Genomic DNA, 57,671 nt, shown 5'->3' on the forward strand with positions numbered 1-57,671 from the left:
TGGAATCAACCTTGAAGGGATTGTCGGAGCTGCTGGCAGAAACGCGAACCAGCCAAAGTCTCTCAAGGGAGGAAGCCGTTTCCATCATGAAGCATATGCTTGGAAAGCGCCCGGAAATATTAGGCCTCTACACGCTCTGGGAGCCTAACGCATTCGATCATAATGATGCAGCGAACCGGAACAAATCGGATTATGACGACGCGACGGGACGATTCGTGCCTTATCTTTTTCAACAGAACAAAAAAATCATTGCCGAGCCTTTAAAGGGCTATGAAACGAAAGGTACCGGCGACTATTACCTTATCCCGAAGGCGAGCAAAAAGCTAGCTTATATAGAACCGTATACATATGAGGCAGCAGGCGAGAAAGTGCAATTGATATCAATCGTCCAGCCTATACTCGACGACTCGGGAGCTTTTCTAGATCTGTCACTTGCTCAGCTTCAAGAGGAGGCAGCGCAGTATAAACCGCTAGGCGGATATGTCTCTCTTATTAGCGCAAACGGCATCTACGCTGCCAATCCGAATGACCCGGAATCGGTATTAAAGCCGTACGGCGATCGGCCTGAGAAGGAGCAATTATGGCAGCAGGTTAAGAACGGACAGAAGATGAAGGCTTACACGGTTAATTCCAAAGGAATCGAAGTGCTGCGCGCATTTGAGCCTATTAAGCTGCCGGGCAGTGAGCAGACTTGGTATACGCAGGCTGCAGTTTCGAAAGATGTTATTTTGGCATCATACAACCGGGACAGAACAAAAGCCGGCATTGCGGCGCTGGCAGCGATGCTGATCTTGGCAGCCGTTATGGCGTTCCTTATATGGCGCATGGTCGTGAAGCCAATTCGAGCGCTATCGGATAAGCTGCAAGTGATGGCGCAAGGAGACCTGACACAGCAGCTGCAGATCCGAACGCTTGATGAGTTTGGGGTTATGGGTGGGCATTTTAATGAAATGACCGGCAAGCTTCGCGGCATGTTCCAGCTGGTCTCCGATTTATCGATGGCGGTTGGAGCAACCTCGCAGCAGTTGACAGCCAGTGCAGAGCAGACGGGCAAAGCAGCCGAGACGATCGCCGTTTCGATTGGACGCGTCGCCGAAGGCGCGCAAAATCAGAATGATTACGCATCGGAATCGTCCCAGGCGATGAGTGAAATGGCGATCGGCGTTCAGCGGATTGCGGATTCCTCATCGGCTGTATCGGTATCCGCCGAAGAGGTGGCCAATCAGACGAAGCAGGGCAGCGCACAACTTCAAGCTGCAGTAGCGCAAATGGCCGAGCTTCAAAGGTCGGTAGAGGAGACCGGAAGCGCGATTCAGCGATTAGGAGAGCGGTCACATCAGATCGGCGGGATGATCGATATGATCACGAACATAAGCAAGCAAACGAATCTGCTCGCATTAAATGCGGCGATCGAAGCATCTAGAGTCGGGGAGCACGGAAAAGGTTTTGCCGTCGTGGCCTCGGAAATTCGGAAGCTGGCAGAGCAAACGAAACAAGCGGCGGAGCAAGTGACGGATTTGGTTGAAGATGTGCGCATGGATACGAAGCATGCATCGCTAACCATGGCAGTCGGCAACGAGAAGGTGCAGCAGGGCGTCAAGAGCGTAACGGACAGCGGTCTTCTATTTGCATCTATCCTGACGGAAATGTCCCAGGTTAATGATCAAATTCAGGAGGTATCGGCCGCAGCCCAGCAAATGACAGCAAGCACCGAACAAATTTCTGCCAGTGTCGTGCAGCTTGCCGATCTTGCTTCGGAGGCCTCTGCCGATTCGCAAAGCGTTGCGGCGGCATCGGAGGAGCAGCTGGCGTCCATGGAGGAAATTTCCGCTTCGGCTGAAGCGCTTAGCACGATGGTGCAGGAGCTGCTGGAGAAACTGACTCAATTTAAAATATAAGCAGACAGGGCTGGCATAGCGTTCGGTGGAAACATTCACTGGGCATATGCCGGTCTTTTTTTTAAAATACAATCCACCGTAAATATCTGGTAATTTGGTTTTCTCGTTCTTTATCTTATGGAGAACAAGGCCCCATTTGAAAACGGAAGTATCCACTGGACATACTCGGTCCGTGTAGTCTGCAATCATAACGGTGAAATCGATTTAACTCAAACAAACCAACGCCCGGACTGGACGTTGGTTTGTTATTTTTCAGTTGACGTTGATGATGAGGCGCATTGACATGACGGGACTGTTACCAAACAATGTTGCCGCAGAAGCAGCTTCTCCATCATTTCTGTTTGGTGTGCAACATTTGTGCAAACGTTGTCATTTAAACAGAAATTGATGAATATACATATCGAAACAGGATAAATCGAAGAAAATGAATTGACAGCGCTTTATTTCCAGTATTAATATGAGGATAGGTAAACGCTTTCATCGCTCTTTTTTTGGTATTAAACGCTGCGGAAAGAGGCGTGGAAGAAAGGTTTGCATTTATTTCGCTTTTTGTGCAAACGATTGCATGGACTTTGCAGCTTTCAATGAGGAGAGAGAAGGAGGTGTTATGTCAGAGAATGCCAGCTGTGTAAAGGCTTTCTTCCTTTTATGATTTGAACGGGCTTAACGATAAATGAGGAGGTTCATCCGAATGAGCTTTGTTTTAAAGCAAAAGAAAATGCTGTCCATGGTGCTTATTGCAGCTATGATCTGGTCGATAATCGGCACAATTCCGCTGCAAGCAAGTGCCGCAGCTTCTGATAAGGTTGTGCTTGTCGGCAATTTGCAATCTGAGCTCGGCGCAGGCGCGGACTGGGATCCGGCAGCCGGAGCAACCGAGATGATTGACAGCGGCAGCGGATATTATAGCTTTACCGCCGCTTTGCCTGCAGGCGATTATGAATACAAGGTGGCTCTTAATGGCAGCTGGGATGAAAGCTACGGCTTTGGCAGCTATACGAACCCGAGCGGTGAGGAAAACGGCGGCAATATTAAGCTGTCTATCGCAGAAGCGACCGAGGTAACCTTTTATTATAATCATAATACTCATCAAATCGCTGACTCGACGTATTACGCTCCGTTAGCTGGCGGCAAGCTTCCCCGGATCGTAGGGAGTCTTCAGACTGAAATCGGGGATTCTGCAGACTGGTCGCCGCTATCGGCGCTCGCGCTATTGGAGGACTCTGATTTTGACAGCGTATATACCATCACTAAGGATGTGCCCAAAGGAGATTACGAATTCAAAATCGTGTTGGGAACGACTTGGGACGATGAGGCGTATCCGCAAACAAATGGGGCGCTCAGCCTTCCGGAGGACCTGCCGGTAACCTTTAAATACAATGCCAAAACGCATGAGGTGTCGGCCGATTTCCAGGCGCCTGTTGAACCGGAGCCGGACCCGGACCCGGTGGATCCGAATTTGGATCCGGTGCCGGCTGGCCATCTTCGCATTCACTACAACCGGACCGATGGTCTCTATGAGAATCAAGGAATATGGGCTTGGGACGAAGTTGCCGCGCCATCTACGGGCTGGCCGCTTGGCGCAGCGGCTTTCCCGGGCGACAAGAGGGACGGCTACGGCGCTTATGTAGATATTCCGCTCGCCGATAACGCTAAGAAAGTAGGCTTCCTAGTTGTTAACCGGTCAGATGGCGCGAAGGACGGCGGTGATAAAGCGGTCGCAATTAGCTCTCCAGAAATGAATGAGGTTTGGATTCAGCAAGGCTCTGATAAAGTCACTTATTATGAACCGGCAGAGCTTCCGGCTAATACAGTACGGGTCCACTACGTTAGAGACGATCAAAATCAGAGCGCTTACGGCTTGTGGCTGTGGGATCAGGTGGCTGTGCCATCGACAGGCTGGCCGACGGGCGCTTCTGCGTTCGCTGCGGACAACGTAGACCGCTATGGCGGTTACGTGGATATTCCGTTACAAGAAAATGCGCAAAAAATAAGCTTCCTGGTCGTCAATCGCACATCAGGCGATAAGGACGGCGGGGATCGAACCTTTAACCTTCTCGATCGCTACGATCAGCTTTGGATCAGACAAGGCGACAACGCCGTATACGTTTCCCCATATTGGGAGCTGCCTACCGGCCTTGTTTCCGCAGAAATATTATCTGAAAGCAATCTTCTGCTCGGGTTTACGATGACCGACGGTCTCGCGGCGGATGAATTGAAGAATGCGATCACTATTACGGATAAGAACGGCGCAGCCGTTGCTGTTCAACAAGTCACGCTAAATCCAGACAAGAAGACCGCCTTGGTAACGGCCGGTATTCAACTGAATAATACGCCGCTGAGCGTCACCTATCAAGGGAAAACGATATTGGCTGCTGCAGGCTGGCGAATGCTCGACGAGATGTATGATTACGAAGGAAATGATCTTGGAGCGAGCTACGATTCGGATTCGGGAAATGTTATTTTGAAGCTCTGGGCGCCAAAAGCAAGCTCCGTCGTTGCTAACGTCTACGATAAAAATGATTCCACAACGCTTGTCGGCAGCTTGGATTTGACGAAGGGCGACAAGGGCGTATGGATGGCAGCGATTGAACCGTCTGATCTGGATGTCCAAGGCATAACCGATTTGAAGGGCTATTTCTATCAATATGAAGTAACGAATGACGGCGTAACCCGAAAAGTGCTCGACCCGTACGCGAAATCGATGGCGGAGTTCAGAGTCAACACGAAAGGTGAAGCAGGACCTGACGGGGATGCGGTCGGTAAAGCGGCAATCGTTGATTTAAGTGAGACCGATCCTGCGGCAGACTTTGATTTTGCCGATATCGACGGTTATGAGAAACGGGAAGATGCGATTGTTTGGGAGGCGCATATAAGGGATTTTACATCCGATCCTTCGATCGCAGATGATTTGAATGCGAGATGGGGCTCCTACGGCGCCTTCAAGGATAAGCTGGATTATATCAAGTCGTTAGGCGTTACCCATGTTCAACTGCTTCCGGTTATGGCCTGGTACTTTGGCGACGAGGCCAATATGAACGAGCGGGAGCTTGCGTATTCGGCTGTAGATAATGAATACAACTGGGGCTATGATCCGCACAGCTATTTCTCGCCGGACGGCGCTTATTCGGAAAATGCGGCAGATCCCGAGCTTAGAGTCAAAGAATTAAAGGGACTGATCGATGCCATCCATGATGCCGGTATGGGGGTTGTGCTCGATGTGGTCTACACCCATATGGCGAAAGCCAGCTTCCTGAATGATATCGTTCCTAATTACTACGCGTTCCAAGATGCGAACGGAAACAACATTGGCGGCTTCGGAAACAATCTGGCGACTTCTCACAAAATGGCGGAGAAGCTGATGGTCGATTCCGTTAAGTATTGGTTCGATGAATATAAAATCGACGGTATGCGCTGGGATATGATGGGCGATGCCACTTATGACGCCGTTCAGCATGCTTATGATGCCGCGGCAAGCATTAATCCGAACGCGCTCTTTATTGGCGAAGGCTGGAGAACGTTCGGCGGCGCTGCCTCCGATGCTTCGTTAGCGGGCAAAGGAGCGGATCAAGATTGGATGGACAAAACGGACAATGTCGGCGTATTCTCCGATGAGATTCGCAATGAATTGAAATCCGGCTTCGGCTCGGAAGGGGAGCCTAGATTTATAACAGGCGGCGCAAGAAGTATTGCATCGATTCTGAATAACATTAAGGCGCAGCCCGGCAATACGCCTGCCGATGATCCGGGTGACATGGTGCAGTATATTGAAGCCCATGACAATCTCCCGTTGTACGACGTTATCACGCAATCGATCAAGAAGGATCCGGCCGCAGCGGCCAATAATCTGGAAATTCACAAGCGGATACGACTGGGCAATTTGTTGATCTTAACGTCTCAAGGCACGGCCTTCCTGCATGCAGGGCAAGAATACGGAAGAACGAAGCAATGGCTGGGAGAAGGCATTCCGGAGCAAAAATATCATGAGCTGAGAGACGCAGCGGGCAATCCGTTTGGTTATTTTATTCATGATTCCTATGATTCCTCGGATGCCATTAACAAGTTTGATTGGCAGAAGGCTAATAATGCCGTGCAATTTCCTGTAAACCACGTTACGAAGGAATATACGGCAGGATTGATCGAGCTTAGGAAGCATACGGATGCGTTTCGGCTAGGCGACAAGGATTTGGTTAATTCCAACGTTACGCTTATCGATGCGGAGGAAATGCAAGCAAGCGACCTTGTTATCGGCTACAAAAACAAAGCAACCGACGGTACAGGAAATTACTATGTACTTATGAATGCGGACAGTACGGCAAGAACGCTTACGCTTTCGGAGGATTTAACCGGAGGCACGGTGGTTGTAGATAATGACGAGGCAGGAACCCGGGCCGTATCCGATCAATCCGGCTTTGAGCTGACAGCGGACTCGATCACGCTTGAGCCTTTGACGGCTGTCATTATTAAGATGGAGGCTGCGGCGCCGGTGCTGACGGAGCTGGAGCTGGACAGCGCGAGCTATCCGCTGCAGGTCGGCAGCACTCACCAAACGGAGGTTTACGCGAAATACAGTGACGGCAGTAAGAGAAAAGTGACGGGCGCCGCTGCATATTCGTCCGATAAGCCAGCCGCAGCGGCGGTTTCGGTGAACGGTTTAGTAACAGCAGCTGGAGCAGGGAGTGCAATCATCACGGTCTCTTATAACGGACTAACCGCGAGCGCTGCGGTAGCTGTTTCAAACGATTCGGTGAAGCGTTATGTCCAGCTGAATTACATCCGTCCGGATAAAAACTATACGGATTGGAATCTTTGGGTCTGGAACACCGGTGTGAAAAATGACCAAATTCTTTTCGATAAAGTCGAAAACGGGATTGCCACGGTCATGCTTGAAATCTCGCCGGATACGACAAGCGTAGGCTTCGTGCTTCGCAAAGGAACAGACTGGAATACCGCAAAGCAGGACATTCCGGATGACCGCGTCATCACGATCGCGCCGGATGCGGCTTTTACAAAGGTGAATATTACGAGTATGGTCAGCCAGCTTGATATTTTGCCTGCTGTTAATGGACCTGTTCTGAAGGATGGCGGCATTACATTCCTATACCGGGATGACGAGTTATTTAAAGATGGGAATATGAGCGCTCTGACAGGCGTGAAGGTGAAGGTAAACGATACGGCGTATGACATGGTTTATGATGCGGCAAAGGAATGGTTTGCTTATTCTCTGACCGATGTAGAAGGCGGCACGTACGAATATACCTTTCTTGTAACGAAGAAGGATGAAGCTGAAGTTGAAATAACCGATCCGAAGAACACGCAGGGCGGCAAGTCACTCATCACGTATCGCAAGCCTGTCGTAACGATGACGGCGGCGGTTAACCCGGCCGCGGTATCGTATAACGAAAATGCGGTGCTTACCGTGCAGGCAACCGCTTCGGAAGAGGTTGCTTTTACAGAAGGCTATATGGACCTGACAGCATTAGGCGGACCGGCAAAGGTTTATTTTGATACCACGCTGCTCGCTCAATCGATTGCTGTGAAGGACACCGTTACAGCCGGCAGAAAGGAAATACCGATTACACTGATCGACGAGTACGGCAATAAGCATACGCATACGGGATCGGTAACGGTTAAGGCGAGAACGTTTGCCGGAAAACTCGACTTTGACTGGGATGAGGCACGCATCTATTTCGCACTGACCGACCGTTTCGCGGACGGCGACGCGGCGAATAATGCGGATGTGGATAAGGGGCATCTCGAAGCTTATCACGGCGGCGATTTCAGAGGGATGATCGATAAGCTGGATTATTTGCAGGAGCTTGGCATCAATACGCTTTGGATTACCCCGATTGTTGACAATATCGATTTCAACAAAGGCGTCGACTTTAACAGCAAGCAATACGGCTATCATGGTTATTGGGCCAAAGATTTTACAAAGCTCGACGAGCATCTTGGCGATATGGATACGTTCAAGGAGCTTATCAATAAGGCTCATGACAAAGGCATTAAAATTATGGTCGATGTGGTGCTTAACCATACAGGCTACGGCTTGAAAGCGGATGAAAGCCGCCCTGGCATTACACCGGAGGACAAAGCGCGCTTTGAGGGCATGCTGAGAACAAATGGCGTTCAAGCAGACGTAAATCCAATCGAAGGCGAATTGGCAAATCTGCCGGACCTCAAAACGGAAGACCCGGCCGTGCGCGATAAAATAATCGCTTGGCAGGCAGGCTGGCTGGAACGCGCTAAAACGGAGCGCGGAGATACGATTGATTACTTCCGCGTAGACACGGTCAAGCATGTGGAGAGCACGACGTGGAAGGCATTCAAAAATGCGCTGACAACGATCGATCCAAACTTCAAGCTGATCGGCGAATATTTTGGCGGTACGGCAGACAGCGACGGAGGCATGCTTCGCAGCGGCCAAATGGACAGTTTGCTTGATTTCAGCTTTAACGACAAAGCGAAAGATTTTGCAAACGGCTCGATTGAAGCGGTTGACGCTTATTTGGCGGATCGTGAGACAAAGCTGGATAACACAAGCACGATGGGTCAATTCTTAAGCAGTCATGATGAGGATGGCTTCCTCTCTCACTTTGTGGATGGAGACAAAGGAAAGCTGAAAATCGCAGCAGCATTACAGATTACGGCGAAAGGCCAACCCGTCATTTATTACGGGGAAGAGCTGGGGCGCTCGGGAGCTAATGCGCGTGACATGAGTGCAGGCTTATTCAGCGAAAATCGCGGAGATATGCCGTGGGATCAGCTGACGGCGGAGCAAGCGCTTCATGACCATTACGAGAAGCTGCTGAATATTAGAGCTAAGTTCTCGAAGTTATTTGCCAAAGGCGCGCGCACAAAGCTGGCTGGCTCGGATGCGTCAGGATATCTGGCTTTCAACAAGCAGTATAACGGCGAAAATGTCGTAACGGTTATTAACACGGCGGCAGCTAGCCAGCCGGTTGCGCTAACGGTTCCATTCTTGGCCGGTTCACAGGCAAAAGACGAATACAGCGGAACGCTTTACACGGTTTCAGCTGGTGGCAAGCTGACGATTGACGTACCTGGCAGAAATGAAGGCGGTACGGTTATTCTGAGCGGAGTATCGACTAACGTGCCGACGCCGAATGCGCCGGAGAGCGCGCCACAGGCGCCTGACGTTCAGGTTGTTGATGAAAGCAGCTTAAAAAACGGCAAGGACGGCAAAGCGTCGGTGCAAATGGATGAAGGGAAAAACACAGTGCTTCTGCCGCTTCATGCAGCGGCTGCGCTGGGCGGCAACGCGTTGGAGCTGAAAGCAGGCGGAATTACGATTACGCTGCCGAGTGGAGTGCTAGCTTCGGTTCAAGGCCTCGTGCCCGTAGGCGAAGCGGACGGCTCCCGCATTTTATTTGAAGCGAAGCAAGTAGGTTCAGCAGAAGCGGGCGCCTTGATCGCCCGGACTCAGGCAGGTCAAACGAATGTGAAGGCTGCTTCGTTGGTCTATGAATTCCACTTAGGCATTCTTACGAAGGACGGAAAGGCGATTCCGGCTGCGAAGTTTGAAAAGCCGATTACGCTCACCTTCAAAGTCAACGCGAATGCAGATAAAGACATCATCGGCGTCTACTATGTGAGTGATGACGGCAAGCTTGAATTCATCGGAGGAACGTTGAACGGTGACAGCATGACGGCGGAAGTATTCCATTTCAGCAAATATGCGGTCCTGGAATACGACAAGTCGTTTATAGACGTTCAAGCCGGTCATTGGGCTTCTGCGGCCATCAAGTCCTTGGCTGCGAAGCATATCGTGACGGGCATTAACGATAAGCAATTCGCGCCGCAAGCGAACGTAACCCGCGCACAATTCGCGGCTATGCTCATTCGCGCGCTTGGCGTCAAGGCGGAAGGCACAGCGGTCTTCGCGGATGTTGGCGCGGATAAATGGTATTCCGCTTACGTGGCGGCAGCCAGTAAGCTTGGCATCGTTAAGGGGCGCAACATCAATGAGTTTGCGCCAAACGAAACGATTAACCGTGAGGAAATGGCGGTCATGATCGTACGGGCGTATGAGGTGAAGATGGGGCAGGAGGGCACTGCGGCGACGGCTGTAGCGGCGTTTGCTGACCGCAGCCTGATTAGCGAATGGGCCGCCGCAGCAGTTGCTGCCGCAGCAGAGCTGGGACTGGTTAAAGGCAGAGCAAATAATGCCTTTGTGCCGAAAGGCAAGATGACGCGTGCTGAAAGCGCGCAGGCCATCTTTAACCTGTTGGGCAAATAAAAGAAGAGGGGCTGTCTCCAAAGGTCAGATTAGACCGGAGGAGTCAGTCCCTATTTTTGTTGAGCCCGTTAAATATATATGCCACATACTATTTATTGTGGAGCAGTGAGATACGCTATGTCTATTCCTTCCCATGCCGAATAAACAGCCAAACGCCGAACAAAACTAATGCGCCGGCCGCCAGCTGATAGCCCGTTAACGCTTCCTTCAGAAGAACCCAAGCGAGCAGGGAGGCGATGACAGGCTCGCCGAGGACGGACATCGATACCGCGGCGGCGCTCATATGCTTCAGCAGCCAATTGAACAGATAGTGGCCGAATAGCGTCGGAACGATCGCCAGCAGCAAGAATATGCCCCATTCCTTCGTGCTGTAGCCGGTAAAGGAATTGCCCAGGGCGATATTATAGATGGCGAGCGCAGTAGCGGCAAGAGCGAATACCCAGAAGTTATAAACGAATGCGCTCATATCGTTCCGCAGCTGCTTGCCGATTAGCACATGAAAGGCAACCGCCGCCGCGCCAAGCAAGGAGAGGACGTCGCCGAGCAGCGCTTCTCCCGAGAGCGCAAAGTCGCCTGATCCAATGATGATAGAGCCAATGAGCGCGATGCCCACCCCCCATAGCATCATGCGGTTGGTCCTTGTGCGGAACAGCAAGTAAGAGCCGAGCATAACGATGACCGGCTCCAGCGTTAAGATTACGGTGGAGCTGGCGACCGTGGTCAGCCGCAGCGAAGCCATCCAAAGCAAAAAATGCAGCGCCAGCATGATGGCCGAGGAGGCTAACAGCCGCCACTGCCTTGCGCTCAGCCGGAACAATTCAGCCCGATATTTGAGGACGAGCGGAAGCATAATTAAGTTAGTTAAATATAGCCGGTACATCGCGATGACGGCTACATCGGCATCGGACCAGCGAACGAATATAGAAGAAAACGAGATAGCGATAATCCCGACAATGTACAGCAATTCATAGGCGGCGATTGATTTGGTGCTGCGGTTCATAAATGAATTTTCTCCCATACTTGCAAAACCCCTGACCCAAACGCAGCGGCTGCGTTTGAAGAGTCAGGGGCTCTCATTTTATTTTTTGTAACACTTATACGGTCCTGCCTGTTATCCGGCTTGTCCAGCCGAAGGCTTTGCCGCCTTCTCAAGCTCTGCATCGAAATACTGCTGCAGTTCCGCGACCTTCCTTACGTCCTCGAAAGAGGCCTTTCCAGCTAAGTAACGCTCAGCGAACACTTCCCACTGCGGAACGATCTTCTGCGCATTCATCGTACGAATCGCATTTTTGACCATTCTTCGTTCCTTTGCATTGGTGTACATATCCTTGTACTGCTGTTTCAGCCCGAAGTCCAGCTCGCCAAAAATTTTGCGGAATACTTCAGCCGTCATGCGGGCGTCATCCAGCGCGCGGTGCGCTGAGCCTTCTGCGGTTATTTCGAGATCGATGAGAGCGGCTTCGACGCTGACATCGTTCGTAACATTTTTATAGCGAATGTAGCCCTTCAACAGGTCGAAATAATCGGCTGCCATCCAGAAGCTGTCATCGAGCTTATGCATCCGCGTATCATACACAATTCGCTTCAAGTCCTCGCCGCCCCAAGTGAAGAGCAGGAATGTATCGCTTTTGTTCAGCCATGCCGTAAAATCGCCGATAACCTTCGGGAAGCGGCTCGCTGTGTCGATGTCTTCCTGCGGAATTCCGGTTTTCTTCTTGATAAAGCTGTTCAGCTTAGAGAAGTAAACCGGCTTGATCAAAGCGGAAAATTCATCAACCTGCTCTAGTTGGCTATTTAAACGAACTGCGCCAATCTCAATGACCTCCATGGGCAATTCGCTTGCAAACTTGCGTCCGTTAAATTCAATATCCAAAATAATATAGTCCAAAATCCTAACCTCCGATAGATAGCCTGTGTTCTCTATTCTATCAGAAAAAGCAATCCAGAAGGAAACTACAATATGGTAGAAAGCTTTTGCACATTATTTTTGGTTCTTCGCCAAATGGGCAGGCTATCCCAATCGTTCAGAATGCTCTCGTTCAATGAACGAAAAAAGCCCGTTTAGTTCGATTTTGCCCGCTAAAAAGATACCCGTTTAAGAAATTGGGTCATTTAGTATTGTTTTGCCAACTTAAATCGCCGTTTTCATCATATACCTCGAAAAAATCGCAAATTAGATTCGCAAAATCAAACTAACCGACCACTTCTAGCACGGAGCAGTCCATTAGTTTTACAAAATCACACTAAAAGCTATCCATCTCAGCCCTGCAGCGTTTCCGATGACTAAAAACCATCCCCATACTAAGCGAATAGCATTTCCGTTTTACGGTAAGAGATGGATTTTTTCGAGCTTTTCATTTCCATAAAAAAAGCCCTCAGCTCCAGCCGTTATGGCGGAGGCTAAAAGGCCTTGTTTGCTAGGAGCGCTTCGTCCGGCGGGAATTAAGCCATAACGGGATGCGGAACAATAGATTGATGAGCAGCACGACAAATACGAGGACGGCTGCCGCCTTCTGGGCAATTTCCTGCGCGTCGCCGACGATAGCTTCGGACTGCACATACCAGAGGTGAACGGCGAGCGTAGCGCCGGGCGAGAAGAGGTTGAAATCCCACATTTCGCCTGACGTAGATACGCCTGCGGTCAGGATGATGACGGCGCTTTCCCCGAACGCGCGGCCGGCAACCAGGCAGATGCCTGTTATGATGCCGTTAAGCGAAGCTGGGAGAAGCGCGCGCATGATGGTTTGCAGATGCGTGCCGCCAAGCGCGAAGGAAGCGCTCTTCAGCTCCTTCGGCACCGCACGGATCGATTCTTCGGTTACGCGTGTCAGTACGGGCAAATTAAGAAAGGCCAAGCTGACCGCTCCGCCGAGAATGGTTAAGCCAATCTCGAAATATTCGACGAACAGCGCGATCCCGAACAAGCCGAATATGATGGATGGCACAGAAGCGAGTCCTTCTACGCATATGCGGACGAAGCCGATCAGCTTATTGTCGGGAGCGAATTCCGCCAAATAAATGCCTGCGGCCATTCCGAGCGGAATCGAAATGACCAAGGATATGAACAGGATGTAGAAGGAGTTCAGCAGAGTCGGACCGATGCCGCCGCCTTCCTCAATCTCGCTCGGCAGACCGAATATAAAGTCCCAAGTCAGCTTTGGCAGCCCATCCTGCAAAATAAGATAGAGAAGGCCGAATATAAACGCGATGATAAGTACGCCAAGCGACCAAACCACGCCTGTGAAAATGCGGTCCTTTACCCGGTTGAGCCCGTTTTTGCCGCTAAATGGATTCGTTAAGGGGTTCGTATGGATAACTTGCTTCATGCCCCAGCACCCTTTCTTTGCAGCCAGCGAATGGCAACGATCATAATTAATGAAATGACAAGGAGCAGGAAGCCCATCAAATAAAGCGCGTAATTCCAGGTCGAGTCAAAAGGAACGTTCGAAATTTGCATAACGATGTTGCTTGTGAGTACGGAGGTAGGCTTGAGCAAGCTGTCGGCCAGCTGCGGCGTATTGCCGATTACCATCACAACGGCCATCGTCTCGCCGATCGCACGGGCCATACCGAGGATGACAGCGTACATGATTCCGCTTTTGGCCGATGGAAGCTGCACTCTCCATACCGTTTGAAAGCGGGTGGCGCCAAGCGCGTAGGATGCGTCGCTGAATTTGGACGGGACCGCGCTGATCGCATCATCGCTTATGCGGCTTACGGTAGGCAATACCATGATCGTAAGCACGAGCGCAGCGGCGAGCAGACCGTCGCCCATGCCGCTTCCGGTGACATTCCGAATCAACGGAATAAGCACGGTTAAGCCGAGGTAGCCGTAGACGACGGAAGGGATGCCGACGAGCAGGTCCAGCACCGGACGCAGCATGTTTTTGAGCCAAGGCGGAACGAAGACAGATAGAAACACGGCAATGATTAAGGAAACCGGCACACAGATGAGCAGTGTTAACGCGGTCAAAGCAAAGGTGCCGAACAGGAAAATAAGAGCGCCGTACTGTTCATTCTCGGGATTCCATTCAGCGGATAAGAAAAAGTCTGCCAGCGAAATTTGACTGAACGTCAAAACGCCGGTACGGAACATGAGCAGCAGAATGAGTAAGAGGATGAGACAAACAAAGCCGGCAGCGGCGATGCAGATGTAACGAAAGAGACGATTCGTAAAAAACAGGCGAGATCTCCGGTCAAACGGCTTGCTGCTGCCTGCCAGAATAGCGCTGCCGAGCTCGGCAGAGAGTCGCGGCTGCCGAGCGGTATGAGTGGATTCCAACATAATAATAGGCTCCTCCAAGCGAAATCGGCTGACGCCGGCCTATTGGCAGCTAAGCACGTTTCGCGGTGAAATAGGGATGGCGTCATAATGAAATGTAAATGCTATTGCAGGAAAGAACGGCCGGCTTAAGCGCTCATTAGCGCATGCCGACCGCTCTATTTCGAAACTAATCTATTTAATTGCCGAGATAGGAATGAATTTAAGCTTTTTCAAAGATCCGTTTTGGAACTTTGTGCTCTGTACGAATTTGATGAATTCCTTCGTTGCGCCAGTCGGCTGGCCTTTTGTCATGTAGTAGCCGTAGCCCCAAACTTTGTATTTGCCGTTAATAACGTTAGCTTCAGTCGGCGCGATACCGTTGATTTTCACAGCCGTCATTTTGTCCGTTACGTAAGCAAGGTCCATGTAACCGATGGCATTAGGAGTCGTTTCGATTGCCGACTTCATGTCGCCGCTCGTTTTGACTTCCTTGTAGTTGTCGCCTTTGGTCATAAAGCTTGTACCGTCAAGCGCTTTGTCCTGGAAGTTGACGCGGGTGCCTGAGCCGAATGTACGGTTAACGACGATAATTTCAGCATCTTTGCCGCCAACCTCTTTCCAGTTTTTAATTTTGCCGGAGAAGATGCCTTGCAGCTCTTTAGTCGTCAGGTCCGTTACCGTTACGTTTTTGTTTACAACCGCTGCGAAAGGAATAACAGCGACTTTATGAGCGACTTGTCCATCAAATTTTTTGAAGCCGGGTACGTCCTTCGATGCATCCCAGTCTACGGCTCCGATGTTAGCGATGCCTTTGCGAACGGCTTGCGGTCCCGTAACGGAGCCTGCAGCGGAAGCGGAAATTTTTACTTTAGGGTTCAGCTTCTTGAATTCATTAGCCGCTTGAAGGGTGAGCGGCAGCAGGGCAGAGGAGCCGTTGATGACGATTTTGCCGCTTAGCTTGCTGGCTGCGGTAGCGGTAGGTGTGGAAGCAGGAACAGAGCTGAACCCGATTACAGCGATAAGCGCTGCGATCGTTAATTGTTTAAACCATTTCATTAGAAAAGACCTCCATTAAATTAGTTAGTAATGTTTTTCCATTTGCCATTAGAAAGCACAGCCAGCTGTCCATCAATAAGTGCCGCGATATCCGAGTTTCCTGAAACGAGCAGTTCCGATACACTGTCAGACACGGTATGCACAAGCTTGCTCGTGCCTGTCGCATTGTCGATCTCATAGATCGCGTTCGTGCTGCTGCCATCAGCCGTTAGCAAATACAGCTTGCTTCCGCCTTGAACGAGCTGATAAACGTCTTTGTCAGCGAACAGCGGAGTGCTTGCCTTACCCGCATTGTCTACGGAAACCAGCTGTCCGATGCTCGCATCGTCTGCGCTTACGCTGACATAGCTAACTTTGGAGCCGTCAGCCGCGAAATGCAGGAACACCTTGTCCGCCGTATCTTTAGTAAGCTGTACGGGCTTATTGTCTGCGGCAGCCGTGTTGTAGAAGAAAATTTGCGGCTCAGTGCCCGTTGCATCAATAGCTACATCATCAAGCTCGACGTCCTTGCTGCTGTCCGCCGTTACTTTCGGCTGTTTGAAGACGTAGTAAGCAACTTTCGTACCGTCTGCAGATACCTCAAGGTTCGCCTTGTAGTCAACCTTGTCTTCGAGCAGCTTGGACACTTTGCCGTCAGCTAGAGAAAGCTTCGCGATGACAGAGCTTTTGTCGCCTTGCAGGAAGAAGAGGGACGAGCCGTCCTTCGACCATTGCAGCTCATTTTTGATCGAGCTGTCCGTGCTTACCTGCGTCGATTTTTTTGTGCTCAGATCAATCGTGAATACGGCGCCGTTCGCATCGGAGTAAGCGACGCTCTTTCCATCAGGAGACAGGACAAGATCGGACGCGCCTGTGGAAGTAAGCAATAGCGAGTACTTTCCGGTAGCGGCTTGAACTAAGTAATCCTCGCGGCCCTCGCCTGCAGAGTTCGATACAAGAAGCTGGGATGAGTTAACCCATACGGCATGTTCGGCGCCTGCAAGCAGCTGAACTGTCGAAATCATGCTGTTGTCATAGGTGCCGCCAAGCGCTTGAATGAAAGCAGCCGGTTCGATGAAGGTAGAGTAAGCCACCTCTTTAACCTGATGCTTAAGGGAAGAAGAAACGCCGTTAAGTACAATTGTTTTTGAAGAAGCTTTCAACTTCAGCGTTTTGCCTTCAAGCTTCACGACTACAGTATGGTCACGGTTAATGTGAAGCGTAGCGCCAATCGCATTAGTCATGTCGCGTACAGAGGCCAGCATGACGCCGCCATCCATAATCGTGCGAATCGAAACCTGGTTTGCGTTTACGAGAAAAGTTGCACGATTAATTTTTTGTACAGCCTGCTGGCCTGCTGCCGTTTGTGCGAATACCGGAGTGACTGCTGCTGCGCTTATTGCTGCTGTGATCATCGAGATTGCCATAGCTTTTTTCATTTGCATGGAATGAAGTCACCTTTCTCAAATGGGTATTTTTTCTTATAAACCGAGTGTCCGACGGCCGTGGTCGGTATGTATAGTTGGCTTAATCCCTCCCAGGCAGCGTTAGTTCGGAACGTTACATATGTAAACCATTGATTGCCACCTGATCATATCAACCATTTATCATCCCATTATTTAGAAAATTTATGGAATTTGTAAATGTATAGAGGAATAAGAACTAAAATAAGTGATTTCCGATGCGGGATAAATATCTCTTCAAAGTAGGATAAAAGTCCGTCATCATTTGCTGTTCTCCGGATTTTCTCGTACATATGGCCTCTGAAAGGTTGGAAATAAGGGAGTTCTCATTCCTGCAACATTTTTTGGCGTATGATCGTTCAATTAAAAGAACGGACAAAATCTTACGAACAGAAGAGGTGGACGATCATGAAGAAACGTTGGAGTGCAGCCGCGGCAGCTGTCGCAATCATGCTTTCTGCATCTATTGCAACACAGGCCTTTGCGGCTGCGCCCTTTAGCGACATCGCTAATGCAAGCAGCAAAACGAAGATTGAAGGTCTGCAGCAGCTAGGCATCGTAAAAGGGGTGAGCGATACGGCATTTCATCCAGAGGACAATCTGACAGCCGCGCAGGGAATTTCCTTAATCGTGAGAACGACGCAGCTCAGCCTTGCCGCCATTAGTTTCCCGAGCGCGCCGACAGCAGACGGTTTTTATACAAAGGTAAAAAATAACGCGTGGTACGCGGAGGATTTCGTAATTGCCCATTATAACGGCCTGGATATCCCGGCGGATATTGATCCGAAGGCGCCGCTGACCAAGGAGCAGTTCATCCATTACCTCGTGCAGGCAATTGAGCTTACAGGCCAGTATCCGCTCGTCAAAATGTTCATTCCGATTCAAGACGAGCAGGATATCACGGTCGCGTACCAAGGTACGATTCAGCGGGCGCTGCTGTATAAGATCGTTGCCTTGGATGAGGAAGGAAAGTTTGATCCGGCGCATCTGTTGACCCGTGCCGAGGCAGCTGCCATCTTGTATGATGCGCATAGCTTTATTGAAGCGCATAAGGATAATGGCGAAGCTCCGGAGCCGGAAACAAACGCTTAATACTTGTCAAAAATAAAAGCAGCTAATCAGGCTTTGCTGAAGCCGGATTAGCTGCTTTTATTTCATTTAATGAATATCCATTATTTGTCCGAGCATCGCTATAATTCCAAGTGGAGTAATGAGGATTAAGTGTGCAATCCTTATTTATATCATATATTCTATTAAAAATTCAATAAAAAACTGAAAAAAGCCTTGAAAATTTTTCTAGGCTGTAGTATCTTTTTTTATAGAGAGATTAAGGAGGTGAATGGAGATGGAGAAGATGGCAATGCAAATGATGATGAATATGTGTATGGATGAAATGATGTGCAAGATGAAATCCATGAAGATGATGATGGACATGTGTATGGAAATGAAAATGATGGACGGCATGGATATGAACATGATGATGATGAAAATGCAAGAGTGCGACGAAATGTCCACAATGATGATGAAGATGATGCGCGACATGGAGCAAGTATCGATGTAAGGATATCGATCTATGAATCTGGACATTCATAGAACTTAGAGATGTTATTTCATCGGCAGAGCAGCTCGCTGCATGCAATCAATTATAGCTTGACCATACATAGCTAAGCAGAGCAGATAACTGCATGCCGGCTTTTTTTTATTTTCAGACCTATCGCTATTCAGCCTCGATTACTTCCCCTATAGAGCGTAGTGAGCTTTCAGCTTGCTTGCGATCATTACCCGTTGAAGCTTAAATTCCCATACCTTTTCTCTCAATTGCTGTTGCTGCTGCTCCGAATGTTGAGCACTCCGAAGCTGTTCATATATTTCAAGCATTTTACGATTTATATGATCGAAACGCAGCCATAAATCGACGCGAACGCCATGCTTGATTTCGAGACGGATGTGGTTTTCTTTGGCATGCAAAGTTTGGATGATTTGCTGCTGCCACTCGGCATCTCCGATTCGTAAAGCAAAGTTATAAAGATCCAAATAATCGTCAACCCATTTTGCGGCAATTTGTTGCTCGGAATATGTCATGCAGGCCAGCTCCAATCTCCGTAAACTTCGTATACCGAGTATTATACTCGGAATTGGTGGAATTGCAAGAAATTTATTTAACCCTTACAAAAATAGCCGGGTATTCGTAAAAGTCCAGTTCTGATAAGAGGTTTTCGTATAGGGGCAGTCATTGTGCGGATAACGGAATCAATCCCAATCTGATAGATTGGAATTAATTCCGCTGAATCGTCTGCTGGTTTGGGGGAGATGGATCAGGAGGACGCTCCGTTCTTAAGAGCTGCGAACACAGTAAAGCCATTATGCTTGTATATGCAATCCGAATCGGCAAAACCAGCCTCGCGAAGCCATTCCAGCTGATCATGCACGCTCGCATTGATGTCGACCTTTCGGCGCTCAATAGACGCTTCGATGGCCTCGTTTGATAAGCCGCTTTGCCGAATAGCAGCTTTCCACTGCGTCATGTAATAATCGTCCCAATAGGGCGTCGCTCCCGCCGCCTGATCAGCGTTAACGAAGCAGCCGCCATCGGCTAACAGCTCATGGATGGTGCGCATCAGCGCACGTTTGGCAGGATGTGTCAGGTGATGAATGGACAAGGAAGAGATGACGGCATCGTACTTTTCCGTATAGGAGTAGCTCGTATAATCAGCCGCTATATAGCGGACGGCAGGATCACTGCCGAAGCGGACGCGCGCTTCCTTCAGCATTTCCTCGCTCAGATCGATTAAGGTGAGTGAGGCGCCCGGATATTTGCTGCGTATGAAGGATGAAAAAAGGCCGGTTCCTGCCCCCAAGTCCAAAATGCGGGGAGCAGCGCTCACGCAGTTTACGGAGCCTGCTGCGATGCCGTAAAAATCATCAAAGCAGGGAATGAGCTGACGGCGCTGACGATCGTAATTTGGCGCGGCCGCATCAAACTGTTGTTTTACAATATCACTCATAGAAATGCCTCCTCGAAAAGATAATGGAATAGCTGCTCTGAAGTGTTTCCGTATGAAGTTAAGTTGTATATTACAGCGGCTCCCTTCATAATGGAAATATATAAATAGAATAATATTTATAGGCACAGACTATTACCGAGGAGCTTTAATGGCTGAAAAATACATATTGCGTTTGCTGGTTTTTGGTGTTATCATTGGAGAAAATTTTACGATTATCGTTGATTCTATATGACAAGCTAAATAGCTTTTACATTCGATGACGAGAAAGAGTACGTAACGGGCCTGATCGAACAGAGAGTTGGGGCAGCTGAAAACCAACGTTCGGGCGTTTGCGGAAAGCCATCTCCGAGAAGCAGGCTGAACGAGAGTAAGCTCTGCCGCATTTCCAGCGTTAACGGGAACATGTATTGATGGATACGTGAGCAGAGTGTCGCGCTTTGGCGTGAAACTAGGGTGGTAACACGGGTGGAGACTCGTCCCTTTATAGGGATGGGTCTCTTTTTGTTTTCTCAATTTATTTTAGGAGGAACGGGAATGAAAACATGGTCTATGAGTGAGCTAATCTCGCCGGCGGTGCAGCAAATTCCGCCTTCGGGCATTCGCAAGTTTTTCAGTATGGCTGAAGGCAATAAGGACATTATTTCGCTTGGCGTCGGGGAGCCTGACTTCGTAACGCCGGAGCGGGTTAGGGCAGCCTGCGTCCGGGCATTGGAGCTCGGCAGAACCTCCTACACGCCAAACGCGGGACTTATGGAGCTTAGAGAAGAGATTGCAGCCTATTTATACAATAGCTTTCAAATCAAATATGAGCCTGCGAATGAAATAATCGTTACGGTTGGAGGGAGCGAAGCGATTGATCTTGCGCTGCGGGCATTAATTGGGCCAGGCGATGAAATCATTGTGCACGTTCCCAATTATATTGCGTACTCACCGATTGCGCAGCTGAACGGCGGAAAGGTCGTCCAGGTCGAAACGTATGCGAAGGATCATTTTAAGCTGACGGCCGAGGCTTTGGAGGCGGCGATCACGCCGCGCTCGAAGGTGCTTATTATTAACTATCCGAACAATCCGACAGGCGGCATCATGACGTATGCGGATTGGCTGCCGATCCTTAAGGTCGTGGAAGAGCATAACCTTATCGTCATTTCGGATGAGATTTATGCGGAGCTTACCTACGATGAGAAACATGTGAGCTTTGCCTCGCTGCCGGGGATGAAGGAGAGAACGCTGCTCATAAGCGGATTCTCCAAAGCGTTTGCGATGACAGGCTGGAGAATCGGCTATGCTTGCGGCAATCATGAGCTGATTGCCGCGATGCTGAAAATTCATCAATATACTGTAATGTGCGCGCCGATTATTGGTCAAATCGCGGCGATTGAATCGCTGCGGAACGGCTTAGAGGATAAGGACATGATGATAGAGTCGTACGCACAGCGCAGACGGATGTTTGTGAAGGGTTTGAGGGAAATCGGCCTTCCCTGCCACGAGCCGCGGGGGGCATTTTACGCGTTTCCGTCCATTAAGCACACGGGACTTGATTCAGACGCTTTTGCGCAAAAGCTGTTGTTCGATGCAGGGGTGGCTACCGTTCCGGGACATGTATTCGGCCTTGGCGGGGAAGGGTTTATCCGCTGCTCCTACGCATCCTCCGTACCAAGACTCACCGAAGCGCTGGATCGTATCGACCGCTGCTTGAGAGCCTCCGGCTTGTCAGGGTAATTTTGAGCGCTGAATAGCTTACTCAGAAGCGCTAAATCGAATATCATGCGTGCTGGATGAATCTGCCGCAAACTCCAGCAGCTTAGCGCCTTCCTCGGCTAGGGCGTCGCGATCCGTCTGCCTGAGCGGCTCGAACGGATGGATGATAAGAGCAGCGGATCCGCGGGCTTGCTCTATTTTCCAAGTGCCCCGCACGAATCCGTCGATAAGGAAAGTTGAACGAATGATGCCGTTTACCGTAAACACAAGGGCTTTGTACTTCTCATCCATGATACGGCTGCGGTCGGAGTATGACAGCAGCATGTTGTCGAATTCGGATAGAAAGCGCGGCGGAGCAGCCGTGTTGGCAGCCGGCAATGGAGCATCCGGTACATCAAACAGCTCATTGCCCTGCTCGTCAGAGAAGGTGCGCAGCAGAGGACGCAAACGCAGGACCGTCTCTCGGAGCCTGCTAAGTCCCGACCATACCTGCATATCTTTAATGGTAGCTGGTCCGAAAGCAGCTAGATAGCGAAGCAGCATCTCATCGAGTGAAGAGGAATCAGCAAGAGCTTGGCCAAGCCAAGCTTCAGCAGAGGTATGCGCTGCCTGACCGCCAGAACCCCATATGCCGCGTGGCGGCACTTGGATGAGCGGAACAAATGTCCGGATCACATAGCCAAGGGCCGCAGGATTGCAGCCGGGCCATTGCTCCCCCAGCCGTTTGCCGAGCTCATTGAAGGTGAGCGGCTGCTCCTCCACTAATGCGCGGCCAGCCGCACAAACCGCTTGCAGATCAATATCCTTCAGATCTTTGCCGAATGTGCTTTGCAGACCTTTTTCTAATACGGTTTGCAGCAAGGGGCGCAGTGTCAGGCAGTCGCGTGCGCTGACCATATGGATCGTAGAGCGCATAAGTCCAAGACGGACCACTTGCCGCTCTTTGATAAGCTCTGACAGCTGCTCTTGGCGAAAGCCTTCAAGCCGCGTCCAAAGCGCAAAGTATGGCGGATTAGGCGCCTGCGCTTGAATCGCCACCAACCGTTCGATAGCCTCCAGCGGGGAAAGGCGCGAGCGACGAAGCAGCATTTGCCTCTCCAGCAAAGCCCGGTTTAGCTGCCGCGTTTGTAAAATCGGCGCCGAAGCAGCCCCAGCTCGCTCGGATGAAGATTTAGTCATGCCGCATGTTCCTCCTCAATTATCGTCCATTCTTCTTTCTTAACTTCATTATAATCAATAAACTCTGATAGCTTAACGATATTATTTACGGATATATCCATTTCAATAGGGAAAACTTTCTCATTATGAATAAGATTCTGATATCCATTTAAGATGAGAATCTGAAACGGATTCATGAGGAAGGACTGAAGCTGTTGAATTTAAAGATCCGAACATTTCCCGTGATCCTTATGGCATTTATCATAGCGGTCATAGCGGCAATCCCGTCTGCTTATGCAAGAGAAGTCCGGCCGGAGTACAATGAACCTTACCGGCCTCAGTTTCATTTTACCCCTGTCCAAAATTGGATGAACGACCCAAACGGATTGGTGTACTTTAAAGGGGAGTATCATCTTTTTTACCAGTATAACCCATTCGGTAATACGTGGGGAAACATGAGCTGGGGGCATGCTGTTAGCAAAGATCTGGTGCATTGGCATCATTTGCCGGTGGCCTTGGAGCCTGATCGTCTGGGAATGATTTGGTCCGGCACCGCGGTAGTGGATGAGCATAATACTAGCGGTTTTTTCAAGGGGAAACCAGGAGGAATGATGGCGGTCTATACAAGCTCCGGAGAAACCCAGCAGCAAAGTATCGCATACAGCGCGGACAATGGCCGGACTTGGACGAAATACGAGGGGAATCCCGTTCTGCCGAATCCGGGGATCAAAGATTTTCGCGATCCGAAAGTTTTTTGGAATGACCAGACGCAAAGATGGACGATGCTTGTTGCCGCGGGCGATAAAATAATGTTCTATGCTTCCAGCGATCTAAAAACCTGGACCTATTTGAGCGAATTCGGCGCGCGGGAGGGGGCTCACGGCGGGGTTTGGGAAGTTCCGGATTTGTTTGAACTGCCTGTCGACGGCGATCCTTCCCATACCAAATGGGTATTGAAGGTGGACATCAGCCCTGGCGAAAAGAATGAAGGCTACCGGGGGCAATATTTTATCGGCCGGTTCGACGGGACGAAGTTTGTCAATGACAATCCAACGGAGAAAGTGTTATGGATCGAGCATGGGAAGGACTTCTATGTTCCCTTGTCATGGAATCATTTGCCAAGACGGCGCGTCTGGCTCGCCTGGATGAACAATTGGCAGTATGCGGAGGAGACTCCTGCCTCTCCATGGAGGGGAGCGATGTCGATTCCGCGTGAGGTTGCTTTAATAACCGTACCGCAAGAGGGAATCAGACTGGTGCAGACCCCGATTCAGGAGCTGCAGCAGCTTCGAATGAGCGGCGAAAAGCGGAAAACGCCGCAAACGATCACTCCGGGATCGAATCTGCTCGCGGGGCTTCAAGGTGATACCTATGAAATTGAAGCTGAATTCGAATTGGACACGGCGGCGGAATTTGGTTTTAAAGTACGAAAAGGAGAGGGTGATGAGACCATTGTCGGATATGATACAACGGGTTCGCAAATGTTCGTAAACCGGACAAAGTCGGGGAATACGCAATTTAGTCCGTTTTTCCCGGGCGAGTTTCGGGCTCCTTTGACCCCTGTCCGCAACCGGATCAAGCTGCATTTGTTCGTTGACCGTTCATCCGTGGAAGTATTCGGGAATCGCGGAGAGCAGGTAATCACGAGCTTGATTTTTCCTTCTCCCGACAGTCGGGATGTTGAGCTTTACGCCAAAAACGGAAATGTCAAATTGAACGCCCTGCATTTCTTTCATTTAAAGAGTGCGTGGAGGGACGAGCGTGTATCTCCAAGATGACGGGAGAAACGAACGGACTCGGAAAGCGGATTTCTGCAGTTGGATGTACAAATATATTTCATGTTAAAGCTCTCCTTTACAACAGGGAGAGCTTTTTTTCGTTCATCCTAGCTTCAAACTGTTGCTAATGACCACGCTGACTGGAAAAGTAAGCGTTCCCTTCGGCTGCTTGTTTATGTTATTTTTTTAAAGAACGATACCATTTCATATAGAAGAGGGAGCGATTTAGATGTCAGAGCAGTCGAAAGAGTGGATTTTGCATTCGGTTATTTTTAGCTTGAAGCATGAGCAGGGTTCGGAGGCGGAGCGTCAATTTTTGGAGGATGGTAAGCGTATTCTTACATCGATTCCAACCGTAACGAACTTTCAAGTCTATAAGCAAGTAAGCGCGAAAAATGAATTTCATCACGGCTTCTCCATGGAGTTTGCGAATCAAGCCGATTACGATGCATATAACGAGCATCCGCTTCATGTGCAATTTGTGAATGAGCGTTGGGTGACGGAAGTCGAAAATTTTCTTGAAATCGATTACGTGAAGTAGAACAATGATTGAAGATTTGTGCGAAACGGCATATAATGAGCGGTATAGACAGAACATTTTCGCACAAATATGAACAAAATGGGAAGAGGGACTAACGGATGAAAAAGCTTAAAGTGCTGCAGCAGCTGACGGAAGCAGGCGTTGTGGCGGTATTGCGCGCGGACTCGCCAGAGGAAGTCGTAGAAATGTCGCGCCGCGCGATCAAAGGCGGAATTAAAGCGATTGAAATTACGATGACGGTACCATTCGCGCTTCGCGCGATCGAGCAATTATCGAAGGAATATTCAAGCAGCGTGTCTCCTGATGCGGATAACTTCGCTATTATCGGCGTAGGCACTGTGCTTGATCCGGAAACGGCGCGCGCTGCTATATTAGCCGGAGCTGAATATGTGGTCTCGCCGGCGATCAACGCCGATACGATCAAGCTTTGCAACCGGTACTCGGTTCCGATTCTGCCGGGCACGATGACGATCCACGAAATTCAAACCGCGCTTGAGCTGGGCGTTGATATCGTGAAGTTGTTCCCGGGCAACCTTTATTCTCCGAGCGTGATTCCTTCTATCAAAGGACCGCTTCCGCAGGCTAACGTCATGCCGACCGGCGGTGTATCGCTCGACAATTTGAAGGACTGGATCAAGGCCGGCGCGGTAGCGGTCGGCATTGGCTCCGATCTGACGAAGGATGCCGTGAAAACCGGCGACTTCTCGCTAATTGAGAAAAAGGCGGCTGCTTATATCGCAGCTTACCGCGAAGCGAAAGGGCTTTAGCATGAAACCCTGATGGAGAGGAATAGCCTCTGTCAGGGTTTTTTACTATGATAATGCAAGCGTTTTAAATGAGATGAAGGGAAGTTTCAGCCAATGATTAAACGTGAACAAATTCGAATTCGTGATCCGTACATATTCGTAGATGAGCAAGAGAAATGTTATTACCTTTATGGAACAACCGATCATAATGTATGGGCTGGTCCGGGGACAGGCTTCGATACGTACCGGAGCACGGATCTGGAACAGTGGGACGGACCGTACCCTGCCTTCAGACCGGAGCCGGGCTTTTGGGCAGATCATCACTTCTGGGCGCCTGAGGTATATTTATACCGGAACAGCTATTATATGTTCGCCTCCTTTAAATCGGACGACAAGCGCCGTGCGACGCAAATTTTAAAAGCGGACAGTCCGCTGGGTCCCTTTAAGCCGCATGGCAGCATGCCGGTTACGCCAGCCGACTGGGAATGTCTCGACGGAACGCTGCATATCGAAGCGGACGGAACGCCGTGGATGGTATTTTGCCATGAGTGGGTACAAGTAAAGGATGGAAAAATGTGCGCGGTTCCGCTGACTCCAGATCTCAGCGAAGCGGCCGGGGAGCCGGTTACGCTCTTCTCCGCTTCGGAAGCGCCTTGGGCCGCAGCTGGCGGAGATGAGAAAGAGGTCTACGTAACAGACGGTCCGTTCCTGTTCAGAAATCAGGAGGGCGATCTGCTCATGCTATGGTCAAGCGGCTCGAAGAACGGCTATGCAATCGGCATTGCGCGTTCGGAGACCGGTAAAGTCGAGGGGCCGTGGAAACAGGATAAGGAGACGCTGTTCCCCGAGGAAGGCGGACATGGGATGCTGTTCCGATCGCTGGAGGGGCCGGCTTATGCTGGCGATGCATGCGCCTAATAATCAGCCGGACGAGCGGGCTGTATTTATTGAGGTAGAAGAGAAGAATGGTACGCTGCGGAGAAAGGCTTAACGGACGCTTGTCCGTTATAGCCGGATACGACGGAATACGGAATAAATTATCGCAGCCGATTTATGCATCATTGCTTGATTCTCGGCTGGAATAGCGTTATAACAGAAACAGGGTCATGAAGAGACAAACCAATTGATTAAAGGAGTCGTTCAATTAATGGATTATCGGATTGAGAAGGACACGATGGGTGAAATTCAAGTTCCTGCAGACAAACTGTGGGGAGCGCAAACGCAGCGAAGCCTGCAAAATTTTAAAATAAGCGGAGAGCGCATGCCGATTGAAGTTGTATATGCGATGGCTTATATTAAAAAAGCTGCCGCGTTGGCAAACGAGAAGCTCGGCGTTTTGGATGCGGCTAAATCGGCGATCATCGGCGAAGCGGTAGACGAAATCGTTGCCGGCAAATGGGATGACCATTTCCCGCTCGTCGTATGGCAAACGGGCAGCGGCACGCAAACGAACATGAACGTAAACGAGGTCATTGCGAATCGTGCGAACAACTTGCTGGCTGAACGCGGCAGCGAAGTGCGCATTCACCCGAATGACGACGTAAACCGCTCGCAAAGCTCGAACGATACATTCCCGGCTGCTATGCACATCGCCGGCGTTATCGCGCTGGAGGATCGTTTGCTTCCGTCGCTTGATCTGCTTAACGGTACGCTTCGCGCGAAAGCGGAGAAGTTCAACGATATTGTAAAGATCGGCCGTACTCATCTTCAGGATGCTACTCCGATTACGCTTGGCCAAGAAATCAGCGGCTGGTATGCCATGCTGGACAGAACGCGCGCGATGCTCGTGCAAAGCGTAGATACGATGCGCGATTTGGCGCTTGGCGGTACAGCTGTAGGTACGGGTCTTAACGCGCACCCTGATTTTGCAGTTGCGGTTGCGCAGGAAGTGACGGCTCTTACAGGCAAAAACTTCATTACGGCGGAGAACAAATTCCATTCACTAACCAGCCACGATCAAATCGTTTACACACACGGCGCGGTAAAAGCGCTTGCGGCCGATTTGATGAAAATCGCCAACGATGTCAGATGGCTGGCAAGCGGTCCGCGCTGCGGCATCGGCGAAATTTCGATTCCGGAGAACGAGCCGGGCAGCTCGATCATGCCGGGTAAAGTAAATCCGACGCAAAGCGAAGCTTTGACGATGGCGGTATGCCAAGTTATCGGGAATGACACTGCCATTTCGATGGCGGCGAGCCAAGGCAACTTTGAGCTCAATGTGTTCAAGCCAGTTATCATTTATAACTTCCTGCAATCGATAGCGTTGCTTGCTGACGGCATGGTATCGTTCAACGACAACTGTGCGATCGGCATTGAGCCGAACGAAGCGGCAATCAAACGCAATCTTGATCAATCGCTCATGCTCGTTACGGCGCTTAACCCGCATATCGGCTACGAGAATGCGGCTGCGATTGCGAAAAATGCGCACAAAAAAGGACTTACGCTGAAGGAGTCGGCTATCGCGAGCGGTTTGCTGACGTCCGAGCAGTTCGATGAGTTTGTCCGTCCGGAGAACATGATCGGAAAACGCTAATAAACAGATGAGATAAGAAGGGCCGGCGCCTGTCATGTCATGACGCAGCGCCGGTCTTTTTTCTGCATGTCAAGACATGCGTATGCTCACAAGTGCTGCGAATTTTATGGTATGATACGAGGGGCTGCCCATGCAGCTATACTATTCGAAAAAGTAGGTTTTTCTTATGCATTTATTGTCTGTAGAACATATAACAAAGAGCTATGGCGAGAAGCTGTTGTTCGAAAATGTCACGTTCGGCGTAGAGGATGGCGATAAAATAGGCATTATTGGCGTGAACGGTACAGGGAAGTCGACCTTCCTTAAGGTAATTGCCGGCTTGGAGCCGGCCGATTCAGGCACCATCTCGATCGGCAACCGGGTAACGGTAAGAATGCTGGCGCAGGACCCGGCGTTCGCTCCGGACGAAACGGCGCTGGAGCATGTGCTTGGCGGCGATTCGCCGCAGCTGAGAGCCGTTCAGGCCTATGCGTCGGCAATGGCGGCGATTGAGCTGAAGCCGAGCGACGAAGCGCTGCAGGAGCAGCTGATCAAGGCGAATCAGCTTATGGATGAGCTGGACGCGTGGCAGCTGGAGAGCGACGCTAAGATGGCGTTATCCAAGCTCGGCATTCATGATTTTGAGGCGAAGGTTGAGACGCTTTCGGGCGGTCAGCGCAAGCGGGTCGCCATGGCTGCGGCGCTCTTGCTTCCGTCAGATGTCCTCATTCTAGATGAGCCTACGAACCATATCGATAATGATTCGGTTGCCTGGCTGGAAGGCATGCTGCAAAAGCGCAGAGGCGCGCTGCTCATGATTACGCATGACCGCTATTTCCTTGATCGTGTCAGTAATCGTGTAATCGAGCTTGATAAGGGTGGGGCCCATTTCTATCAAGCGAACTACAGCCGGTTTCTTGAGCTGAAGCTGGAGCGGGAAGAACGGGAAGCGGCAACGGAGTCGAAGCGTCAAAACCTGCTGCGCAATGAGCTCGCCTGGATTAGACGCGGCGCAAAGGCGAGGACAACGAAGCAAAAGGCGCGTATCGACCGGTTCGAGGCGCTGAAGGCAGATGCGCCGAAGCAAGCGGGCGGCAAGATGGACGTAACGGTTGCGTCATCTAGATTGGGACGGAAAATCGTCGAGATCGAAGAGGTGACGAAACGGTTCGGCGATCGGACGCTTATTCGCGATTTCAGCTATATCGCGGTTCCTGAGGACCGGGTTGGCATCGTTGGACGCAACGGAAGCGGGAAGTCCACGCTGCTGAAGCTCATAACCGGACAATTGCTGCCGGATGAAGGAACGGTCGAGCTGGGCGCTACCGTTAAGCTGGGATGGTTCTCGCAGGAGCATGAAGATATGGACCAATCGCTGCGCGTAATCGAATACATTCGCGAGGGCGCTGAGCAGGTGAAGACGGCGGACGGTTCGACGATATCGGCAGGTCAAATGCTAGAGCGCTTCTTGTTCTCGCCGACGATGCAGTGGACCCCGATATCGAAGCTGTCCGGCGGCGAGAAGCGCCGCTTGCAGCTATTGCGCGTGTTAATGAACGCGCCGAATGTGCTGCTGCTTGATGAGCCGACGAATGATTTGGATATATCGACCTTGACGGTGCTGGAGGATTATTTGGATGATTTTCCGGGCGTCGTGTTCGTAGTCTCTCATGACCGCTACTTCTTAGACCGTACGGTTGATAAAATCGTCGCATTTGAAGGTGACGGCGTCATTACTCACCACACGGGCAACTATTCCGACTATCAGGCTTTTATCGAGAAGCATGGTTCTGCGGCGCCAGCTGCAGCTGCAGCTGCATCGAAGCCGAAGCCGGCAGTAACCGTTGATTCAAGCAGCGCGGCTGCGCCTGCGAAAGCGGCGGGTAAAGAGCGCGCATTGAAAATGTCGTACAAGGAGCAAAAAGACTTCGAGCAAATCGACGGCTGGATCGCGGATGCGGAAACGGAACTTAGCGAGATTGCGGTGCGCATGGAGGCGGCAAGCAGCGACTCCGCGCGGCTGCAGGAGCTTATGGCGGAGCAGCAGCAGCTTGAAGAGAAGCTGGAGCAGCTGATGGACCGTTGGGCAGAGCTGAATGAACTGGCAGAGCGGATCGCGGCTCAGAAGTAAGATGGAGATCGTTAACAGCAAGAACTATTAGTACGATAAAACAAGCTGAAAGGCGGAATTGCTAATGAGCGTTAACGAGATTCGCAATATCTATTGTATTGGCCGCAACTACCGGCTTCATGCTTTGGAGCTTGGCAACGAGGTGCCTGAGGAGCCGCTCGTATTTACGAAGCCGTCCCACGCTGTTGTTCCGATGAACGGAAATGTCGTCGAACTGCCTGGAAATGTTGGCGAGGTGCATTTTGAGCTGGAAATCGTGCTGAGAATCGGCCGGGCTTATGAGCCGGGAATCGATACCGAGCTTTGCATTGACGGCATGGCGCTTGGCCTTGACTTAACGCTTCGCGACGTACAGTCCAAGCTGAAGGCGAAGGGGCAGCCTTGGCTTGCCGCCAAAGGCTTTAAAGGCTCTGCTCCGCTGGGCGAATGGCTGCCATATCCGGGTGCGGCAGCGCTTGCGGAGAACGAATTCGTGCTTTTGCGGAGCGGAGAAGAAGCGCAGCGCGGACAGGCCAGCGACATGCTGTTCAATGTGGCGGAGCTTATCAAGTATGTCGGAGAGCACTACGGACTTGGCGCCGGCGACATCCTGTACACGGGAACGCCCGCAGGTGTAGCTGCTTTGCATGACGGCGATCAGCTGCAAGCGGTATGGGCGGGAAATACGGTTGGCAGCTGCAGCGTGAAGCTTGTCTAACATAAGGCGTACGGGATTGGCGCAGATTTACAAACGAATGACGAACAGCTCTTCCATTGATGGAAGAGCTGTTTTTTTGAAAGATAAGCATAAAACTTCCTGATCCTACGTCCGGATTGGCCGGGGTTTAAGTAATCGAACGAGGGTGCCCCGGCAGCGATTTCGCTTCTGGGCACCCTCGTTGTCATAGCTATTGCAGCTTATTTGCCGTTAAATGCGCTCAGCATCCACACATGCTTCTCGAGCGTTGTATGAATCGCAAGGAGCATGTCTGCCGTTGTTTCATCGTCAGCCTTCTGTGCCGCTTCCATGCCTTCCTTCAGCTCGCCGATGATCGTCGTGAAATCCTCGATTAATTGATCGACCATCTGCGTGGCATCCTCTTTATTTGACGCTTCTTGAATGCTCGAGGTATTCAAATAGTCCTTCATTGTTGCTATTGGTTTGCCCTTCACGGCCAGCAGACGCTCTGCAATCTCATCGACGTGAAGCGCAGCCTCCTCGTACAACTCTTGGAACTTAGCATGCAAGGTGAAAAACTGGGAGCCCTTTACATACCAATGGTAATTGTGAAGCTTGATGTAAAGCACGCTCCAGTTGGCGATTTGGCGGTTTAAGTGCTGTTGTACGGTTGTGGTTGCAGTTGCAGTTGTCATTATAATCATCCTTTCTGATGGTAGTCTGTGCGATTAACAGTCTGCGAATACGAAAAGGGCCAGGCTGACATTGATAACCTCAATTAATTAGACTAATTACTTATTTATAATAATTACAAACTATAGGGGGTTTGTCAATATCATTACAACATTGTGCTAGAAATGAAACAGGTTTATGCATAGCGAAACGGCATTTTAATGTAAAGCCTATCTTCTAACGGCTATCGCTTCACATCATTTTAAGTATGAGGTGAGGATTCTGCTGCAGTTTGGAGACAGTTGATTTATTCGAGGGAAAAAGAGAGCGTTTACAAAAATGCGATTGACAAAATTACACAACGTAAATATAGTATGATCTATAAGATGAAACGTTTAATCATATAAGAGTAATACTTCTTTTGAATCATGAATATGATCTTTATTTGTGCGGAAATAATTTTGGTAAAACGTTTAATTAAATCAAGGGTGGTTTGTTATGAATCAGGACAGAGTAACGATTAAAGATGTAGCCAAAACGGCAGAGGTATCCATTGCGACCGTATCCAACGTATTAAACGGCACGGGCAGAGTGTCGCCCGATACCGTGCGGAGGGTTACGGAAGCCATTACAAAACTAAACTTCGCGCCAAGCACGTCCGCGCGCAATTTGAAGGATAAAAAATCTTCCTTGATTGCTGTTATCGTTCCTTTCCTGGAAAAAGGGAGGCTGCATGACAATCCGTTCTACTGGCAGCTCGTAACAGGAATCGAGGAGGGAGCGCGCAACGAGAAGCTGCATGTCATTCTTGTCGGAGTAGAGCCGGATGAACAATTTTCGTTCGTTCGAGAGCGCCATCTGGACGGCTTGATCGTCATCGGAATATTCGAGGGCACCGATATTTTTGAACGAATATTGCGCTTAAATGTTCCTTGTGTGTTTATGGACAGCTACCTTGAGAATGATGAGTTGTATCAGGTTGGACTTGATGACGAGCTTGGCGGATACATCGGCACGAAGCATCTCTTGTCGCTGGGCCATCGAAATATCGCGTTGTTGACCGGTACATTAATGCACGGCGGAGTTAATTACAGACGGTGGCTCGGTTACTGCAAAGCGCTGAAGGAATCGGATATTTCGTACCGTGAAGAGCTGGTGATCGAGGCGCCTACCTCATCCGCGAGCGGTTACCGCACAGCGTCCATAATTGCTCCAAATGTGAAAGACATTACTGCCGTTTTCGCTTTGTCGGATGTAACAGCAATCGGACTTATCAAAGGGCTATATGATTTAGGATATGTGGTACCGCGCGATATATCTGTCATGGGCTTTGACGACAATCAAAACAGCCGTTATATGGTGCCCGCTTTAACGACCGTTCATCAGGATATTGTGCTAAAGGGCCAGACCGCTGTAAAGCTGCTGATCGCTCAAATGGAAAACGAGCAGGAAATGGACCGGAAAGTCGTCATAGGCGTTGAGCTTACGATTAGGCAAAGTACGGCAGCGAGGATATGAGATAAGCGCTTGTAAGAAGCGATGGCTGAAAAGGAGGTGATGGAGCAGCCTGACGACCGCAATAAATGGTTCAAGTTATCGAAATGGTCTTGTATTCGCTGAAAGAAATACCTGTATTTCAATTTGGTGAAGGAGTGTTTCATTGATGAATTTTCTTTGGAAACGTTTGGCCTTGTTCGCAATAGCTATGGCGCTCGTATTGCCAACCGCCAGCTTACACCCGAGGGAGGCGGAAGCGTTGACGGCTTCCTCAGCCCTAAGTCCTGTTACGCCTAAGGATACGGTGTATCAAATTATTACGGACCGATTTGCCGACGGCAACGCGAGCAACAATATTCCTTCCGGCTTCGATTCGACATTGTTTGATGATGCGAATAGCGATGGGAAAGGGGACGGCAATGATTTAAAGCTTTATCAGGGCGGAGATTGGCAGGGCATTATTGATAAAATTCCTTATTTGAAAAATATGGGCGTAACAGCCGTTTGGATATCAGCGCCTTATGCGAACCGGGATACAGTTATTGAGGATTATCAGCCTGGCGGCGGCATGGACCGGTGGACCAGCTTTCACGGCTATCATGTACGCAATTACTTTGCGACCAACAAACATTTTGGACTTATGCAAAACTTCGAGCAGCTGCGCGATGCGCTGCATAATGAAGGAATGAAGCTTGTGATCGATTTCGTTACGAACCACACCAGCCGTTGGCAAAACCCGACAAACGGATTTTCCGCCGAAGACGGCAAGCTCTATGAGCCGGATAAAAACGCGTCAGGCAATTATACTTTTGATGTGAGCGGCAATCCATACGATTATAACAGCGATGGCAAAATAGAAAATTTAATTGCCGATCCGAATAACGATGCGTTCGGCTGGTTTCACGGATTAGGCGACCGCGGCAGCGACAGCACGCCTTTCGGCTTCCGCCATAAAGAGCTGGGCTCGCTTGCTGATTTCTCGCAAGAGAACGCGAGCGTAGTGGCGCATTTAGAGAAAGCCGCGGCGTTCTGGAAATCAAAAGGCGTCGACGGCTTCCGGCATGATGCTACGCTTCATATGAACCCTGCTTTTACGAAGGGGATTAAAGATGCGATTGATTCCGCAGCGGGCGGGCCGCTCACGCATTTCGGCGAATTTTTCATCAGCAGGCCAGATCCTAAATACAACGAGTACCGTACGTTCCCTGACCGCACAGGGGTAAATAATCTCGACTTTGAGTATTACCGTGCGGCAACCAACGCATTTGGGAATTTCTCGGAAACGATGAGTTCCTTCGGTTCTATGCTGACACAAACCAGCAGCGATTATTCTTATGAGAATCAGGCGGTTACTTTCTTAGATAATCATGACGTCACGCGCTTCCGTTACATTCAACCGAACAACAAGCCTTATCATGCGGCGCTCGCTGCATTGTTGACATCCCGCGGCACGCCGAATATCTATTACGGCACCGAGCAATACGTCTCTTCGGTGGACAGCAGCGACATTGCCGGCCGCGTATTTATGGAACAAGAGGTTTCATTCGATCAAACGACGACAGCTTACAAGGTCATCAAGGAGCTTTCGGCGCTTCGTAAATCCAACGAAGCAGTCGCTTACGGCACGACTTCCATTCTATACAGCACGGATAATGTTCTTGTCTATCAACGCCAGTTCTACGACAAGCAGGTGATCGTAGCCATCAATAGACAGCCGGACGTTTCGTATACTATTCCTGCGATCGATACGACTTTTCCGACGGGAACGTATACCGATGTGCTGGGCGGCCTGCTATATGGCGCATCGAACACGGTAACGAACGTCTCTGGTCAGAATAAAATGTCCAGCTTCACGCTGTCAGGCGGCGAAGTTAACGTCTGGTCGTATAAATCGCTTGGCACGACCATTCCGAGAATAGGCGATGTCGTCTCGACTTCAGGCCGTGCAGGCAATACGGTGTATATTTACGGAACAGGCTTAGGCGGAACGGCTGCAGTGAAATTCGACACCGTGACAGCAACCGTCGTTTCTAACAATGATACGTTTATCGAGGCGGTCGTTCCTTCTGTAGCGGCTGGCTCCCGCAGCATCACCGTCACAAAAGGCGCAAATGTCAGCAACGGCTTCACATACGAGGTTTTGTCAGATGATCAGGTGCAGGTCATCTTTAAAGTTAACGCGACAACGACGCTGGGGCAAAATATTCATATTGTCGGCAGCATTCCGGAGCTAGGCAGCTGGAATCCGGCTAAATCGACCGAAGCGATGCTAAACCCTAACTACCCGGTATGGTTCCTGCCGGTGAGTGTGCCGAAAGGGACGACCTTCGAGTTTAAATTCATTAAGAAGGACGGCAGCGGCAATGTCGTCTGGGAAAGCGGAAGCAACCGCTCGTACACCTCTCCTTCGAGTTCGACGGGAACGGCCGATACAAGCGTATACACTTGGCAGTAATGCTGAGCTTCTGAATACGAAGGGCTGTCTCAAAAGGTCTAAAAACCTGAGAGACAGCCATTTTTTTTATTTGTGCAAGCGGATGAAAGCGGCCGTTTCGATGATGTGAAAAGGGATTTAGTTCATTTCACAAAACTAATCGCGCTCGAGATCTGAGAACGATGAATTAGTTCTAATTTGCAAACCTAATCGGTCTTTTTTAGAAGCTGCTCTCCCAATACGCCGTTTAAGTAGGCAAAATCAAACTAAATGGCCGCAATCGGATAACGATCTTCAAATCGTTTCAGAAAATCGAATTAAGCTGCCCAGTGAATAAAAATGCTTAGGCCCGGTAATGAAAAGAGCTCCGGCAGCCATTTGGCTTCTGAGACAGCCTCTTTGATAGTTATTGGTGCTGCCTTCGCAGTCTAATCTCGAAATCTGCATAAAAAAACCGACGGTAACAGGTACCGTCGGCAAGCTAGCAGTCAATGTTGAGGTGAAATATTATGCGCGGATTTCGAATGCTGCTTCAGCTTTAGCTTCCGCTTCCGCAAGCATAAAGATGGTCAAAATAAACATCGCATGCGACCAGGTAAGCGGCACAACCCATGCCGTTTCGCCTGTGTGTTTATCCACCTGCTCAGGGAGCAGACCAGTCTCGGTACGGTGATCGAGCGCCCATTTCAGCAGCTGCTTCGCTTCGTCAACGCTTCCGGTTTGAATGCGGTAATGAGCGAGCCATAGCGTGGTGAGTATCCACGGATTGCCTCCAATATAGTTGTCATCCTCATAGCGCTTAATGCCGCCTACGCCCGGCACGGTCAATGCGGATTCCACAGCATCGGCTGTACGGCGCATATAGTCGTGATCCGCCGGAACGGCGCCGAAAGGAACGGCGATACCGAGCAAGCTGATATCGATTACGGCATCGTGGTCGAGCGTATATTTTTTGTAGCCTTTTATGCTTTCAGCGACATACCCGGTCGCGCCGGCTGCGATGGCTTGCTCGTACTTGCCGGAATGAACAGTTAAATCGACGCCGCGGTAGAAGCTTCCGCTTACCTCATTCCAGCAAAGCTCTTTAATCGCAGCTGAAATCCGCCCGGCAGCAGCCGTCCAATCGGCTGCCAGCTCAGGTCTGCCGATTAGCTCGGCAAAGCTGGCAGCAGCCGTTAAACCGCCGTATACAGCGGCAGAGGAGTAAGTATGCGATGCTTCGCGTTCTTCCCATAGGTCAATACTCGGCTTAGGCAAGCCTGTTTCCGCATGAAGGAAGCTCATGAGGAAAGAAGCGCCCTTCTCTACAGCAGGCCATACCTGCTCAGCGAAGCGGCTGTCCTTGTTCTCTAAATAATGCTGCCACATTCCCCACAAAATCGATGCGCCTTCATCAATTTGAAGTCCCCAGGACGGAGCCAGGCTGCCATCGTGATAATGGCGCTGCTGCCATGAGCCGTCCGGCGATTGCGCGGTAAGCGTCCATGCATAAAAGCTGTCGGACAGTGATCCAAGACCTGCTTTATCAAGCGCCGTCGTAATGAATGCGGCATCCCGGCCCCAACAGAACGAATATCCGCCGCAGCGGGCAAATTTTTCGTCGAATTCCGGAGCTGCAATAATGCTGCCGGTTTGCTCGTCGGCCATGAGCTTGAACATCAGCAGAGAGCGGTCGTACAAATCGGAAATGTCCGCATCTTCAAGCGGGCAAGGCGCGGCAGCTGCCAAAAACTCGTGCCAGTACGCCGTCGTTTCTGCGATCCATTCGGAGCTTGCTTTGCCTTTTGCAGTCCGCATTTGCTGCAATGCGCACTGCTCATCATGCCCTGCTGTAAGGTACACGGGGATCGTTACGGACGCTCCTGCTGCAAGCTCATCAATATGCCATTTTAAAGCGCCGTCCGGCCTCATATCGATGTTGTTGCCGTTCAATTCGCCATGCTGAACGGAGTCCCAATGGAGTCCTGCCTGATATCCAGTGCATACGTTTGCACTCGAAAGCGCAAAATAATATTTATGACGGAAATGAACCAAGGAATCGTCCGCAGCATTAAACAATGTCGTATTATACAGCTGATTTTCACTGACGAGGAAGGAAGAATGAACGATAAACGAGAATGAAACGGACTGTTCACTCACGTTCGTAAACGTATATTCACGAACGATAACATCCTGCCCGGGAACGGCAAGATGCAAGCTTTCTACTTGAACCGGCTGCTGTTCGGAACGGGCGCTAACATGAAAAATGTTGGTTTTTGCCACATATTGTGCCTCATGCTTCCAGCCGTCCGCTTGTTCATCAAACCAAGAAACGGGTGAGTGTCCCGTTTGAATACCGGTGCGGATGGCATCTACATGCTGCGGCAAATCGATATTCGGCCACCACAGGCGGTACATTTTACCTGTGCGGCCAAGCGATGCGAGAAACTTCGAATTGCCAATAATGGCGTCTACGAGAAACGGTTTTTTATTTGACATGTTGTTAACTCCTTTTGGATACGGTTAGTATTGAAGATTCGCGTACGATCAGCCTGTGCGGAATAATCATGCGGTTTTGATGCACGCTTCCTTCTTGAATGAATCGGATTAACATTTGCGAAGCGGTGTAGCCGAGCTGGTATGTTCCGATATCAATGGAGCTGATCGGGGGAGTGGCAAGCTCGGACAAAGCAATATTATTGAAGCTTACAATGCTTAGATCATCCGGTACTTTGTAGCCAAGCTCAGTCAGACCGCGCAATACACCGAATCCGACGACATCATCAATGACGACTAAGCCGCTTGGTCTCTCGGGTAGACTCATCATGAATGACATGGCGCGATAGCCGCTTTGCTGCAAAAACTCGCCCTCAACGATCCATTCCGGTCTTATCGGCAAGCCGGCTTCATTCATGGCTCTGCGGTAACCTTCCATCCGGTCATGGGCAACGGTCAGAGAAGGCGGTCCGCTAACGAAGCCGATTCTTTCATGGCCTTGAAGAATTAAATGCTGTGTTGCGTCATACGCGGCGGTCTCATTGTTATTGTCGACAGATAAAATATTAGGATGATCATCGGTGCGGCCAATTAATACGGTAGGGAATTCATGCTTGTTCAACAGATCGATCAAAGGGTCATTTACCCGGGAGGATAACAAAATAACGCCATCTACCCGTCGTCCGAATACGAGGCGGGATACCGTTTCGGTCTCATCGCTCGGCGAGGTGGCTGCCGTCAGCAGCATATCGTAGCCCGCCCGCGTCGATTGCGTCAGTATTCCGCGCAGCAATTCGCCGAAGAAGAAATCCTGAAACAGCTCTTCTGCAGGACGGGGCAGCATAATCGCAAGCGTTTGAGTCGTCTTTGAAACGAGACTTTTGGCCATTGCATTCGGATGGTAGCCCATTTCTTCCATGAACCGTTTAACCTTCTGCGTGGTAGCCTTACTGATTCGAGGGTGATTAGAGACGACCCTGGAAACCGTTGAAGGAGATACCCCGGCAGCTTTTGCAATATCTTTAATGGTTACCATATTAATTTGAGCCCCCAGTGCGCAATCATGTGTGCTTTATATGCTTCATCCTAATGCAACTGTTGTCTAAAAGTAAATATATATCTTAGGAAAGCGTTTCACAAATGTTGAAAAACTGAATACGAAAGAGAAAACCGATGAAAATCGAAGATAACATCGTCTTTCTTTCAAATATTGAACTGTGCAAACGTTTTAACAAAGCCCATCCCCTGTTGTATGATGAAATCACGAATAGAACGCTTTCAATTCCATCCCGCTAGCTTGAAAACGTGTAAAACGATAAAAAAATCTGATTGCACGGTATTTTTCAGCAACGCTTGTACAAACGTTTGCACTACTTATTTCCGATGCTTTTACGGGAGCATACCGATCAGGCTGATCAGGGTCTTGAAATGCCCCGGAAAGCATATTGTTTGTACAAAACCGGCATTTTATGAAATTTGGCTGATGGAATGTTTGGAAGCGCTATTCCGAAAAAGGCATGAAACACATTATGGAGGGGGATCACCTAGCATGAAAAAGTGGTTTGTAATGTCGTTAATCGCAGCCTTGTTTATCGTTTCCGCTTGCGGCGCGAACAACGGAGGCAAAACAGAGAATGCTGGCAAGGCTACGAATGCTCCAGCGAACAATACAGCGGGCAACGCGACTGAAGGCGCTGCCGAAGCAGAGGATATCGTTCCGGAAGAGGGCGCATCGCTGCTCGTATGGGAGAGTAAAGAAGAGCGTCCATTCGTTGAAGCCATCGCAAAGGAATTTACTGCAAAATACGGCATTGAAATTAAATTCGAGGAAATCGGCGCAGGCGATCAAGTTAACAAGCTGATCACAGATGGCCCTGCCGGCCTTGGCGCAGACGTTGTACTGTTCCCGCATGATAACCTTGGCAAAGCGGTAACAGCCGGATTGATTTTGCCGAATGATTTCTATGAAGAGCAATCCAAAAGCGCAAACTCGGAAATCGCTGTAAATGCGGTAACTTATGACGGCGTACTATATGGATATCCGCGTTCTGTTGAAACATACGCATTATTTTATAACAAAGCACTAGTCACTGAGGTTCCAAAAACGTTCGACGACATCGTTGCGTTTGCAAAAACGTACAACGACCCGAAAAATAACAAATACGCTCTGATGTGGGATGTAGGCAACTTCTACTTCAGCTATCCGTTTATCTCGACTGGCGGTTATGTGTACGGCGATAACGGTCAAAACAAAGATGATATCGGCCTTAACACGGAAGGCGCAATTAAAGGTCTTACTTACTACGGTTCTCTGAAAAACAAAATTTTGCCTTTGAACTCCGGCGATATCAACTACGATATTAAAAAAGGCTTGTTCACTGGCGGCACACTGGCCATGGATATTAACGGTCCTTGGACTATCGGCGACTACAGAAACGCAGGAATTGATTTCGGCGTAGCTCCATTGCCAAGCATCAACGGTCAACCAGCTTCTTCCTTCTCCGGCATTAAAGCTTGGTACGTGAACTCATTCTCGAAATACCCGAATGCAGCGCGTCTATTCTCGTACTATGCATCGACGAAAGAAGCGCAGCTGAAAGACTTTGAACTGACAGGCGCTATTCCTGCGAACATTGAAGCGGCAAACGATCCTTCCGTGCAAGGAAACGAAATCGTTAAAGGCTTCCTGGAGCAATTCAACCAATCGACGCCAATGCCGTCCATTCCTGAAATGGGCAACGTTTGGAGCCCGATCGGCGCAGCGTTCGCTGACGTCTGGAACTCCGGCAAGGATGCGAAAGAGGCGCTTGACAATGCCGTTCAACAAATTAAAGACGCTAACAACGGCGCAGCGGCAGCCAAATAATATCGTTTCATGAGGGTTCACCCGCCGGACCGGTTCGGCGGGTGAACCGATGTTTATAAGCCGTAACTATCCATACTGGAAGTGTCAAAATGTTTTTTTAGATGAAAGGAAGGGAGCCAGGCGGGATGAATCGTCATCGCAGCACCGCGGCTATATTGTCGTTACTCGTAATGGGTCTAGGCCAATTGTATAACCGCCAATTTATTAAAGGCTTAATTATGCTCGCTGTCGAAGCGGCAGCGCTTATGTATTTTGTTCCGAATATAGGAAGAGCCGTTTGGGGAGTTGTAACACTAGGGGAGAAAACGCAGGGGCTTGAGAAAATCGGGAGAATCAGTGTGGCCGTAAAAGGGGATCACTCGATCTTTCTCTTAATTAGCGGATTAATTACGTTAATCCTATTTTTGATTTTTGTCATTATCTATGTAATGAATATCCGCGATGCATACCGCAGCGGCAAGCAGAGAGACGAGGGGGTAGCGCCTGCAAGCTTCCGGCAAACGCTGGCTTATGTGACGGACCGCAATTTTCCGTACCTGATGCTGACGCTTCCGGCGCTAGGCGTATTGTTTCTAACGATCATGCCGATCATCTTCATGATCATGCTTGCTTTCACGAACTATGCGTCGCCTGATCATATTCCGCCGGCTAAGCTGGTTGACTGGGTAGGATTTCAAACGTTCGCTAACCTGCTGACGCTCAAAACATGGAGCCATACATTCGCAGGCGTATTTACTTGGACGATTATATGGGCGGTTATCGCAACCGTAACGACTTATTTCGGCGGCCTGCTTGTTGCGCTGTTAATTGAACAGAATGGCATTCGCTTCAAAAAGCTGTGGCGGACACTGTTCATTATACCGTATGCGATTCCGCAGCTTATTTCCTTACTTGTTATGAAAAATTTGTTTAACGGGCAGTTTGGGCCGATAAACCAATACTTAGGACACTTTGGCCTCGGCAAGCTGCCTTGGCTGACAGATCCGTTTTGGGCGAAGGTTACGGTTATTTTGGTTAATATGTGGATCGGTATCCCGGTATCGATGGTCCTCATTCTTGGCGTATTAACTGCTATTCCGAAAGACCTGTACGAGGCGGCAGACGTAGACGGAGCGACAGGCATCCAGAAGTTCAAGATCATTACGCTGCCATTCGTCTTGTTCTCGACCGCGCCGATTCTGATTACGCAGTTCGCCGGCAATATGAATAACTTTAACGTTATTTTCCTGCTTACGAACGGCGATCCGGTTAAAGGCGATTATCAATTTGCGGGGAGCACGGACTTGCTCGTAACCTGGCTGTATAAGCTGACGCTGAACAACAGCCAATTCAATATGGCATCTGCGATCGGCATCATCATATTCTTGATCGTGGCGTCGTTCTCCATTTACAACTACCGCCGCTCGCGGTCATTCAAAGAGGAGGATATGATTCAATGAAAATGGGCCGAAAAACCGCTAACGTTGTGCGTCTGACGCTTAGCTATCTCGTTCTGATCGCGATAGCCGTCTGCGCCGTCTATCCTGCTCTTTGGGTTCTGCTGTCATCGCTCCGTCCGGGCACGGCTCTATTTAGCGAGAGTCTAATCCCGGATACGTTTACGCTGGTTCATTACAAGGAATTGTTTACGAATCCAAGCTTCCGCTACGGCGTCTGGTACTTGAATACGTTGAAAATAGCGACGATGACGATGATTTTCTCAACCATTCTGGTCACGCTCAGTATGTACGCGTTATCACGCTTCCGCTTTCGGGGCCGCAAAATGACGTTAACGTTTATGCTTGTCCTCGGCATGTTTCCCGGCTTTATGAGCATGATCGCAATTTTCATTTTCTTGCTGCAGCTTAACTTGCTGGATACGCATGCCGCTCTTATTCTCGTTTATTCCGCTGGCGCTGTGCTTGGCGGGTTTGTCGTCAAAGGCTTTTACGATACGATCCCGCGCAGCCTGGATGAAGCGGCCCGCATCGACGGCGCTTCTCATTTACAAGTGTTCGTCAGGATCATGCTGCCGCTGTCGCGTCCGATGCTTACCTATGTGGCGCTGACGACATTTACTGGCTCATGGGTCGACTTTATTTTTGCCAGATTGGTGCTTCGCAGTAAAGAAAACTGGACGCTCGCAGTCGGTATGTGGGATCTTGTCAACTCTTACCAAAACAGCAACTTTACACTGTTCGCTGCAGGTGCGGTGCTGATTGCGATTCCGATTACGCTTCTGTTCGTCTTCCTGCAGCGCTTCCTTGTGCAAGGGCTGATGTCCGGAGCATCGAAAGGATAAGGAAATGAACGACAAAATGCTTCGTTTTGCCGGAGCCGTTCTGCTCTGCTTGCTGTTGCTGGCTATGCTGGCGTCTTACTTCTCAGACAAAGGAAATAAGGGAGAGAAGGCGGCTGTTTCACCTGCTTCAGAATCGACCGGTGCGGCGGCGGAGGAAGTGTCAGGCAGGGAGCCTGCCGCTGCTTCCTATACGGTAGATGAGCAGCCGGGCAAGGTATATTATGAAATATTCGTCCGTTCCTTCTATGATACGAATGGCGACGGAATCGGCGATTTGAACGGCGTTACCGCTAAGCTCGATTATTTGAAGGAGCTTGGCATTGGCGGCATTTGGCTCATGCCGATCAACGCTTCGCCCAGCTACCATGGCTACGATACGACCGATTATTATGCGGTTAATCCGGAGTACGGCACGCTGGATGATTTGAAGAAGCTGATGGAAGAAGCGCATAAGCGAGATATCAAAGTCATTATGGATCTCGTCGTCAATCATACGAGCAAAGAGCATCCTTGGTTTAAGGAAGCGTTAGCTGATGAGAAGAGTCCATACCGCAATTGGTATACCTTTGCGAAGTCCGATGAGCAGGTGAGAGCGGACGGCGCATTAGGCGGCGATCCTTGGCACAACTACGGCAGTTACAAATATTTGGGCGTTTTCTGGGAAGGCATGCCGGATCTGAATTTTGACGAGCCGAAGGTTCGCGTGGAAATGATTAAGATCGGGCAATTTTGGCTCGGGCAAGGTCTCGACGGCTTTCGTCTTGATGCAGCCAAGCATATTTACGGCGATTTCGCGTCGACGGCCAGTACGCCGGAGATTCAAGCGAAGAACAAGGCGTGGTGGCAGGAGTTCCGCGCGGGCATGAACGAAGTGAAGCCGGATGCCTATTTGATTGGAGAGGTATGGGATTCGCTGACCGTCATTGCGCCTTACTTCGATCATGCGTTCGACTCTGCGTTTCACTTTGATCTTGCAGGCCGATTGCTCAGCGCAGCGGGCGGAGAGCAAGATGCAGACCTCGCTTATTCGCTCGGCCGCGCTTACGGCGTTTACGAGAAGTCTTCCGGCGGGACATTTGTCGATGCGCCGTTCCTTAGTAACCACGACCAAAACCGCGTCATGACCGTATTAAACGGCAATATCGATCATGCCAAGATGGCTGCAGCTATGCTGCTTACGCTGCCGGGAACGCCTTACCTCTATTACGGCGAGGAGATAGGCATGAAGGGCGCAAAGCCGGATGAGTATATCCGCGAGCCGATGCTTTGGTATAGCGATCCAAGCGGCGGTGAAGGCCAGACGGTTTGGGAGAGCTCCCGCTATAATGCGGAGGCGGGTGCTGTATCTGTAGAGGTCCAGACGGCGGATAAACAGTCGATGCTCAGTCATTACCGCGAGCTTATCAAGTGGCGGAACGAGGAGCCTGCTTTGCGTGACGGGGGAATAGCGGAATTTAAGCTGGAGCCTGCTAACAAGAAGCTGAGCGCATATATTCGCGTCATTGCAAGTGAACGGGTGCTCGTCGTGCACAATTTATCGGGTGAACAGCAAGTATCCGATTTGCAGCCGTCCAAAACCTACGGTGTGTTCCAGGAGCTTATCCATGCGACAAGCGGCGGTGCGAAGCTGAACGGAAGCAAGCTGACACTGCCGGCGTACAGCACGGTTATTATTAAATAGAATCGGCAGAGGGAATCGCACAGCGGGTGCGGTTCCCTCTTTTTTGTCAACTATTATTCGCAGGTTAATGGTTCTCGGGAGGGATGCGTTTATCTTTAATAAATATTAAGATAATAAAAGACATTTATTGTAAATGTAAGAGAGGGATGTTGATATGAAGCGTATTTTGTCAGTGCTGATGGTGCTTTTCTTGGTGCTGTTCTTCGTAGGGACCGTATCTGCAGTGCCTGCGAATGAAGGTACGACAAACTCATATGGCCTTGCATTGCAAGCATTAAAAGGAAAAGACAGCGTAACCGATTTGTATGTCAAGATTACTCCTAAATCAAATGATAAGATCCCCCCGGACATACTCAAGAAAGTCCATCTTAAGTCCTACGATTTGGAAGGAAAACTCATCTATACCAAGAATCTCTTCAACGTTGCCGCTTCCCCTGAACTAACCGCTATAAAACTCAATGATGTTGAAAGATACCAATCGTTAGAAACAAGGATTCATGTGCAAAATGATCAGAAAGCGGACGAGGAAGTGTTAAGCGGAAAAACAAACGTCATGCTCAAACCGGACCTTGTTGTCGATGAGGTGCAAGCGACAGATAAGGTCAAAGTAAATGAACCATTCTCCGTAACCGCGAATATTAAAGAATTGAACGGAGATGTCGGCGCTAAAGCAAACGTGCAGATCCTTGATGGTTCCAATGTGCTTGATACCGCAGAAGGGTTAGTGGTGAATGCAGGGGGACAAGCACAAGCCGCTTTTACGCTCACTCTTGCCAAAGCCGGAACATACGCGCTTAAAGTGAACATTACCGGTGTGGAACCGGGGGATTATGCCGTCTCCAACAATGATACGACATTTACTATTGAAGCTGTTGAAAACATCAAACCCATGGAGTACCGTTCACATTACGAATACACATCGGATTATGAATACAACTGGAAAAACCAATACGATGAATTTCATCAAAAAGGCTCTTCGGAAACGTTCGGCGTTTATACCTTTACTCCTGATCAAATCAACCCGGAAGAAGTAAAACTGACACTGACCAGCGAAACGGGCAAGCAAAAGACAGCAAACGTGATTTTGTCTTATGAGGATACAAGGGACGGTTACACCTATTGGTCCGGATCTGATCCATCAACAAGCACTTCAGTGCGGGCTTATCAAAATTCAGAGGGCACTAATTTAGAAGTCTTTCAATATATTGATCATATAACCAGTTGGGATACGGGATCCGGGGATTACAATGAGATCAGCGATGAATATTTAGGAGCAAAACAAACTGTTTCGGTTCATTTAGACATTTTATCAACCAATGGTACCTATTACGGCAATAGCTATTCCATCGCTCTGACGCCGTTTTACAACACTTGGGATTATGTCGATTCTCGGGAGCCTGGCAAGGCAACGCGGGATTGGGGACAATACAACAGTTACTCCGGTTTAAGCGAAGGAGCAGCGTCTGCGTGGTAATGGCTCAACCCGGAACTGGAACGGCTATTGCGGCATCGGAATAACGGCGGTGCGAAGCTGGACGGAAGCAAGCTGACACTGCCGGCGTACAGCACGGTTATTATTAAATAGAATCGGCAGAGGGAATTGCACAGCGGGTGCGGTTCCCTCTTTTTGTTATGCGCGGGCGGAGCTATCCAATCACATATGGATAAGACGGTGCTTATACCGTGCGGAAGGAGCAGGCCTATTCCTTCCGGTAAGCGGTAGGCGATACGCCGGCCTGCTTCTTAAATGCTTTGGAGAACGAGAACAGGTCGGGATAGCCTACCGATTGTGCAATTTCCGCAAGCTTGTAATCCGTTTGCTTCATGAGCAGAACCGCTTCATCCATTCGCAGCTGCTGCACATATTTCATCGGCGATAAGCCGTAGGTTTTGTTGAATTGCTTGGAGAAATGGGTGCGGTCAATGCCAACGTAGTCTGCTACGCTTTCGATGGTGATGCCGTCCGCATAATGAATTTCGATGTAATCCTTTGCTCTCTGGAGCCAGCTCCCCGCCCGGGAAGGGGTTCCGCGCGTGATCTCATTCTTGGAAAGGACATCGAACAACTGATGGAAAATCGCCAGTCGCGACAAATCGGAATCGGATTTATGCTTATCCGTTGCCAATGTGAAGAAGCTCTCCATCAAAGCCATAGCCTCGTCAGTCAGTCCGCCCTCCAGATGCGGACGGTAGGGTCCAAGCCCGATGCGTTCCAGAAGCTGCAGCGCAAGCTTGCCGTCAAAGGCGAAAAATGTTTTTCGCAGCAATGCGTGCTCTGCCGTGTAATATTCATGCGTCACCTGCGGGAAGAGGCAGAAAAGGTCGTTTTTACGAAGCGAATACGTTTGACCGCCTTGGATGAAGGTGCCTTCTCCGTCTACGATCATTATCAAATAGTAGTACGGCGTAATTCTTGGCCCGATATGATAGCCCGGCTTCGCGATATTGGCGCCGAGTCTGATCGGCCATGCTGCTCCTGCTTTCTCGAAGGCAGACGGTGTGAAATAATGAATCTCCAGCTGCTCGTGGTGATCCTCTTTCATATTTTCAAACATGCTGTTCACCTCTTTTTGCCTATGCGCTAGGGGATTAGATCAAGAAGTATAGTTGTAATCTATATAATAACACCACAAAATGACAAATAACTCAAGCTACGAATTGACATTGACGCTAAGGGTAAATGCTTGCTATTATTCAAATAACAAATTAATCCGATAAATTTTGTCGGCTATCTACCGGTCAACTGGAGATACGACAGTAATCGCATCGTATGCGTTTGTTGTTGTATTTTTTTGAAAATAGAAATCTTTACTTCACGATAACGAAGCGTAAAGGAGACAGCGGAAATGAGCAAACGGGCAAAAGTAGAATTTGGATGGTTTATCCCGACAAATGGAGATGGCCGCTACATCGGTGTAAAGGCAGAACGGGAGCCGTCGCAGCAGTATTTTGTTGAAGTTGCGCAGGCGGCGGAGGAAGCGGGCTATGAATTCGCGCTCATTCCGGCTGGAGGGGATTGCTGGGACGGCTGGATCGTAGGCTCTTGGGTCGCGTCCGCAACGAAGAAGCTGAAGCCGCTTATTGCGATGAGGCCGGGGCTTATTTCTCCGGTATTGGCAGCGCGAATGGCGTCTACGCTGGACCGCATGTCAGGAGGGCGGGCGCTTATCAATGTCGTTACCGGGCACTATCCGGCCGATCTGAAGGCTACGGGAGATCCGCTGCACGGCAGCCACGATGAACGTTATGAACGGACGAAGGAATTTCTTGAGGTCGTGAAGGGTGTGTGGCAGCAGCCGGCGGATGAGGGACAAGGCTTTAACTTTGCCGGCAAACACTACGAGGTGGAAGGCGGCGTAAGCAAGCCAGCCCCGCTTCAAGAGCCGCATCCGCAGCTGTATTTTGGCGGAAGCTCGATCGCAGGCAAACGCGTAGCGGCTGAGACGGCTGATGTTTACTTAATGTGGACGGAGCCGCTTGATTGGATAAAAGGCCAAATCGCCGAGATGGAAACGTACTTGGCCGAATTGAAGGAAAAGAAGGGTATAGAAAGAGAGCTTCGCTACGGAATCAGGGCTCAGGTTGTCGTTCGGGAATCGGAGGAGGAGGCTTGGGCCGCTGCGTGGAACATTTTGAGCAAGGTTGATCCCGAGCTGCTGCAGGTGAAGGAAAAGCAGCATACGAAGACCGATGCGACAAACCAGAAGCGTCAGATGGACTTGTTCAGCGGATCGAAGGATCAGAATTATGTCATCGGGCCAAATCTGTGGTCGGGATTGTCGGCTATCCGCGGCGGAGGGGCTGTAACCTTCGTCGGTACGCCTGAGCAGGTATCCGACCGGTTGATCGAATTTATCGATGCAGGCGTAACCTCGTTTATTTTATCCGGTTACCCGCATCTGGAAGAGGCGAAAATCTCGGGCGGGCTGCTGCTGCCTCTCGTGAAGCAGAAGCTGGCCGCTAAAGCAGTAACGATTTAAACATTTGGAGGAATGAAAATGAAACGAATACGCAAACCGCAGTTGGCGCTGCTGGCACTAATTGTTCTATTAAGTGTTGTGCTTTCGGCCTGCGGGTCCGGCAATGCCGATACGGATACAAACGCAAACGGGAATAAGTCTGCTGAAGGAGCTGCCGGCAATAAAGCGGTCACCATCAGCTTCATTCACTGGCGCGGCGAGGATGCTGCTGTGCTTGACGGCATCATTAAGAAGTTTGAAGAAGAAAATAAAAACATCAAGGTAGAAACGCAGGTGTTTCCTTCCGATCAATATCAGTCTACCGTGCAAGCGAAGCTGCTTGACGGCTCCGTAGGGGATGTGTTCGCTTCATTCCCGGGCGCCCAGTTTGAAGCGATCGCGAAAGCGGGCTTGTTCACGGATTTGAGCGATGCGCCTTTCTTAGCGAACTTCACCCCTTCGCTGATCGAATCGGGGCAAAAGGACGGCAAGCAGCTTGCGCTTCCTTATCAGCTCGTCTACAACATTCCGGTTTATAACGTGAAGCTGTTTGAGAAATACGGCATTGAAGTGCCGAAGGACTGGGACGGATTCCTTGCGGCGGCTGAGAAGCTGAAGCAGGAGGGCATCGTGCCGATCGCATTCCCGGGTGCGGATATCGGACCAGGCCAATTCATGAACCCGATGGTGATGAATAACGCGCCGGATGAGGACATTTTCGTGAAGCTTGAAGAAGGCAAAGCCAAGCTGACGGACGAGTGGTGGGTTAAGACGCTCACCCAGTTCAAGGAGCTGAATGACAAGGGCTACTTCCAGAAGGATGCGCTTGGAACGAAGGGCGATGCGGCAGGCGTGCTGTTCGTCCAGGAGAAAGCGGCGATATTGGCGACAGGCTCTTACCAGCTTGTAGGCAACAAGAAAAACAATCCTGAGCTTCAGCAAGCTCTCCTTGCGCCTATTACAGTACCCGCTGATCAAGCCGTATTCGAAGGCATTCATACGACGACATTTATGCTGGCTGTGAACAGCAAATCGAAGCACCCGGAAGAAGCGAAGAAATTTATCGAATTTTTAAGCCGTACCGATATTGCAGGGGAATATGCGAATGGCACGGGGCAGAACGTGACGGTTAAAGATGTGTCTTATACAAGCGATGAGCTGAAGGCCGTAGCCGAATGGACAACGAAGAAGACACGATTCCAGCCGCGTTACACCATCAAAAATGCTGAGGTTCAAAAAGCGGTCACCAGCTCGATTCAAGCCGTATTAGGCGGAACGGAGCCGGCGAAGGCTGCGGCAGACGCGCAAGCGATCGTGGACCAGCAGATAGGAAAATAAACCGATGAAAAAGTATGCGAAGCTTTTACCGTTTTTTGTGCCCGGCATCGCGCTTTACCTCGCGCTATTCATTTATCCGACGGTAACGGGTTTTTATTACTCCTTAACGGACTGGGACGGCTTATCGCCGTCCTACCGGTTTATCGGTGCGGATAACTATGCGAACGTGGCCAAAGATATTATTTTTCACAAATCGCTTGTGAACAATCTGAAGTTTATGGTAGCTGTCGTCATTTTGCAGACGGCAGTCTCGCTGCTGCTGGCGCTTCAGCTATCGAAGCAGTCGAAAGTAAACGTGGCGCTCCGCTCGCTTTATTTTGTGCCAACGATTTTATCGTCGGTCTCGGTTGGATTTATTTGGACATTCGTTTATGATCCGTCACTGGGGCTGCTGAATGGGCTGTTGGAGGCCGCAGGGCTGTCTGCCTGGACACAAAACTGGCTTGGCGACACGGGCATCGCGATTTTCTCGGTCGCAGCTGTACAGGCGTGGGCGCACATCGGTCAGATGATCATTTTGTTCGTTGCGGGTCTGCAAGCCATACCGGAGGAGCTTGTCGAATCGGCCAAGCTGGATGGGGCTACAAGGCTGCAGCTGTTCTTCCGCGTCATATGGCCGCTCCTTGCGCCGGCTGCGGCGATTGTCGTGTCGTATACGACGATTCAATCGTTTAAGGCATTCGATCTCGTGTTTACGATGACCGGAGGCGGTCCGGCGTATTCCACCGAAATTTTATCGACTTACATTTATAACTCGGCATTCATGAACTATACGTTTGGCAAAGCTTCGACGGCATCCGTATATTTCCTCGCGCTCATTTCGTTTATTACGTTTCTTCAGTTCCGCGCGCTGCGGACGGATCGCGTATCCTATTAGTATGCAGGCAGGTGAATTCGATTGGCTCTAAAATGGTTAGGCAAAATGCTGCTGCTGCTCTTCGCGGCTGTTATTCTCGTTCCGCTGCTTATTGTGTTATTCACGTCATTAAAGACAGCGCCGCAGTTTTACGCGAATCCGCTGGGGCTGCCGGAGTCGCTGTCGTTCCACAACTTTAAAGCATTGTTTGACGGGCAGCCAATGTGGGCTTATTTTCGCAATAGTATAATCGTTACTTTGGCGACGGTCGCGCTTGAGCTGCTGCTCGCGGGCTTCATCGCCTACGGCATTATGCGTTCGGGCCGGAGAGTAGGCGCATCTGTGTTCGGCTTGTTCGCCATTGGGCTGATGGTGCCGTCGCAGGTGAATATGATCCCGATCTATGCGTTCGTCCATAAGCTTGGCTGGAGCAATTCTTTGACGGGACTGATCATCGTGTCCGCTTCTGTGCTGCTGCCGCTGTCCGTATTTATGCTATCGGGTTTTATGAAGACGCTGCCGAAGGAGATTTTGGAGGCGGGTGAAATCGACGGCGCAGGCGAAAGGACGCTGCTGCTGCGGATCGCGTTTCCGCTTAGCGCGCCATACCTCGCGGCAACGGCTGCTTTTTTGTTCGTCATCGTATGGAATGATCTGTTGTTCCCGATGCTGCTGCTGAACGGCAAAGACAAGCTGACACTGCCGCTGGCCATGCTGCAATTCCGCGGCGAATATATTACGGACTATCCGGTGCTTCTCGCTGGAGTCGTAGTAACGGCGCTGCCGATGATTGCCTTGTATGTTTTTCTCCAACGTTATTTCATATCCGGCGCGCTTGCGGGCTCATTGAAGGGATGACTGGAAACGCACCGGCTAATTGATATTTCGGATCTGCTTCATGCGGCTGTACGCTATGCTGCCGATAAGGAGCATGGCGGTGCCGCTTACTGTTATTATAATAGCCGGCCCATAGATGTCGGACAGGGTTGAGAAGATGGTTAACCCGATAGGGGGCGCCACGCTCGTTAGCGCACCGAGCAGTCCGAACACTCTGCCTTGCAGAGCAGGCTCGATGACTACCCGTAGAACGATAAAAATAATGGTCGTACTGAATGAGAACAGAAAGCCGACGAAAAAGATTAGCGGCAGGGCTGCCGCAGCGGTCGGCAGCTGAGCAATCGCAATGAATAACGGACCCATCAGGATCATGCTCACGATGATCCATTTTCCTCTGTTTTTTAACCGCCGGTCGAGCCGCATAATGAGGATGGAGCCGGCCACGTAGCCTAACGGGATACAGGCTTCCAGCATCCCGAATACGAAAGGCTCCGCCTTCCACACCTGAACCGCCATCACTTGAATAAGCATAAACGTAGACAGAAAGAAGAACATGACGAGCGGAAGCAGGATGACGGCGGCTCTGGCAAAAGGGTCGTTCCAAACGTAGCGGAAGCCGGTTAATAAATCTTGTTTAAATGAGGCTTGCGGCTTCGCGGCGTCCTTTTCTGCCGAATAAGGGAATTTGCCTGCAAACAGAAGAAGGATCGCGGACATCAGAAAAGTAAAAGCATCAATGGCTATTGCAAATACGCCTCCGAAGGCGGCGACCGCAATGCCCCCAAGCGCGAATCCCGAGATACGAGTCAAATTATCCGCAATACTAATGGCTCCTACAGCCCCGGTCAGCTGTTCCTTACCGACAATATCGACAAGCGAAGCTTGAAAGGCTGGCGTACGAAGCACACCAGCGAAAGCGACAAGACCGGTTAAAATGACGATAAAAATAAACGGCACGCTTGGCAAATAGATCAGAACAGCGATCGCAGCAACGAGTACAAAACGGATAAGATCGGTTGCCCACATTAATGTGCGGCGGTCTGTACGGTCCGCGATGGTGCCGGCGAATGACCCGAACAGCATGCTGATAACAAGGTGGGTGATGAGTACGACGGACATAAGCTTAGCGCTTCCGGTCGTTTGCAGCACCCAGAGGTTAAGGGCGATGCTGTGAAAGGTATTGCCAAGCAAGGATAAGCTGTAGCTGGTGAAGACGAACATAAACGAGCGGTTGCGCCAAATGGACAGTGCGCCGGAATTTTGCTGCCGGACGGCGGATGCAGAGGGCTCTGAATTTTTTTTCAGTTGAAGCATGGTGATTCCTCCTCATATTGTGAGACTTAAACGTTTAAGTTTATAAAATAAAAGGCAGAGTTGACTCTGCATCATTAAAGCCGCATGCTCCACGTTCCTCCGTCCGCAGCTCTTTTGCTGCTATACAAAGCACGATCATTTGCTATGGCTGGCTTTTACTTCAATATATTTATGTTCAGGACCATTCATGGGATTGTCAATAAGCTTCATCATCAGCTGAAAGGCTTCTTCGGACTTGCGGTTATCGTATTGTATCCGAGTCACTGCCGCCGGCAGGATGTCGGGGCAATCTGCAGTGCAAATAACGGTAAGCTTCGTTGCGTCAACATATTTGGCTGCGATCGCGCCGATAAACTCGTTGATCACAATGCCGGTTTTCTCCGCATGTCGTTCAAGAAAGCGCTCGAGCCGCTCTTCATCCTCCATCATGTGAAACAGGCTGGGATCAATGCCGATGCTGCTGCGAATAGACTGGATAAGCTCTGCATTGTTGAAGCTGTCAATAACGACGTAGCTCTGATTAAGCTGGGAGGAGGCTCCGGCCATTGCAAAAGCTTCTTCATAATCATAATTCACCTTATAAAACAGTAAATCCTCAATAATACTGTCAATGACGATAAGCGGCACACCAACTGAAAAATGGCTTGAGATCAGATGGAAATTTTCGCGCTTCACGTCTACTACAAATACGCCGTCCAGCTTTCGTTCCGATATAATGTCGAGCTTCGGATTAGCGGCATCAAGGCTGAACAGGACGACATGGTAGCCTCGATCCGTCAGAAGCCGCTCAAGCCGATTAATAAATGAAGCGTAGCGGAGCTGTTTCCAGAAGCCTTCGTGTTCACTTCTATTAATGAGGATGCCGATCAAGCCCGATTTTTGCTTCACCAGCGACCGGGCAGCCAGGTTCGGAACGTAGTTTAATTGTTTTGCCGCATCCAGCACCCGGCACTTCGTTTCATCCGGGATTGTCTGGTTTGCGACGTTGTTGAGCACGTAGCTAACCGTAGCGACAGACACACCGGAAGCCTTCGCGATATCCTTCAGTGTAGCTTTTTTTATAGGAATACAACTCCTTAAATGGTTGCCGGAGCAAATATATTTCGCAACATCTGCTCAGGCTGTGAATGTATGAGCTTAATGCTCGCTAAGGGGAAATTTATAGTTGATTATGCCTAGAAAACAAAAGCTTAATCGTTTAAGTCATTATGGCATGAACCATAAGCCGCTGTCTAGAGGCAGCTATAATAAATAATGGAGCAGCTATTCAACTAGGCGCCATGCAGCTCAGCTTTTTTGTTATTTTGCACATAGACCGAGGCCTCCGATGCCAACGGCAAGCCAACTAGACTGGCACCTAATTAAACCATAGCGAATAATTTGTTATAGCTTCGCTTTTCGAGAAATGAGGGATTTATATAAGACACAACAGTGATTACCTTGGAAGAGGCGCAAAAAGTGGAAAAGGTAAAGTCAATAATACGGCTGAGCCGGCTGTTAATGCCGATAATCTTCCGGATCTCATACAATTCTTTGGGCAGCTGCTCAGTACGGCCGGGGATATCATCAGTACTGCCGGGCAAGCTCTTGCACTAGAGCAGAACCAGATGGCTCAAATTCAGTCTCAAAAGGATCAACAAGAACAACAACGTGGACAGCAGCAAATGCAATTGCAGATAGAGCAGATGCAGAAACAAATCGCTCAATTACAAAAGCAGCTTAAAAATAAGTCCGTTTAATACTTATAAAAACAAAATCGGGTCTCTTAGAGGGATCCTCTACATAAGCGTGTCAAAGGGAATGCCGAGGATAGGTGTCTGAGTAAAGAAACAGCGGCCGAATAAGACGTGAAAAATAAAGTCTTATTCGGCCGCTGCTGTTTCGGCCTGTGATTGTACAAACGTTCTTCGTTAGTTCAACGTTTCTTTGCCAATTCAATAACCGATTGAATGAATGGTGCTTTCAGAAAACACCAATTATAACGGCATGAGCGTATTCCACCTAACTCCGATTAGCGCAGCGACTTGAATGCGGCGCGGAGTTCTGCTGTGAAAAGTTCTGGCTGCTCCCACGCCGCGAAGTGTCCGCCCTTGCCGAGCTTATTGTAATACATGAGTTTGGGATATGCCCGCTCTGCCCAACTCTTCGGTGCTTGATAGAGCTCGTCAGGAAAGACGCTCACGGCAACCGGGATGGAGACGCCCTTAACGGTGAAAAAGGGGTACTTGTTCTCCCAGTAGAGACGAGCCGAAGAAATCGCCGTGTTAGTCAGCCAATAGAGCGTGATGTTGTCGAGGACATCGTCTCGCGTAAGGCCTCCGGGGTGTCCGGCAAAGGCCTTCGAGATCAGCTCCAGACTACGCGCGTCATGGTCAATCATAAAGGCTGCCAAACCGACGGGCGAATCCGCCAGTCCGGTCAGCGTCTGCGGGCGCGTCCCCATTATTTGGGCGTAGCCGGTGTGCTTGTAGAAGAATTCCAGCTGCTTGTACGCGATCTTCTCGTCATCTGAGAGACCGGCGGGCGGCGGGCTGTCGCACTTGAGCGCCTTATCAATGTAGGCCGGAACCGTGCCAGGCATGTTGGAGTGAATGCCAACCAGTCCCGGAGGCGCCTGTACAGCCAGCAAATCCGTGACAACCGCACCCCAGTCGCCTCCCTGTGCCACATACTTTGTGTATCCAAGGCGCTTCATCAGCTCTGCCCAGGCACGTGCTATGTGGTCGGGATCCCAGCCGGTCGTGGTTGGCTTGCCCGAAAATCCATAGCCAGGCATCGATGGAATCACCAGATCGAAAGCGTCCGATGCCTTCCCGCCATATGCCGTGGGATTGGTAAGCGGCTCGATAATCTTCAGCAACTCGATGATCGAGCCGGGCCATCCGTGCGTGACGATGAGCGGCAAAGCACCTTTATGCTTCGAACGAACGTGAATGAAGTGAATGTCCAGACCGTCGATCTCGGTGATGAACTGCGGCAGGGCGTTCAGCTTCGTCTCGATCTTGCGCCAGTCGTAATCTGTCGCCCAATAGCGCGCGAGTTCCTGAATCGTCGCGAGCTGCACGCCTTGCGATTGATCCGAGACCGTTTCCTTATCAGGCCATATTGTCGTGTTTATGCGCCTGCGCAATTCAGTAAGTTCTGCTTCCGGAACATTCACATGAAACGGACGAATGGCGTTCTTGTCTGTAGGTAGCTGTTTTATCTCCTTTTGATTAGTTTTAGATTTTTGGAGATTTGCTTGCGGATTCCCGCCTTTAGCATTGGCATTAGTGCCGCAGACCGTCAATCCTAGGGACAGGACCAAAATCATTGCCAAACGAAACCAGTATCTGCTGCTCATAAGTAGTAACGCTCCATTCGGAAAGTTTTTTATGGATACCCTTCCGTTAGATTCCATCCGGAGTGAAATTATTATTCCATTTTTCGGAGTAATACTGAAGCACCCAACAGTCTAATACTTTATGATGATCCGCACAGCGGATTATATCGCCTGCCTGTGACAGAGGCCTCAACTTCGCCCGGCCTCTTCTTTCGATCCCTTCGTTTATCGATCATTCTTTTTATCAAAAATTAATTTCAATTCACGTCTTCAGTCGCAATTATGGTAAACATTCAGGACAAGACCTCTTCATTATGAAATGATGCTTCGCCGCTAATGATGAAAATTCATAATTAAAAAATGGCATGAAGTCATTGCCAAATCTATTTAAGTTATATAACCATAAAGCAGAGTTTCCTCTTACAATAAGTAAAGAAATTATGAATAAAGGTATGTGGAAGGAAGAAATAAAATTTAAACAATGTATTAAATGTTGACATCATTCCTAGTAGAGGTGACTACCAATGAAAGCATTAGTAATCGAAGCACCGCGTAAAGCCGTTGTAAAGGATGTTCCTTATCCGAAGCCGGGTCCGGGAGAGATGACGATTAAGGTTGAAAATGTAGGTATTTGCGGCACGGATTTTCACATCTATGAAGGGGAGTACATTTCTCCTTTTCCTATCATTCCAGGCCATGAGTTTTCCGGCATCATCTTCGAAATCGGGGAAGGGGTAATAGGGTGGGAAGTCGGTGACCGTGTCAGTGCGGACCCGAACATATTATGCGGAGCTTGCGAGTTTTGTCTTACCCATCGGGGCAATCATTGCGTGAATTGGGCGGCGGTCGGCGTTACGGTTAACGGAAGCATGGCCGAATTCGTCGCTGTACCGGCACGAAATGCAGTCAAATTGCCGGATACCATGTCTTTTGAAGAAGGGGCTTTCATTGAACCGATGGCCTGTGTGGTGCACGGTATGAATCGTTTGCAG

42 protein-coding genes and 1 other annotated feature (2 of these 43 cut by a window edge) are annotated in these 57,671 nt (G+C 49.9%); of the genes, 26 read left to right on the forward strand and 16 right to left on the reverse strand.

The genetic code is table 11. The features are described from left to right. On the forward strand, positions 1 to 1,898 hold the 3' portion of the coding sequence (locus AC0YNZ_RS23905) for a methyl-accepting chemotaxis protein (protein ID WP_475828997.1). It extends 196 nt beyond the left edge of the window; only the last 1,898 of its 2,094 coding nucleotides appear in the window; its start codon lies off the left edge, out of view; the stop codon is at positions 1,896 to 1,898. Positions 1,899 to 2,589: 691 nt separating this feature from the next. Continuing rightward, a complete protein-coding gene (locus AC0YNZ_RS23910; RefSeq protein WP_475828998.1) occupies positions 2,590 to 10,158 on the forward strand; it encodes a pullulanase in 7,569 nt (2,522 codons plus the stop codon). Positions 10,159 to 10,279: 121 nt separating this feature from the next. Here AC0YNZ_RS23910 and AC0YNZ_RS23915 read toward each other — a convergent pair whose 3' ends face one another. From AC0YNZ_RS23915 to AC0YNZ_RS23940, 6 genes are all read right to left on the reverse strand, one after another. Beyond that, entirely contained in the window at positions 10,280 to 11,158 is an 879-nt protein-coding gene (locus tag AC0YNZ_RS23915; protein WP_475829045.1) for a DMT family transporter, read from the reverse strand. A gap of 111 nt (positions 11,159 to 11,269) precedes the next feature. Then, positions 11,270 to 12,046, reverse strand: coding sequence for a 3'-5' exonuclease (locus AC0YNZ_RS23920; protein WP_475828999.1), 777 nt, complete (start codon positions 12,044 to 12,046; stop codon positions 11,270 to 11,272). 529 nt (positions 12,047 to 12,575) lie between these two features. Further along, positions 12,576 to 13,484: a phosphate ABC transporter permease PstA gene (gene pstA / locus AC0YNZ_RS23925; protein ID WP_475829000.1), complete on the reverse strand. Its 909-nt coding sequence runs from the start codon at positions 13,482 to 13,484 to the stop codon at positions 12,576 to 12,578. Beyond that, positions 13,481 to 14,443, reverse strand: coding sequence for a phosphate ABC transporter permease subunit PstC (gene pstC / locus AC0YNZ_RS23930; protein WP_475829001.1), 963 nt, complete (start codon positions 14,441 to 14,443; stop codon positions 13,481 to 13,483). The genes pstA and pstC overlap by 4 nt, the downstream gene beginning before the upstream one ends. A 171-nt stretch (positions 14,444 to 14,614) precedes the next feature. Then, entirely contained in the window at positions 14,615 to 15,478 is an 864-nt protein-coding gene (locus AC0YNZ_RS23935; protein ID WP_475829002.1) for a phosphate ABC transporter substrate-binding protein, read from the reverse strand. A 20-nt stretch (positions 15,479 to 15,498) separates the two neighbouring features. After that, positions 15,499 to 16,902, reverse strand: coding sequence for a stalk domain-containing protein (locus AC0YNZ_RS23940; protein WP_475829003.1), 1,404 nt, complete (start codon positions 16,900 to 16,902; stop codon positions 15,499 to 15,501). Between the two features lie 426 nt (positions 16,903 to 17,328). Between AC0YNZ_RS23940 and AC0YNZ_RS23945 the strand changes: the two genes are divergently transcribed. Continuing rightward, complete coding sequence (locus tag AC0YNZ_RS23945) at positions 17,329 to 18,012, forward strand: S-layer homology domain-containing protein (protein ID WP_475829004.1); 684 nt, start codon at positions 17,329 to 17,331, stop codon at positions 18,010 to 18,012. Between the two features lie 253 nt (positions 18,013 to 18,265). Next, a complete protein-coding gene (locus tag AC0YNZ_RS23950) occupies positions 18,266 to 18,481 on the forward strand; it encodes a hypothetical protein (protein WP_475829005.1) in 216 nt (71 codons plus the stop codon). Positions 18,482 to 18,660: 179 nt separating this feature from the next. Here AC0YNZ_RS23950 and AC0YNZ_RS23955 read toward each other — a convergent pair whose 3' ends face one another. Further along, a complete protein-coding gene (locus tag AC0YNZ_RS23955) occupies positions 18,661 to 19,002 on the reverse strand; it encodes a hypothetical protein (RefSeq protein ID WP_475829006.1) in 342 nt (113 codons plus the stop codon). Between the two features lie 233 nt (positions 19,003 to 19,235). Then, positions 19,236 to 19,925 (reverse strand): class I SAM-dependent methyltransferase, encoded by a 690-nt coding sequence (locus tag AC0YNZ_RS23960; protein ID WP_475829007.1) that lies wholly within the window; start codon positions 19,923 to 19,925, stop codon positions 19,236 to 19,238. Positions 19,926 to 20,172: 247 nt separating this feature from the next. Next, positions 20,173 to 20,409: a binding site (T-box leader), on the forward strand. 50 nt (positions 20,410 to 20,459) lie between these two features. Here AC0YNZ_RS23960 and AC0YNZ_RS23965 point away from each other — a divergent pair. Beyond that, positions 20,460 to 21,644 carry an aminotransferase class I/II-fold pyridoxal phosphate-dependent enzyme gene (locus AC0YNZ_RS23965; RefSeq protein ID WP_475829008.1) on the forward strand — a complete coding sequence of 395 codons (1,185 nt, stop codon included), beginning with the start codon at positions 20,460 to 20,462 and terminating at the stop codon, positions 21,642 to 21,644. A gap of 18 nt (positions 21,645 to 21,662) precedes the next feature. On the opposite strand, the gene AC0YNZ_RS23970 is transcribed toward AC0YNZ_RS23965, so the two are convergent. Beyond that, positions 21,663 to 22,802 carry a winged helix DNA-binding domain-containing protein gene (locus tag AC0YNZ_RS23970; protein WP_475829009.1) on the reverse strand — a complete coding sequence of 380 codons (1,140 nt, stop codon included), beginning with the start codon at positions 22,800 to 22,802 and terminating at the stop codon, positions 21,663 to 21,665. Positions 22,803 to 22,996: 194 nt separating this feature from the next. Here AC0YNZ_RS23970 and AC0YNZ_RS23975 point away from each other — a divergent pair, with 194 nt between their 5' ends. From AC0YNZ_RS23975 to AC0YNZ_RS24005, 7 genes are all read left to right on the forward strand, one after another. Beyond that, positions 22,997 to 24,559: a glycoside hydrolase family 32 protein gene (locus tag AC0YNZ_RS23975; RefSeq protein ID WP_475829010.1), complete on the forward strand. Its 1,563-nt coding sequence runs from the start codon at positions 22,997 to 22,999 to the stop codon at positions 24,557 to 24,559. Positions 24,560 to 24,788: 229 nt separating this feature from the next. Further along, complete coding sequence (locus AC0YNZ_RS23980; RefSeq protein WP_475829011.1) at positions 24,789 to 25,100, forward strand: Dabb family protein; 312 nt, start codon at positions 24,789 to 24,791, stop codon at positions 25,098 to 25,100. Positions 25,101 to 25,198: 98 nt separating this feature from the next. Then, positions 25,199 to 25,867: a bifunctional 2-keto-4-hydroxyglutarate aldolase/2-keto-3-deoxy-6-phosphogluconate aldolase gene (locus AC0YNZ_RS23985; protein WP_475829012.1), complete on the forward strand. Its 669-nt coding sequence runs from the start codon at positions 25,199 to 25,201 to the stop codon at positions 25,865 to 25,867. A 93-nt stretch (positions 25,868 to 25,960) separates the two neighbouring features. After that, the gene (locus AC0YNZ_RS23990; RefSeq protein ID WP_475829013.1) at positions 25,961 to 26,764 is read left to right on the forward strand and encodes a glycoside hydrolase family 43 protein; all 804 of its coding nucleotides are present in this window, start codon (positions 25,961 to 25,963) and stop codon (positions 26,762 to 26,764) included. Positions 26,765 to 26,993: 229 nt separating this feature from the next. Further along, positions 26,994 to 28,379 carry a class II fumarate hydratase gene (gene fumC / locus AC0YNZ_RS23995; RefSeq protein WP_475829014.1) on the forward strand — a complete coding sequence of 462 codons (1,386 nt, stop codon included), beginning with the start codon at positions 26,994 to 26,996 and terminating at the stop codon, positions 28,377 to 28,379. A gap of 166 nt (positions 28,380 to 28,545) precedes the next feature. Then, positions 28,546 to 30,489 (forward strand): ABC-F family ATP-binding cassette domain-containing protein, encoded by a 1,944-nt coding sequence (locus AC0YNZ_RS24000; protein WP_475829015.1) that lies wholly within the window; start codon positions 28,546 to 28,548, stop codon positions 30,487 to 30,489. Between the two features lie 64 nt (positions 30,490 to 30,553). Continuing rightward, the gene (locus tag AC0YNZ_RS24005; RefSeq protein WP_475829016.1) at positions 30,554 to 31,186 is read left to right on the forward strand and encodes a fumarylacetoacetate hydrolase family protein; all 633 of its coding nucleotides are present in this window, start codon (positions 30,554 to 30,556) and stop codon (positions 31,184 to 31,186) included. A gap of 200 nt (positions 31,187 to 31,386) precedes the next feature. On the opposite strand, the gene AC0YNZ_RS24010 is transcribed toward AC0YNZ_RS24005, so the two are convergent. Further along, positions 31,387 to 31,842, reverse strand: a complete 456-nt coding sequence (locus AC0YNZ_RS24010; RefSeq protein WP_475829017.1) for a Dps family protein — start codon at positions 31,840 to 31,842, stop codon at positions 31,387 to 31,389. Between the two features lie 475 nt (positions 31,843 to 32,317). On the opposite strand from AC0YNZ_RS24010, the gene AC0YNZ_RS24015 reads away from it, so the two are divergent. Both AC0YNZ_RS24015 and AC0YNZ_RS24020 read left to right on the forward strand, forming a co-directional pair. Then, a complete protein-coding gene (locus AC0YNZ_RS24015) occupies positions 32,318 to 33,337 on the forward strand; it encodes a LacI family DNA-binding transcriptional regulator (protein ID WP_475829018.1) in 1,020 nt (339 codons plus the stop codon). 145 nt (positions 33,338 to 33,482) lie between these two features. Further along, the gene (locus AC0YNZ_RS24020; RefSeq protein ID WP_475829019.1) at positions 33,483 to 35,771 is read left to right on the forward strand and encodes an alpha-amylase family glycosyl hydrolase; all 2,289 of its coding nucleotides are present in this window, start codon (positions 33,483 to 33,485) and stop codon (positions 35,769 to 35,771) included. 486 nt (positions 35,772 to 36,257) lie between these two features. Here the strand turns inward: AC0YNZ_RS24020 and AC0YNZ_RS24025 are convergent, their stop codons facing one another. Together AC0YNZ_RS24025 and AC0YNZ_RS24030 are read right to left on the reverse strand one after the other, a co-directional pair. Beyond that, entirely contained in the window at positions 36,258 to 38,228 is a 1,971-nt protein-coding gene (locus tag AC0YNZ_RS24025; protein ID WP_475829020.1) for a glycoside hydrolase family 15 protein, read from the reverse strand. Between the two features lie 4 nt (positions 38,229 to 38,232). After that, positions 38,233 to 39,261 (reverse strand): LacI family DNA-binding transcriptional regulator, encoded by a 1,029-nt coding sequence (locus tag AC0YNZ_RS24030; protein ID WP_475829021.1) that lies wholly within the window; start codon positions 39,259 to 39,261, stop codon positions 38,233 to 38,235. A 513-nt stretch (positions 39,262 to 39,774) separates the two neighbouring features. On the opposite strand from AC0YNZ_RS24030, the gene AC0YNZ_RS24035 reads away from it, so the two are divergent. The 6 genes from AC0YNZ_RS24035 to AC0YNZ_RS24060 all read left to right on the forward strand — a co-directional run bounded on the left by AC0YNZ_RS24035 (position 39,775) and on the right by AC0YNZ_RS24060 (position 46,638). Continuing rightward, the gene (locus AC0YNZ_RS24035; RefSeq protein WP_475829022.1) at positions 39,775 to 41,091 is read left to right on the forward strand and encodes a sugar ABC transporter substrate-binding protein; all 1,317 of its coding nucleotides are present in this window, start codon (positions 39,775 to 39,777) and stop codon (positions 41,089 to 41,091) included. 125 nt (positions 41,092 to 41,216) lie between these two features. Next, a complete protein-coding gene (locus tag AC0YNZ_RS24040; RefSeq protein ID WP_475829023.1) occupies positions 41,217 to 42,530 on the forward strand; it encodes a carbohydrate ABC transporter permease in 1,314 nt (437 codons plus the stop codon). 2 nt (positions 42,531 to 42,532) lie between these two features. Continuing rightward, a complete protein-coding gene (locus AC0YNZ_RS24045; RefSeq protein ID WP_475829046.1) occupies positions 42,533 to 43,372 on the forward strand; it encodes a sugar ABC transporter permease in 840 nt (279 codons plus the stop codon). Between the two features lie 4 nt (positions 43,373 to 43,376). Continuing rightward, complete coding sequence (locus AC0YNZ_RS24050; protein ID WP_475829024.1) at positions 43,377 to 45,053, forward strand: alpha-amylase family glycosyl hydrolase; 1,677 nt, start codon at positions 43,377 to 43,379, stop codon at positions 45,051 to 45,053. 154 nt (positions 45,054 to 45,207) lie between these two features. Beyond that, positions 45,208 to 46,527 carry a hypothetical protein gene (locus AC0YNZ_RS24055; RefSeq protein WP_475829025.1) on the forward strand — a complete coding sequence of 440 codons (1,320 nt, stop codon included), beginning with the start codon at positions 45,208 to 45,210 and terminating at the stop codon, positions 46,525 to 46,527. A 27-nt stretch (positions 46,528 to 46,554) separates the two neighbouring features. Further along, the gene (locus tag AC0YNZ_RS24060) at positions 46,555 to 46,638 is read left to right on the forward strand and encodes a hypothetical protein (protein ID WP_475829047.1); all 84 of its coding nucleotides are present in this window, start codon (positions 46,555 to 46,557) and stop codon (positions 46,636 to 46,638) included. A gap of 115 nt (positions 46,639 to 46,753) precedes the next feature. Here AC0YNZ_RS24060 and AC0YNZ_RS24065 read toward each other — a convergent pair whose 3' ends face one another. Continuing rightward, positions 46,754 to 47,608 carry a helix-turn-helix domain-containing protein gene (locus tag AC0YNZ_RS24065; RefSeq protein ID WP_475829026.1) on the reverse strand — a complete coding sequence of 285 codons (855 nt, stop codon included), beginning with the start codon at positions 47,606 to 47,608 and terminating at the stop codon, positions 46,754 to 46,756. Positions 47,609 to 47,899: 291 nt separating this feature from the next. Between AC0YNZ_RS24065 and AC0YNZ_RS24070 the strand changes: the two genes are divergently transcribed. From AC0YNZ_RS24070 to AC0YNZ_RS24085, 4 genes are read left to right on the forward strand one after another with little or no spacing between them, the layout of a single operon-like run. Further along, positions 47,900 to 49,033, forward strand: coding sequence for an LLM class flavin-dependent oxidoreductase (locus AC0YNZ_RS24070; protein WP_475829027.1), 1,134 nt, complete (start codon positions 47,900 to 47,902; stop codon positions 49,031 to 49,033). Between the two features lie 18 nt (positions 49,034 to 49,051). Next, entirely contained in the window at positions 49,052 to 50,350 is a 1,299-nt protein-coding gene (locus AC0YNZ_RS24075; RefSeq protein WP_475829028.1) for an ABC transporter substrate-binding protein, read from the forward strand. A 4-nt stretch (positions 50,351 to 50,354) separates the two neighbouring features. Further along, on the forward strand, positions 50,355 to 51,227 hold the full coding sequence (locus AC0YNZ_RS24080; RefSeq protein ID WP_475829029.1) for a carbohydrate ABC transporter permease: 873 nt from the start codon (positions 50,355 to 50,357) through the stop codon (positions 51,225 to 51,227). Positions 51,228 to 51,248: 21 nt separating this feature from the next. Next, on the forward strand, positions 51,249 to 52,064 hold the full coding sequence (locus tag AC0YNZ_RS24085; RefSeq protein WP_110771308.1) for a carbohydrate ABC transporter permease: 816 nt from the start codon (positions 51,249 to 51,251) through the stop codon (positions 52,062 to 52,064). A gap of 15 nt (positions 52,065 to 52,079) precedes the next feature. On the opposite strand, the gene AC0YNZ_RS24090 is transcribed toward AC0YNZ_RS24085, so the two are convergent. Then, positions 52,080 to 53,357, reverse strand: coding sequence for an MFS transporter (locus AC0YNZ_RS24090; protein ID WP_475829030.1), 1,278 nt, complete (start codon positions 53,355 to 53,357; stop codon positions 52,080 to 52,082). 135 nt (positions 53,358 to 53,492) lie between these two features. Beyond that, complete coding sequence (locus AC0YNZ_RS24095; RefSeq protein WP_475829048.1) at positions 53,493 to 54,455, reverse strand: LacI family DNA-binding transcriptional regulator; 963 nt, start codon at positions 54,453 to 54,455, stop codon at positions 53,493 to 53,495. A 509-nt stretch (positions 54,456 to 54,964) separates the two neighbouring features. On the opposite strand from AC0YNZ_RS24095, the gene AC0YNZ_RS24100 reads away from it, so the two are divergent. Then, positions 54,965 to 55,096 (forward strand): hypothetical protein, encoded by a 132-nt coding sequence (locus AC0YNZ_RS24100; protein WP_475829031.1) that lies wholly within the window; start codon positions 54,965 to 54,967, stop codon positions 55,094 to 55,096. A gap of 272 nt (positions 55,097 to 55,368) precedes the next feature. Here AC0YNZ_RS24100 and AC0YNZ_RS24105 read toward each other — a convergent pair whose 3' ends face one another. Beyond that, entirely contained in the window at positions 55,369 to 56,700 is a 1,332-nt protein-coding gene (locus AC0YNZ_RS24105; RefSeq protein WP_475829032.1) for an epoxide hydrolase family protein, read from the reverse strand. A gap of 503 nt (positions 56,701 to 57,203) precedes the next feature. On the opposite strand from AC0YNZ_RS24105, the gene AC0YNZ_RS24110 reads away from it, so the two are divergent. After that, positions 57,204 to 57,671 carry the 5' end (the start) of a zinc-dependent alcohol dehydrogenase family protein gene (locus AC0YNZ_RS24110; RefSeq protein ID WP_475829033.1) on the forward strand. 540 nt of this gene lie beyond the right edge of the window, so the window shows 468 of its 1,008 coding nt (coding positions 1-468); its start codon is at positions 57,204 to 57,206; its stop codon lies beyond the right edge, outside the window.

Source organism: Paenibacillus sp. J2L1-98 (assembly GCF_056269405.1).

Coding starts and splice junctions, on each gene's coding strand:
- AC0YNZ_RS23910 (WP_475828998.1), top strand. CDS start 2,590: ATGAGCTTTGTTTTAAAGCAAAAGAAAATGCTGTCCATGGTGCTTATT.
- AC0YNZ_RS23915 (WP_475829045.1), bottom strand. CDS start 11,158: ATGAACCGCAGCACCAAATCAATCGCCGCCTATGAATTGCTGTACATT.
- pstA (WP_475829000.1), bottom strand. CDS start 13,484: ATGAAGCAAGTTATCCATACGAACCCCTTAACGAATCCATTTAGCGGC.
- pstC (WP_475829001.1), bottom strand. CDS start 14,443: ATGTTGGAATCCACTCATACCGCTCGGCAGCCGCGACTCTCTGCCGAG.
- AC0YNZ_RS23935 (WP_475829002.1), bottom strand. CDS start 15,478: ATGAAATGGTTTAAACAATTAACGATCGCAGCGCTTATCGCTGTAATC.
- AC0YNZ_RS23940 (WP_475829003.1), bottom strand. CDS start 16,902: ATGCAAATGAAAAAAGCTATGGCAATCTCGATGATCACAGCAGCAATA.
- AC0YNZ_RS23945 (WP_475829004.1), top strand. CDS start 17,329: ATGAAGAAACGTTGGAGTGCAGCCGCGGCAGCTGTCGCAATCATGCTT.
- AC0YNZ_RS23950 (WP_475829005.1), top strand. CDS start 18,266: ATGGAGAAGATGGCAATGCAAATGATGATGAATATGTGTATGGATGAA.
- AC0YNZ_RS23955 (WP_475829006.1), bottom strand. CDS start 19,002: ATGACATATTCCGAGCAACAAATTGCCGCAAAATGGGTTGACGATTAT.
- AC0YNZ_RS23960 (WP_475829007.1), bottom strand. CDS start 19,925: ATGAGTGATATTGTAAAACAACAGTTTGATGCGGCCGCGCCAAATTAC.
- AC0YNZ_RS23965 (WP_475829008.1), top strand. CDS start 20,460: ATGAAAACATGGTCTATGAGTGAGCTAATCTCGCCGGCGGTGCAGCAA.
- AC0YNZ_RS23970 (WP_475829009.1), bottom strand. CDS start 22,802: ATGACTAAATCTTCATCCGAGCGAGCTGGGGCTGCTTCGGCGCCGATT.
- AC0YNZ_RS23980 (WP_475829011.1), top strand. CDS start 24,789: ATGTCAGAGCAGTCGAAAGAGTGGATTTTGCATTCGGTTATTTTTAGC.
- AC0YNZ_RS23985 (WP_475829012.1), top strand. CDS start 25,199: ATGAAAAAGCTTAAAGTGCTGCAGCAGCTGACGGAAGCAGGCGTTGTG.
- AC0YNZ_RS23990 (WP_475829013.1), top strand. CDS start 25,961: ATGATTAAACGTGAACAAATTCGAATTCGTGATCCGTACATATTCGTA.
- fumC (WP_475829014.1), top strand. CDS start 26,994: ATGGATTATCGGATTGAGAAGGACACGATGGGTGAAATTCAAGTTCCT.
- AC0YNZ_RS24000 (WP_475829015.1), top strand. CDS start 28,546: ATGCATTTATTGTCTGTAGAACATATAACAAAGAGCTATGGCGAGAAG.
- AC0YNZ_RS24005 (WP_475829016.1), top strand. CDS start 30,554: ATGAGCGTTAACGAGATTCGCAATATCTATTGTATTGGCCGCAACTAC.
- AC0YNZ_RS24010 (WP_475829017.1), bottom strand. CDS start 31,842: ATGACAACTGCAACTGCAACCACAACCGTACAACAGCACTTAAACCGC.
- AC0YNZ_RS24015 (WP_475829018.1), top strand. CDS start 32,318: ATGAATCAGGACAGAGTAACGATTAAAGATGTAGCCAAAACGGCAGAG.
- AC0YNZ_RS24020 (WP_475829019.1), top strand. CDS start 33,483: ATGAATTTTCTTTGGAAACGTTTGGCCTTGTTCGCAATAGCTATGGCG.
- AC0YNZ_RS24025 (WP_475829020.1), bottom strand. CDS start 38,228: ATGTCAAATAAAAAACCGTTTCTCGTAGACGCCATTATTGGCAATTCG.
- AC0YNZ_RS24030 (WP_475829021.1), bottom strand. CDS start 39,261: ATGGTAACCATTAAAGATATTGCAAAAGCTGCCGGGGTATCTCCTTCA.
- AC0YNZ_RS24035 (WP_475829022.1), top strand. CDS start 39,775: ATGAAAAAGTGGTTTGTAATGTCGTTAATCGCAGCCTTGTTTATCGTT.
- AC0YNZ_RS24040 (WP_475829023.1), top strand. CDS start 41,217: ATGAATCGTCATCGCAGCACCGCGGCTATATTGTCGTTACTCGTAATG.
- AC0YNZ_RS24045 (WP_475829046.1), top strand. CDS start 42,533: ATGGGCCGAAAAACCGCTAACGTTGTGCGTCTGACGCTTAGCTATCTC.
- AC0YNZ_RS24050 (WP_475829024.1), top strand. CDS start 43,377: ATGAACGACAAAATGCTTCGTTTTGCCGGAGCCGTTCTGCTCTGCTTG.
- AC0YNZ_RS24055 (WP_475829025.1), top strand. CDS start 45,208: ATGAAGCGTATTTTGTCAGTGCTGATGGTGCTTTTCTTGGTGCTGTTC.
- AC0YNZ_RS24065 (WP_475829026.1), bottom strand. CDS start 47,608: ATGTTTGAAAATATGAAAGAGGATCACCACGAGCAGCTGGAGATTCAT.
- AC0YNZ_RS24070 (WP_475829027.1), top strand. CDS start 47,900: ATGAGCAAACGGGCAAAAGTAGAATTTGGATGGTTTATCCCGACAAAT.
- AC0YNZ_RS24075 (WP_475829028.1), top strand. CDS start 49,052: ATGAAACGAATACGCAAACCGCAGTTGGCGCTGCTGGCACTAATTGTT.
- AC0YNZ_RS24080 (WP_475829029.1), top strand. CDS start 50,355: ATGAAAAAGTATGCGAAGCTTTTACCGTTTTTTGTGCCCGGCATCGCG.
- AC0YNZ_RS24090 (WP_475829030.1), bottom strand. CDS start 53,357: ATGCTTCAACTGAAAAAAAATTCAGAGCCCTCTGCATCCGCCGTCCGG.
- AC0YNZ_RS24100 (WP_475829031.1), top strand. CDS start 54,965: ATGGCTCAAATTCAGTCTCAAAAGGATCAACAAGAACAACAACGTGGA.
- AC0YNZ_RS24105 (WP_475829032.1), bottom strand. CDS start 56,700: ATGAGCAGCAGATACTGGTTTCGTTTGGCAATGATTTTGGTCCTGTCC.